Annotated in this window: 38 protein-coding genes, 2 tRNA genes, 1 other RNA gene and 2 pseudogenes (1 of these 43 cut by a window edge); 13 read left to right on the forward strand and 30 right to left on the reverse strand. The window is 69.9% G+C overall.

Going from position 1 to position 40754, the window contains the following annotated elements:
* Together ACWDEX_RS06680 and ACWDEX_RS06685 are read right to left on the reverse strand one after the other, a co-directional pair.
* Positions 1 to 300: the 5' portion of a tRNA adenosine deaminase-associated protein gene (locus tag ACWDEX_RS06680; RefSeq protein ID WP_450462109.1), read on the reverse strand. 234 nt of this gene lie to the left of the window's left edge; only the first 300 of its 534 coding nucleotides appear in the window; its start codon is at positions 298 to 300; the stop codon falls past the left edge of the window.
* 268 nt (positions 301 to 568) lie between these two features.
* Positions 569 to 754, reverse strand: a complete 186-nt coding sequence (locus ACWDEX_RS06685) for a hypothetical protein (protein WP_450462110.1) — start codon at positions 752 to 754, stop codon at positions 569 to 571.
* A gap of 157 nt (positions 755 to 911) precedes the next feature.
* Here ACWDEX_RS06685 and upp point away from each other — a divergent pair, with 157 nt between their 5' ends.
* A complete protein-coding gene (gene upp, locus ACWDEX_RS06690) occupies positions 912 to 1547 on the forward strand; it encodes a uracil phosphoribosyltransferase (RefSeq protein WP_450462111.1) in 636 nt (211 codons plus the stop codon).
* A 266-nt stretch (positions 1548 to 1813) separates the two neighbouring features.
* Here the strand turns inward: upp and ACWDEX_RS06695 are convergent, their stop codons facing one another.
* From ACWDEX_RS06695 to ACWDEX_RS06740, 10 genes are all read right to left on the reverse strand, one after another.
* The gene (locus tag ACWDEX_RS06695; RefSeq protein WP_450462155.1) at positions 1814 to 2437 is read right to left on the reverse strand and encodes a LytR C-terminal domain-containing protein; all 624 of its coding nucleotides are present in this window, start codon (positions 2435 to 2437) and stop codon (positions 1814 to 1816) included.
* 149 nt (positions 2438 to 2586) lie between these two features.
* Positions 2587 to 2883 (reverse strand): type II toxin-antitoxin system VapB family antitoxin, encoded by a 297-nt coding sequence (locus ACWDEX_RS06700; protein ID WP_003986294.1) that lies wholly within the window; start codon positions 2881 to 2883, stop codon positions 2587 to 2589.
* Between the two features lie 328 nt (positions 2884 to 3211).
* Complete coding sequence (locus tag ACWDEX_RS06705) at positions 3212 to 3364, reverse strand: hypothetical protein (RefSeq protein WP_450462112.1); 153 nt, start codon at positions 3362 to 3364, stop codon at positions 3212 to 3214.
* A 57-nt stretch (positions 3365 to 3421) separates the two neighbouring features.
* Complete coding sequence (locus ACWDEX_RS06710) at positions 3422 to 3766, reverse strand: hypothetical protein (protein WP_450462113.1); 345 nt, start codon at positions 3764 to 3766, stop codon at positions 3422 to 3424.
* A gap of 132 nt (positions 3767 to 3898) precedes the next feature.
* Positions 3899 to 4567, reverse strand: coding sequence for an HdeD family acid-resistance protein (locus tag ACWDEX_RS06715; RefSeq protein WP_450462114.1), 669 nt, complete (start codon positions 4565 to 4567; stop codon positions 3899 to 3901).
* A gap of 617 nt (positions 4568 to 5184) precedes the next feature.
* Positions 5185 to 8121, reverse strand: a complete 2937-nt coding sequence (locus ACWDEX_RS06720; RefSeq protein WP_450462115.1) for a phosphotransferase — start codon at positions 8119 to 8121, stop codon at positions 5185 to 5187.
* A 128-nt stretch (positions 8122 to 8249) separates the two neighbouring features.
* Positions 8250 to 9011: an SMODS-associated NUDIX domain-containing protein gene (locus tag ACWDEX_RS06725; RefSeq protein ID WP_450462116.1), complete on the reverse strand. Its 762-nt coding sequence runs from the start codon at positions 9009 to 9011 to the stop codon at positions 8250 to 8252.
* Positions 9012 to 9658: 647 nt separating this feature from the next.
* Positions 9659 to 10615 (reverse strand): recombination directionality factor, encoded by a 957-nt coding sequence (locus tag ACWDEX_RS06730; RefSeq protein WP_450462117.1) that lies wholly within the window; start codon positions 10613 to 10615, stop codon positions 9659 to 9661.
* Positions 10616 to 10754: 139 nt separating this feature from the next.
* Entirely contained in the window at positions 10755 to 11180 is a 426-nt protein-coding gene (locus tag ACWDEX_RS06735; RefSeq protein WP_450462118.1) for a hypothetical protein, read from the reverse strand.
* On the reverse strand, positions 11140 to 11439 hold the full coding sequence (locus tag ACWDEX_RS06740) for a hypothetical protein (RefSeq protein ID WP_450462119.1): 300 nt from the start codon (positions 11437 to 11439) through the stop codon (positions 11140 to 11142). The genes ACWDEX_RS06735 and ACWDEX_RS06740 overlap by 41 nt, the downstream gene beginning before the upstream one ends.
* A gap of 186 nt (positions 11440 to 11625) precedes the next feature.
* On the opposite strand from ACWDEX_RS06740, the gene ACWDEX_RS06745 reads away from it, so the two are divergent.
* The gene (locus ACWDEX_RS06745) at positions 11626 to 13362 is read left to right on the forward strand and encodes a NaeI family type II restriction endonuclease (RefSeq protein ID WP_450462120.1); all 1737 of its coding nucleotides are present in this window, start codon (positions 11626 to 11628) and stop codon (positions 13360 to 13362) included.
* A gap of 361 nt (positions 13363 to 13723) precedes the next feature.
* Here the strand turns inward: ACWDEX_RS06745 and ACWDEX_RS06750 are convergent, their stop codons facing one another.
* From ACWDEX_RS06750 to ACWDEX_RS06785, 8 genes are read right to left on the reverse strand one after another with little or no spacing between them, the layout of a single operon-like run.
* Positions 13724 to 14317, reverse strand: coding sequence for a histidine phosphatase family protein (locus tag ACWDEX_RS06750; RefSeq protein ID WP_450462121.1), 594 nt, complete (start codon positions 14315 to 14317; stop codon positions 13724 to 13726).
* On the reverse strand, positions 14310 to 15071 hold the full coding sequence (locus ACWDEX_RS06755; protein WP_450462122.1) for an SDR family NAD(P)-dependent oxidoreductase: 762 nt from the start codon (positions 15069 to 15071) through the stop codon (positions 14310 to 14312). The genes ACWDEX_RS06750 and ACWDEX_RS06755 overlap by 8 nt, the downstream gene beginning before the upstream one ends.
* Entirely contained in the window at positions 15056 to 16192 is a 1137-nt protein-coding gene (locus ACWDEX_RS06760) for a hypothetical protein (RefSeq protein WP_450462123.1), read from the reverse strand. Before ACWDEX_RS06760 ends, ACWDEX_RS06755 begins: the two co-directional genes overlap by 16 nt.
* Positions 16189 to 17346, reverse strand: a complete 1158-nt coding sequence (locus ACWDEX_RS06765) for a glycosyltransferase family 9 protein (RefSeq protein ID WP_450462124.1) — start codon at positions 17344 to 17346, stop codon at positions 16189 to 16191. Before ACWDEX_RS06765 ends, ACWDEX_RS06760 begins: the two co-directional genes overlap by 4 nt.
* Positions 17343 to 17918: a phosphoribosyltransferase domain-containing protein gene (locus ACWDEX_RS06770; RefSeq protein ID WP_450462125.1), complete on the reverse strand. Its 576-nt coding sequence runs from the start codon at positions 17916 to 17918 to the stop codon at positions 17343 to 17345. Before ACWDEX_RS06770 ends, ACWDEX_RS06765 begins: the two co-directional genes overlap by 4 nt.
* A gap of 43 nt (positions 17919 to 17961) precedes the next feature.
* On the reverse strand, positions 17962 to 19761 hold the full coding sequence (locus tag ACWDEX_RS06775) for a DUF4254 domain-containing protein (RefSeq protein ID WP_450462126.1): 1800 nt from the start codon (positions 19759 to 19761) through the stop codon (positions 17962 to 17964).
* Positions 19758 to 20405, reverse strand: a complete 648-nt coding sequence (locus ACWDEX_RS06780; RefSeq protein WP_450462127.1) for a hypothetical protein — start codon at positions 20403 to 20405, stop codon at positions 19758 to 19760. The genes ACWDEX_RS06775 and ACWDEX_RS06780 overlap by 4 nt, the downstream gene beginning before the upstream one ends.
* 3 nt (positions 20406 to 20408) lie before the next feature.
* Positions 20409 to 20876, reverse strand: a complete 468-nt coding sequence (locus ACWDEX_RS06785; protein WP_450462128.1) for an NUDIX hydrolase — start codon at positions 20874 to 20876, stop codon at positions 20409 to 20411.
* A 215-nt stretch (positions 20877 to 21091) separates the two neighbouring features.
* Here ACWDEX_RS06785 and ACWDEX_RS06790 point away from each other — a divergent pair, with 215 nt between their 5' ends.
* From ACWDEX_RS06790 to ACWDEX_RS06805, 4 genes are read left to right on the forward strand one after another with little or no spacing between them, the layout of a single operon-like run.
* A complete protein-coding gene (locus tag ACWDEX_RS06790; RefSeq protein ID WP_450462156.1) occupies positions 21092 to 22225 on the forward strand; it encodes a helix-turn-helix domain-containing protein in 1134 nt (377 codons plus the stop codon).
* Positions 22226 to 22250: 25 nt separating this feature from the next.
* Positions 22251 to 22820, forward strand: coding sequence for an isochorismatase family cysteine hydrolase (locus ACWDEX_RS06795; RefSeq protein ID WP_450462129.1), 570 nt, complete (start codon positions 22251 to 22253; stop codon positions 22818 to 22820).
* Between the two features lie 4 nt (positions 22821 to 22824).
* Complete coding sequence (locus tag ACWDEX_RS06800) at positions 22825 to 23763, forward strand: FAD-dependent oxidoreductase (protein ID WP_450462130.1); 939 nt, start codon at positions 22825 to 22827, stop codon at positions 23761 to 23763.
* A gap of 28 nt (positions 23764 to 23791) precedes the next feature.
* Positions 23792 to 24202 carry an NUDIX hydrolase gene (locus ACWDEX_RS06805; RefSeq protein WP_450462157.1) on the forward strand — a complete coding sequence of 137 codons (411 nt, stop codon included), beginning with the start codon at positions 23792 to 23794 and terminating at the stop codon, positions 24200 to 24202.
* Between the two features lie 183 nt (positions 24203 to 24385).
* On the opposite strand, the gene ACWDEX_RS06810 is transcribed toward ACWDEX_RS06805, so the two are convergent.
* From ACWDEX_RS06810 to ACWDEX_RS06825, 4 genes are read right to left on the reverse strand one after another with little or no spacing between them, the layout of a single operon-like run.
* Complete coding sequence (locus ACWDEX_RS06810; RefSeq protein ID WP_450462131.1) at positions 24386 to 24751, reverse strand: hypothetical protein; 366 nt, start codon at positions 24749 to 24751, stop codon at positions 24386 to 24388.
* Between the two features lie 58 nt (positions 24752 to 24809).
* A complete protein-coding gene (locus tag ACWDEX_RS06815; RefSeq protein WP_450462132.1) occupies positions 24810 to 26525 on the reverse strand; it encodes a relaxase/mobilization nuclease domain-containing protein in 1716 nt (571 codons plus the stop codon).
* A complete protein-coding gene (locus ACWDEX_RS06820) occupies positions 26522 to 27127 on the reverse strand; it encodes a plasmid mobilization protein (protein WP_450462133.1) in 606 nt (201 codons plus the stop codon). Before ACWDEX_RS06820 ends, ACWDEX_RS06815 begins: the two co-directional genes overlap by 4 nt.
* A gap of 51 nt (positions 27128 to 27178) precedes the next feature.
* A complete protein-coding gene (locus ACWDEX_RS06825; protein WP_450462134.1) occupies positions 27179 to 27412 on the reverse strand; it encodes a hypothetical protein in 234 nt (77 codons plus the stop codon).
* Here ACWDEX_RS06825 and ACWDEX_RS06830 point away from each other — a divergent pair.
* Positions 27411 to 28514: a tyrosine-type recombinase/integrase gene (locus ACWDEX_RS06830; protein WP_450462135.1), complete on the forward strand. Its 1104-nt coding sequence runs from the start codon at positions 27411 to 27413 to the stop codon at positions 28512 to 28514. The two genes, ACWDEX_RS06825 and ACWDEX_RS06830, sit on opposite strands and share 2 nt — an antisense overlap.
* A 96-nt stretch (positions 28515 to 28610) precedes the next feature.
* Here ACWDEX_RS06830 and ACWDEX_RS06835 read toward each other — a convergent pair whose 3' ends face one another.
* From ACWDEX_RS06835 to ACWDEX_RS06845, 3 genes are all read right to left on the reverse strand, one after another.
* The gene (locus ACWDEX_RS06835; protein WP_450462136.1) at positions 28611 to 29273 is read right to left on the reverse strand and encodes a hypothetical protein; all 663 of its coding nucleotides are present in this window, start codon (positions 29271 to 29273) and stop codon (positions 28611 to 28613) included.
* On the reverse strand, positions 29270 to 29746 hold the full coding sequence (locus ACWDEX_RS06840; RefSeq protein ID WP_450462137.1) for a hypothetical protein: 477 nt from the start codon (positions 29744 to 29746) through the stop codon (positions 29270 to 29272). Before ACWDEX_RS06840 ends, ACWDEX_RS06835 begins: the two co-directional genes overlap by 4 nt.
* A gap of 242 nt (positions 29747 to 29988) precedes the next feature.
* Positions 29989 to 30076 (reverse strand) — tRNA-Ser (locus ACWDEX_RS06845).
* Between the two features lie 97 nt (positions 30077 to 30173).
* On the opposite strand from ACWDEX_RS06845, the gene ffs reads away from it, so the two are divergent.
* The 6 genes from ffs to ACWDEX_RS06875 all read left to right on the forward strand — a co-directional run bounded on the left by ffs (position 30174) and on the right by ACWDEX_RS06875 (position 39596).
* An RNA gene (ffs, locus tag ACWDEX_RS06850) (signal recognition particle sRNA small type) lies at positions 30174 to 30270 on the forward strand.
* Between the two features lie 99 nt (positions 30271 to 30369).
* A complete protein-coding gene (locus ACWDEX_RS06855; protein WP_450462138.1) occupies positions 30370 to 32628 on the forward strand; it encodes a DNA polymerase III subunit gamma and tau in 2259 nt (752 codons plus the stop codon).
* A 231-nt stretch (positions 32629 to 32859) separates the two neighbouring features.
* Positions 32860 to 34116, forward strand: a complete 1257-nt coding sequence (gene purD, locus ACWDEX_RS06860; RefSeq protein WP_450462139.1) for a phosphoribosylamine--glycine ligase — start codon at positions 32860 to 32862, stop codon at positions 34114 to 34116.
* 560 nt (positions 34117 to 34676) lie between these two features.
* Entirely contained in the window at positions 34677 to 36722 is a 2046-nt protein-coding gene (locus tag ACWDEX_RS06865) for a hypothetical protein (protein WP_450462140.1), read from the forward strand.
* 390 nt (positions 36723 to 37112) lie between these two features.
* Complete coding sequence (locus ACWDEX_RS06870; protein WP_450462141.1) at positions 37113 to 38609, forward strand: N,N-dimethylformamidase beta subunit family domain-containing protein; 1497 nt, start codon at positions 37113 to 37115, stop codon at positions 38607 to 38609.
* Positions 38610 to 38696: 87 nt separating this feature from the next.
* Positions 38697 to 39596, forward strand: coding sequence for a phosphoribosylaminoimidazolesuccinocarboxamide synthase (locus tag ACWDEX_RS06875; protein WP_450462142.1), 900 nt, complete (start codon positions 38697 to 38699; stop codon positions 39594 to 39596).
* Positions 39597 to 39712: 116 nt separating this feature from the next.
* Here the strand turns inward: ACWDEX_RS06875 and ACWDEX_RS06880 are convergent.
* The 3 genes and pseudogenes from ACWDEX_RS06880 to ACWDEX_RS06890 all read right to left on the reverse strand — a co-directional run.
* Positions 39713 to 39788: transfer RNA gene (locus tag ACWDEX_RS06880), tRNA-Gly, on the reverse strand.
* 22 nt (positions 39789 to 39810) lie between these two features.
* Positions 39811 to 40435 (reverse strand): annotated as a pseudogene (locus ACWDEX_RS06885) (response regulator transcription factor).
* Positions 40436 to 40466: 31 nt separating this feature from the next.
* Positions 40467 to 40574, reverse strand: a pseudogene (locus ACWDEX_RS06890) (ABC transporter ATP-binding protein); the annotation flags it as partial.
* Positions 40575 to 40754: the final 180 nt, after the last annotated feature.

The raw sequence follows: 40754 nt of genomic DNA on the forward strand, positions 1-40754 counted from the left end.
GGCGTCGTCGTCGCCGGGCTCCCTTCCGAGCAGTTCGTCCGTGAGCAGGATCTCGCCGTACGAGCTGCGGGCTGCGGCTGCGGCGTCCGAAACGTAGATACGAGGGTCGTCCTCGCCGTCCACGCGGACGACGCCGAACCACGCGTCCTCCTGCTCGATGAGCACGAGCACCGTGTCCTCGTCGACCGAGGCGTCGCGGGCCAGGTCGGTCAGATCCGACAGGGTCTCCACATCATCGAGCTCTGTGTCGCTCGCTTCCCACCCGTCTTCGGTGCGCGCGAGCAGTGCGGCGAAGTACACCGTGACTCTCCCACTGGTAGGCGTGCCGGTTGGGGGTCCCCCCGGCGGAGGTTGCGGGCGGGGAGTGCTTCTCCGAGCCCCACCCACCCGGAATCGTGGCAGAAACAAGGCGTTCAAGGGATGTCTTCGGCTCCCTGTGTCTGGCTGTTTTGATCGCGGGTACTCCGATCAAGGCAGTCCACCCACCAGCGCACTCATTGCCGCCACCAGCGGATCGTACGCGGCCAGGGGTCATGTGGCCGTACGGCCACCCCGGTCGGCCGCGTCGCTACCAGCGGAAGGTGCGCATACGCATGGCGCGACGCAGGCGTGCGGCCTTGGCCCGACGGGGCTGGACGCGGTCGCGCAGCGCCCGCGCCTCGGCGAGTTCACGCAGGAACCGGGCCCGACGCCGCATGCGCTCGGCGTCCGACTCCTGCGCTTCGCGTTCCTCGGGGGACTCCCGGTCGGGCATAGGCACACCACCCCATTGCATCCTTCTCACTTTCCCTCCGATGGGGGGTGGGAAGCCAGAGAGGGGCCGGATCCGGGACGGACCGGTTCCGAGCGGGGCGGTGCGCCAGTCCAACGGGGGCGTGGTGGGTGTTCGGAGCCCGGATAGTGTGGGGGGTATGCGTCTCCACGTCGTCGACCACCCCCTGGTCGCCCACAAGCTCACCACGTTGCGCGACCAGCGCACCGACTCCGCGACCTTCCGTCGGCTCGCCGACGAGCTCGTCACCCTGCTCGCCTATGAGGCCACGCGGGACGTGCGCACCGAGCAGGTCGAGATCGCGACCCCGGTCGCCCGGACCACCGGCGTCAAGCTCTCCCACCCGCGTCCGCTGGTCGTGCCGATCCTGCGTGCCGGCCTCGGCATGCTCGACGGCATGGTCCGGCTGCTGCCGACCGCCGAGGTGGGCTTCATGGGCATGGTCCGCAATGAGGAGACGCTCCAGGCCTCCACGTACGCGACGCGCATGCCGGAAGACCTCTCGGGTCGCCAGGTGTACGTCCTGGACCCGATGCTCGCGACCGGCGGCACGCTGGTCGCGGCGATCCAGGAGCTGATCAAGCGCGGCGCGGACGACGTGACCGCGGTGGTCCTGCTCGCCGCCCCGGAAGGCGTCGAGATCATGGAGCGGGAACTGGCGGGCACGCCGGTCACGGTCGTGACGGCCGCCGTGGACGAGCGCCTCGACGAGAACGGCTACATCGTGCCCGGGCTGGGGGACGCGGGGGACCGGCTGTACGGAGCGGCGGAGTAACGACCTGAGGGGCAATAGGGAGCGGCGTCGCGACGCCCGGCACGGCCTCCCCCAAGCTCTTCGAGCAGGGGGGACCCTCAGCGGCGTTGCCGAAATGTCCTAGTAGCTCCGCTACGAGGACCTTCCGGCGCCTTGCGATCGACCGCACCGGACGCCGCTCCTTCACCCACTCCCTATTGCCCCCCAGGTCGTAAGTCGCGTTCAGGGCGGGGTGTGGGTCTTCGTACGACGGCCACACCTCCGCCCTCAGGTCGCCCGGAGCGGCCTCAGCAGCCCTTCTTCTTGCCGTCCTTGACCGCCGACGGCGACGGTGACGGTCCGGTCAGCGCCGCGAGCGCCTTGTCCGCGTCCGTTTTCTTCGTCAGCGCCTCGAACTCGTCGCCCAGGATCAGGTCGACGGTGGTGCTCGTGCGGGTGTCCGTGCGGCGCTCGGCGTTCGCGAGCTGGGTGCCGAGGACCGGCAGAGAGGTGTCGAGGGAGGCCTTGGGGCCGAGCAGCACCCCGACGCCCGTGACCTTCTTGTCGTACTCCTTCGTCGCGTTGCCCACGTCGCCGATGTGGAAGCCGCGCTTCTGCAGTTCGTCCGCGGCCTTTTTGGCGAGGCCGGTGCGGGGCGTGGCGTTGAGGACGTTGACCGTGATCCGCGCGGGTTCGGGCAGCGCTCGCGCGTTGGTCCTGGGCGACGCGCTCGCCTTCACACAGTTCGCCTTCGAGCCGGACGCCGTCGTCCTGTCGCCGCCCGTGAAGACGTCGATGAGCTGCAGTGTTCCCCAGGCGACCAGTCCGAGCGCGGCCACGGACGCGACGATCGCGAACACGAGCCTGCCGTGGCGCCGGGGCCGACGCATCCGCGGATACTTGTCTCCCGTGATCCGGTACTGGCCGCCCATGCCGGGGGGAGTCAGCATGCTCATGGGCGCAGCGTAATGTGCCAGGGCGGCAATGCCTACTAGATGATCATTGGCCGTCGCCCAGTCCAACCCGAAAGGGCCAAAGGGCCCACGGACGGGCCCGTGCCCGGTGAACCGGGCATGAGAGCTCAGCCGAGTTCGAGGACTCTCGCGTGCAGGACCTGCCGCTGCTGCAGCGCCGCGCGCACTGCGCGGTGGAGGCCGTCCTCCAGATACAGGTCTCCCTGCCACTTCACGACGTGCGCGAAGAGGTCGCCGTAGAACGTCGAGTCCTCGGCGAGCAGGGTTTCCAGATCCAGCTGCTGCTTGGTCGTCACGAGCTGATCGAGGCGGACCGGGCGCGGCGCGACGTCCGCCCACTGCCGGGTGCTTTCCCGGCCGTGGTCGGGGTACGGCCGGCCGTTTCCGATGCGCTTGAAGATCACACGGAAAGCCTACCGGCCAAGACGTTCCGGGCGCAGCCATGGCGACGGAGTACGACGCTGGAAAAGATGCGGTAAACAGGGGCAAAACAGGAGCTGTTGCTCGAGTCGGGGGACGGCGGGACTGCGCCGGGAGGCCATCGCCCCCAGGACCGCGGTGATTGTTTGCCGCACTCGCTCAGGCAATTCCGCGCATCGCGTGCCACCAACACCAGCCCCCGGCCCGGGGCGGACGATGCCGCCGCACGCGCGGATCCGCAAGATCACCCGTTCGGCCGCCAGTGAGGCGGGGCGGCGGCCCGTTGTGAGGGCAGCCGCCGTGCGCTGCGCCCTATTCGCGGTCCCTGCCCGGCGGGAAGGCCGGGAGGGCTTCCTCGGGAGGCTCGGGTTCGGGTGTGGGCTCCGGTTGCGGTCGCGGCTTCGAACTGCGCGCGGCCTCGGCTCGCAGCAGGGCAAGCACGATCGCGTACGGGTCGCTGGGCATGTCGGTGTCCTCGCGTCGCTGAGAAGGGTGACGGTTACGGGGCCGGGGCCGGACCCGTCAGCACAGGAGGACGACGGTGCGTAGGGCATACAGCGCGCAGGAGTACGGCGCGCGTACCAGGGAGAGGAGGAGGTCGTCCGGTGCGGACGGCCCCGCGTCGGCCGGCGGCACCGGCCGCAGCGGTACGAGGGCGCGGTGTCCGGGGAGGCACGCGGGCCGCAGCACCCTGACGAGCGCGTCATGCTCCGCGTCGCACGCCTGAGCCGTGGACACCGCGAAGGACTCGTCTCCCACCGCCTCCGCGGGCGCGACGGCCACCAACAGCAGCGCGACGAGCGTCAGAAACACCCGCAGCCCGGCATACCGACGAGCGGCGCTTGGATGCTGCAGGGCGGGGCTCACGAGTGGTCATCTGCCCGCTGCGCATGCACCGTTCGGCGTGTCGCCCCGAGAACCGCCCTCTCGGACTATCTGCGGGGCGCGGAGTTGACGCGATTCACGGGGTCACGATTCACGGGGCCATGCTTCACAGGGTCACACCGTGCGCGGGATCCGCTGCGCACGACCGTGGAGCCGGATCGCCGTGAAGATCTCGACGATGCCGACCACGACCAGCCACCAGCCGGCCACCAGGGTGAGTACGGTGATCGAGGTGAACGGCGAGATGATCAGCACGATCCCCGCGATGAAGGTGACGACGCCGAGGAAGGCCTGCCAGCCGCGCGCGGGCATGGCGGGATCGTGGGCGGCGGCCAGGGTGTGGGTGATCCCGCGGATCAGCCAGCCGATGCCGATCCACAGCGCGAGCAGCAGGATCGACTCCAACCGGCCCCGGAAGCAGAACAGGCCCAGCAGGATCGACAGGGCGCCGCTGATGAAGGCCAGGACCCGCAGCGAGGTCGCCTTGTGCGTGCCGAAGGCGGCCGCCAGTTGGAGCGCGCCGCTGATGATGAGGTAGATGCCGAAGAGGACCCCGGCGACGAGCAGGGACGGGCCGGGCCAGGCAAGGAGCACGATCCCCAGGATCAGCGAGGCGATGCCGGTGACGAGGACGACCTGCCAGGCGGTGCGGGAGAGAACGTGCAGGAACCCCTCGAAGGGTGGCTCCATCTCGCGCGGGGGCTGTGTAGGCGCGTGCGCGCCATGGACACGGCGGTCGTTGTATTCCGGTCCCCAAGGGGGGCCGCTCGGTGCTTCGGTCATGATCCATGCTTGGACCGGGCACGCGTGCCCCGCCACCCTGGGTGGTCCACCCGGCTGACGGCCGCCGGCGGTGACGCCGGCCATCGCGCGCTGCCCCGGTCGAGCAGGCTGCGGTCGGACCTGCTTCGCCTCCTCGCCGACGGGCGGACGGCTCGGCCCGAGCTTGTAGCGGAGCTACCAGGGCCTTCCGGCAACGCCGCGAGCGGCCGTGCCGGGCATCGCGACGCCGCTCCCTATTGCTCCCCAGGTCGTAAGGGACGGTCGTCTTCGTGATGCTCGCCACGTCGCGGCGACCGGTGTCTTTGGTCCTCCGCGTCTCGGGTGCGACGGTCAGCCGAGACGGCATGCGAGACGGAACACGACGAGGGCCCCGACCGGCGAACCAGTCGGGCCCTCTTCTGCCCTGACGGGCGGAGGCGGAGGATACGAGATTCGAACTCGTGAGGGGTTGCCCCCAACACGCTTTCCAAATGTTCGTATGGGGTTCGGGCAGGTTCGCAGGCATCCTGACCTGCGGCGCAGTGGTAGTGGATCGCTCAGATGGACACTCCGGGACGACCACGGATGCAACCCAAACTGCACACCGGCACCCTGGCGCAACCCCAAGGCATCTGGGGCTAGCTGCCGGAGGCCGCGCCTTCGGCATGCTCCACCAGCACATCGGCGACATCCGCCGCCAGCAGGAAGGGCAGGTGCCGGTTCACCTGGTCCTCGTGGTCGCGGTAGCGGGCGAACGGCAGCAGGGACGCCAGCAGGGCCCACTGGTACTCGGCCTCGCGGAACGGCCAGTTTTTCTGCTCGCAGCCCTTGAGGATGGCGCGCAGCTTTGCGATACACAGCAGCACCCGCCGCACGTCCGGGTCCACGTCCTCCGGGATGTCCGGCTCCCACATGGCCGTGCTGCGCAGCGCCCCGACGAACCAGGAGCGCACCTGGAGAAGTTGCTCATGATTCCAGGCGAACGTCCGTGACCACAGGGCGGACTCGAGGCGAGCGAAGTCCTTGCAGATGTGCCCCTGGTGGGTGGTCTCGAAGTCGATGACGTAGAGATCGGGATGCCGGCCGTCCGGTCCGCTGGCCAGGACGTTCTCGCCGTGGAGATCGCCGTGGCAGACACAGGTCAGATAGGAGGCCGTCGTGACACCGTACTGCCGGTCGTAGAGGAGCCGTTCGAAGAGGGCACCGGTGCCGGCATCCCGCTCGCCGATCTCCGCCATGTGGGCGACCAGCCACAGCGGGTTCGTGACCGACTCGTAGCCGGGAGCGGCGGCGAACGGGCTGGAGCCGAGCGCGGAGTTCTCCAGCAGGTGCCCGAGCCTGCGGTGCCGCCAGGGCAGTCCGCCGTCGATGCCGAAGATGTCGGCGACCTCGGGCAACCGGAAGTGTTCCAGCTCGGATTCCGCATTCTTGCCCGGCGCGTAGCTGGTCAGCTCGAAAGCGGCCGGACGCAGGGCCGGATACTCCCCCCGCAGGTCGCCGATGGTCCGCTGGGCCTGGCTCAGCCACGGGCCGAGGGCGTCCATGAAGACTTCCTCGATGACCGGCTGGAGCGCGTCCGGGTCCGCGGTGCGCACCCAATCCCGCAGTGTCTTCGGTTCATCGCGGTGCCGGAAGACGTAAGAGGTGAAGATGCCCTGATAGAGATCGCCGTTGCTGCTGTTGGCGATGGTGGTGCTGCCCACGACGCACTTGCTTGCCCGGTACACCGGCCGCAGATACGCCTCCGCGAACCGGTCGAAGTTCTCCTTCTCCCTGCGTACCTTGGCCACCTCGTCGATCTTCAGCACACCGATCGGGCCGAAGCTGTCGAGGGCGAGGAAGGTCGGCACGGGCCGTCCGGCGAACAGCGCGCCCTGGACCATGGTGCCCTGCGGGCCCGGGGCCAGCTCGGCGGCGATGCCCTGGAGCAGGCGGTTGGAGACCTGTACGGACGCGTCCTGGTCGCCCATGGACAGCAGGTTGGCGGTCGTGGCGGCACCGGAGTCCCAGGGGTTCCTGGCGACCCGCACCATGCGGATCGTGGCCAGCATGTCCCGGCTCGCCTTGCGCCAGAAGGCGAGCGCCTCCTGCCGCTCCTCCGGGGTCTCCGTGTCGCCGTAGGAGCCCGTGGAGGAGTACAGCAGGTCGAGCAGGCGGTCCAGCCGGTCGGCCTTCCAGCCGGACAGCTTGAGCAGGGTGAGCGCGACGCTGCTACGGTGCTGGTTCTCCTCGGTCCAGCGGTTGAGGACCCGGGCCGCCCAATACTCCGCATAGATGTGCCGGTCGGCGAATCTGGGGTCCTGGATCAGTTCGTTGAAGCGCAGCTCCTTGGGGGCGGTCGGGTCGGGGCCGCCCACGAGTAGATGGATGCCGATGGCGTGCCGCAGCCAGCCGTAGACATACGGAACGCGGTTCAGCTCGGGGTCGCGCAGCTCGCCGAGTGCCAGCAGCACCGCCGTCTCGGTGACGTCCAGCAGCTGTTCGCGCTTGGCCTCGTGGTACCGGTAGGAGATCTGGATGAGCTGGAGATAGCCGAGGATATCGGCGAGGGTCTGGTAGCCGCTGGAGTGCCAGTGGCCTTCCACGGCGTAGTTCCAGAGCGCGCTGGCCAGCCAATGCTGGCGCAGCGCCCGGACGTCGACCACTGTGTTGCCTTTGGCGTACGACAGCATCTCCGAACGGCAGGTGCTGCGTGCGTCCTTGGCCCGCTGGTGCAGTGCCTGGGCGTCGTCGCCGGGCACGGAGACGAAGGCAAGGAGGCCGGGCAGCTCCTGCAGGTCCTCGTCGAGGACCGGGAGGAGCGACTCGGAGGGGACGGTGGCGTGTCTGCCGAACAGTTCGGTGATGCGCGCTCCCAGCTCCGCCGTCAGCTGCCGAACCGTGGCCTCGTCGGGCTCGCCGGACCGCCAGTCTTCGAGGAGCGTGTCCCAGTCCCGGGCCGGGTTCATCTGCGGGGGAAACCGGGAGGCCGCGACGCCGACGGTGGCCGTCTCGCCCCCGGCGGCCACCGAGACCGCGACGCCGCCCCCGGCGTCCGCCGCCGCTGCCGCCGTGGAGGTGGCGCCGCCCTCGGATGCCGTGCTCGGGGCGACCGCTGCCGCGGCGGAGAGCACCACGGCGGGGCCGTCTTCGGCGCCCGGGGCGGAGGCCTGCTGCGGCAGCCGGCCGACGGAGGCCGGACCGGAACTCGCTCCGGGGCCCGGTGCCGGTCCTGTCCCTACAGCCGGGGCGGGCACCGGACCGAGCTGTTTCAGGCGCTCCTGGCATTTCTCGATCGTCGGCGTGTACCGGCCGTCGTCGTTCCGCTCGGACTCCAGGAGCAGGACAGCGAGTTCGAGTAATTCACGCGCCCGCGCGACGTCCGTCCGCATGTAGTACTCGGCCACGGTCGACGCGCCGTTCGCGATTCGGTACCCGGGAACGTACGGGTAACCGTTCGCGAGTTGCTCGCGTGTCCTGAGCAGACCCTCGCGCGCCTTGCGTAGGTGCGCCTCCCGCGACGGCATCGCCTGGAGCGCGTCGTCCAGCGCCCTCTCCAGCGTGTCTGCCGAGTGCTGGAGAACTTCCCTGCTCACACCGCCGGTCACCGGCGCCCCCTCAAGATCTGTGTGTGCGACTTGCTGATGTCGCGCACGCCTTGGTCGTCGTATCCCAGCAGAGCAGCGGAGCCGCCGTCATCGGTTCGGACAAGGCACCCACGGAGTCAGCTCGCGGGGTGGAGATCCTCGCGGTAGCGCCGTTCACCGACCAGGAAGGCGGACTGCGGCAGCACCAAATGGGCTCCCGCCCGGCCGAGCGCTATCTCCTTGCGGGTGGCACCGATGACCCCAGTCTCCGTTTGCTCGTTCGCGAGGGCGACCAGTGCGGAACGCAGTTCCTCGGCCTCGGGCCGGTCCGTCAGGAGGTCGTACACCTCCAGGAACCGAAGCTGTCGGTACGTCTCCCCCGCCACCTTCATGGGGCCGTCGATGACGCGCCGGACATGCTGGAACGCCACGGCTTGGGCGAGGTCCGTCAGCTCCTCGTGCCCGACCTCGCCAAGTTCCTCGATGAGTTCACGCCGCAGGCACTCGGTCGCTGGCTCCCGGCCGTCCCCGCGGTGCAGCCAGCGCGCGAACGCAAGGACCCCGCTGCCGGAAAGGAATCCCCGCAGATCGAGCCGCATTACGGCACGGTCGCGCTGTTCGGGTTCGAAGCCGAGCCGCTCCAGGTCGGAACGGGCTGTCTCACGGTATTTCACCACTCCGCCCGGCGGACCAAAGGCGCCGGGGCGGGCAGGCGTGGCGAAGAGGATGAGCCGACCCTCCTCATGGACCCGCAACAGCACAGCCACCGACACCCGTGTCCGGCGCCTCGGTGTGAGAAGGACCAGCAGCAGCTTCAGGTGCCGCCGGTTCTGCCAGAGGGTACGGCCCACATAGGTGAGCAGGGCCAGAATGAGCCCGCCGACGATCTTCTCGACCACTGGGGCCCCCTCCGCCTGGTGTTTACGCGCCAATGTACCGACGCCGTGCACCGTTCAGTGAGGCGACAACAAGCACGCCGCCGACCAACGCCTCCGCGATCGGTGTGGATTGCGACTCGTAGGGCTGTGCCTGGAGAAGTCGTCAAGGTTCCCCGCCCGTGACCCGTCCTTGGAGCGGGCCACGATATGTGCCTCTTCGTCGAACGCGGACGAATCATTACAGTCCGTACTTCAGCCCAAACGATCTTGCGCGGCTTCTCGGGGACAGCCATGCACGGCACCCTGCCAGAGCGTCCCGGCGAGCGCAGGGAACCGGCTCGGCTTCTTCGGCACGAGCGAACCCGTCGGCGCCTGATCATGGCAACTGCAACCCCGAAAAGACGAGGACCCGGATGCATAAGCATCCGGGTCTCGTTTGCCCTGGTGGGCGGCTGCGGAGGATACGAGATTCGAACTCGTGAGGGGTTGCCCCCAACACGCTTTCCAAATGTTCGTTTGGCTGTCCGGCTGGGGTCGTGTCCGTCTTAACCTGTGGCGGAGCGGTTGGGCTTGCCTCGTTCGAACAGCCTTGGACGGGCGGGAATGAGACCGGAAATGAGACCAGCCTGCGCTGGCTGTCGGAGTCACTGCGAGGGGGTCGGAACCGGTCAGGTGCGCGAGGAATCCCCTCCTCGGAGCGCTTGCCCCGCGATGGCGGCGATGCGCCCGACGTGGTCGCGCAGTTGGGCAAGCTCCGTGGTCTGCTGTCGGCCTACCGCGACCGCGGACAGGGCAGCGATGACGGTTTCCTGGTGGTCGCTGGTGCCCAGCACTTGGGCGGCGCGGTGGAGCAGAGCGGTATCCACGCTGACCGAGCAGGCCGACTCGGGCACATTCGGCGTGGCGGGCTCAGGGGCCCGCCTGGCCTTGCGGCGGGGTGCCGATGATGCCGGAGCAGGCGTGGGTTCGGCCGCCGGCGGGGGTTCCGGCGCAATGGAGTCGGGGCTGCCGAGCACCGTGACCATCGGCTTTCGATAGCAGACACTTCTGCCTGTCTTGGTCGTAAGGACGACCAGCTCCATGGTGAGGTCGCAGACGGCCGGGCCGTCGACACGTTCCAGGGCGTCCGTCAGGTCGGAGACCTGCGCGGCTACCTGCCACGAGCTCGTCATGAAGTGGAACTCGCCGAGCATGGGTGCTGCTGCGATCCGGAAGGTGAGCTCGATGGAGGGCATCGGGCCACGGCCGTCTCTGGCTGCCAGTCTCTTGTCCTCAAGCAGTGGAGGGCATCCGCACGGCTGACCCTTCTTCTCTTCCGGCGACAGGAGCTGCGAGCCGTCGCACTCGTGGACGATCCCCTTGCTGCCCCAGAGGAGCATACGAGCCGCCATCGCGTCAGGTCCGTCCACGGTGACGCGTACGCCGTCGCGGCTCGTTAGGACTTCGTAGGCAAGGCTTCCCCCTCCTTCGTTCGGTTGAGGTTCGCCACCCAGTAGGCACGCGATGCGGGCGGCCACATCGGCATCGTCCGTGGTGACACGCCAGGCATCCAGGGCTTGCGGCCGTTTGTCGGATAAGCGTCCCAAGTGGAAGCGCCCGGCTCGGGCGGTTGTGCTCTGCGTCATTCGGGAACCTTGATAGAGCGGACAACAGACAACGCTTCGCCTCCGTCTGCCGAAGGGGCTGCACGTGGGTGCCGCAACACCGACGGCAGGGTGGCGCTCACCATTGTGTCTGCGCCGGTCGCGGATGCGTGGGCATACGTCAGACCTCGCCGTAGAGGGTCGCTAGGTCGATCAGTCGGACGTCCGGGTCGGCAGTTGCTGCGGCGTGCGCCTTGTCGTTGAATCCGGCTCCGCTGAAGCAGATGAGTCGGGTGTTGGTGGTGTCGTAGCGGCCCGCAAGGGTGACGAGGTCGCGGATGTGCCGGAGACGTTCGATCAGCGCCATGGTGTCGTTCCACTTGGCCTCTCCGATGGCCAGGAGCGACGGCTTGGCGCCATCCGCGATCCCGAGGACCGCCACGTCGACCTCGTGGCCGGTGCGGGCCTTGGGGTCGTGGACGACGCCCTGTCTGACTCGGGCGGGCAGACCGCCCAGGAGCTCGAGGTCGGCGTGATGCAGCGCCCAGTCGCGGCCCGATCGGTGGCTAGCTGGGGCCAGCCGTCTCGGCAGCCTCGCCCTCGACATGTTCTGTCTTCTCCTGTGCACCACCTTTCATCACGAGGCCGAGGCCCACCTCGCGGCTCGGCTCTGCCTCGGCAGTCGGGGTGACGGGCGGCCGGCCGGTGCGCCAGGCCGTGTACAAGCTCGCCAGAGCGATGGTCACGGCGGCTAGGGATTCTGGCGACAGCCCCAAGGCCACCAGTGTGACCCCCGTCGCGAGCACCATGACGAAGGCGATGAGGTCCAGAACGCGGGAGTGGTGAAGCAGGGAGAGACGGCGCATCGGTACGGAATCCTCTCGGTGCGGGCTGTGGTGATCAGCCTTCCTTTCTGGTCCCGTCGCGCGCTACGATTTCTAAGTTCTATCTGAGAAAACATGGCATCTGTCGAGAGAGTGAGAGTCGGTATGGCGTCCCCACACCGAGGCGGCGGCCGGCCAGCCGCGCCTCCGTCGACAGGTTCGGAAGCCGTGGATGCGCTGGTGCTACTCCTGCGGGACGTGCGTAAAGAGGCGGGGTTCTCGGTTGAGAACGTCCATGAACTACTTAGGATTAGTGGGCAGTTGGACGGTCAGCTGCCTGCCAGATCGACGCTCTACCGCAAGCTGAGTGGTGTTGGGCTAATGAACGAGCGCCGCCTGGTCGAGGCAGTCGTGGGGGTCTGCGTCTCCGATGAACAGCGCGCCGTCGCCCTGAGGGAACGGGCCGTCGGCCTGCTGCACCAAGCCTGGTCGAGAGATGCCGAGCCGGTTCCGCCGCAATCTGAGGTGCCCACGGGTGATAGCGGCTCGATGGCTGAACTGATCAGAGTCCAGCGTGAGTTGATCGATGTCCAGGTCCAGCTTGCCGCCGCACTCCAAACTGCTGCAGAGGCTGAGAAAGAAGCCGCCCGATCACGTGCGTTGGTGACCACGCTGCTGGTGCTTGGAGCCGTCAGGGCCACCGCGCTTGAGGGCGCCCCTATCCCCGGTTCTCCCTCCGATGCCGCCTCCGGGCTGCGGGCTCGCCTCGCGGACGCTGCGGCTGAACGGGACGAGGCACGGCAAGCTGCGCGCGTCGCACAACGCCGCCTGGCTGAGGCCGAGGAGGTACTTGCTGCCCGAGGCGTGGGCTCTGCAGGTCCAGCCCACGCCGGTCGTTTGGAGTGGCCGACGATCCGCAGGGGCTCCACCAACTGGACTGCCTCTGCCGACGCACCTGGCCAGGAAACCGGTCGGGTTGTGTCAGATACCAGCACCTCACCCGTCGAGCCTGACATGGAGCAGGGCGCGGTGTTCCTGTCGGGGTGGCAGGCGCGTGACAGTGTCCGGACACTGGAGCAGGACCCCGAATTGGCCGAGGTCGTCGCTGAGATGCTGCGCCTTGACCCGGACGGCAGTCGAATGGGGTCTGTGATCGATGGGGCAGGACGGCACCTGCTCGATCCCGCGCACACCGGTCGCTATCTCTGGTCCCAGCTCACCAAGGTCGAGAAGAGCGGCTTGGGTACCGCCGTGGGTCAGCGCATCCAGCGTGAGTTGGGCCTCGCCGACGGAGTGCGACTGGACTTCAGCGTGGTCGGGCACGAGGTAGACGTGAAGTTCACGCTGGGTGGCAACTGGATGTTCTCGCCCGAACTTCAGGGCGGTCTATGCCTGCTCGTCCGGGCCGACGATGCGAGCGGCCAGTGGAGCCTCGGTCTGCTACGAGTGAGGCCCGAACTAATGCGAAATGGTGCTAATCGGGACGGTAAACGCGGGCTGAGCGCGCAGGGACGGAGCGCGATCCACTGGATCCACCGCGACCTTCCACTACCTGAGCATGCCCTGCGGCGGCTGCCTGCTGATGTGGTGGACGCGATCTTCGCCAAGCCTTCGGGGCAGGCTCGCACTGAGGAGCTGTTCCAGCAGGCCCAACTGACTGCGATCACCACGGCGGACCTTTCCGCTGTCACCATGCAGCTCGACGGCGTAAAGCGGGCACGGGATGCACGGCGTAGCCTCGCCAGGCGCGGCGTGCTTGTACTGAACGGCACTCGTTCTCGCGATTGCGAGTGGGCCTCCGCTCTCGGCCTGCCCGTCCTTGCGCCGAGCACGTGGATGAGCGTCCGGCTCGCTCCGGCGCCCCAGCACGACGACAGCCCCACAATCGCGCTTGACGGCGCCCCATGGCGCGTGGCCCGCTCGGGCGACGTCGAGACCCCGCTGCCTACGGCTGTCCTTGGCTGATCGGCGTTTTCCCGCACAGGCTCAGGGAAGTACGGCGGCACCGTTACCGGCGATTGAGTCCCCCATAGGACGGATAAGAGAAGCGCCGATTGTCAGCCATTGGCTGATCGACGCCCTTACGGTTCGGCGCCGCTTCCTTGATCCTGCTGTGCCGGACCAAAGGGAGGGCCATGGCGGCGGTACGGAAACGGCGGGTATCGGCTGCGCGTAAGCGTCGCCAGCAGCGGCTCAAGATCGGCGCCATCGCCGGGGGCGTGAGCGTCGTCCTCCTGGTGGCCTTCTGGAGCGTGATCTGGCCCTATCTCGTCGGTGCGCTTGTTCTCGGTGCCGTCTCGGGCGTAGCGGCTGGGACACCGGTCATTTACTGGACTGGTCGCTGAAGGCCGGGTCCCACGCGTTGATAGGCGGGCAGGAGACGCAGTTCGGCGAACTGCCAGGGGGTTTTCGCGGCGGTGGTGAAGGCGGCGGGGCCGTCGGTGAGGTGGGTGAGGACGCCGAGGAGGAGGGTGTGGGAGACGGCCAGGAGGGGGCCGTGGCGTTGGGCGGTGTGGTGGAGGAAGGCTGCGCAGTGGCGGGCGCGGGTGTGGAGGTCGGTGAGGCTTTCGCCGTCTTCGCAGCGTAGGGAGGGGTTGGCGAGGCGGCGGGCCCGCCAGGCGCGATAGGCCGGTGGATAGGTCTCGGCGGTGCGGCCGAGGATGATGCTCGGGGCGCGCCATTCGGCGAGGAGGCCGGAGATGGCGACGATGGGCAGGCCCGTGAGGTGCGAGATGAGGGTGGCGGTCTGACGGGCGCGGGGGATCGGGCTGGTGACGATGGTGGTGATGCCGTCGGGGAGGGGAATGGAGCGGTGTACTTGGTCGCGGCCTTCCACGGTGAGGGCGGCCTCGTGCGGGGCGTGGTAGCCGGGGCGGTGGCCTTCGTAGGCTCCGTGTCGCATGAGCCAGATGTCAGCCAAGGATCCAGCCTCCGTCGACGCGCAGGGTCTGGCCGGTGATGAAGCCGGCGTCGTCGGTGGCGAGGAAGGCGACAGCCGCGGCAACGTCGTCCGGGCGTCCTCGGCGTTGGACGCACTGGCGGGCGAGCTGGCGGGCGGTCATGGCCACTGGGTCGGCGACGACGGTGTCTTCGGCGGGAACGCGGATGGAGCCGGGGGCGACGCAGTTCGCGGTGATGCCGACAGGGCCGAGTTCGCGGGCGAGAGCGCGGGTGAGTCCTTCGAGGCCGGCCTTGGCGCTGATGTAGCCAGTGAGGTCGTGGCGGCCCGCGGTGGCGAGGACGGAGCCGATCGTGATGATTCGGCCCCATCCGGTGGCGGTCATGGTGGGGGTCAGCTCGTGGGTGAGGAGGTAGTGGCTGGTCAGGTTGGTGGCCAGCGCGTCGTTCCAGTGGTCGGGCGTCGTCTTCGTCCACGGCTGGCGGGGGTAGGCGCCTGCGTTGCTGACGAGGATGTCGATCGGGCCGAGCTGGTCGTGGGCCTGGTGGCAGAAGGCCCGTACGGCTTCGGTATCGCGAAGGTCGCCTTCCAGGGGGAAGGCGGTGCCGCCACTTCTGGTGATGTGGTTGGCGAGTGTGGCGGCGGCCTGGCCGTCGTCGAAGTGGGCGAGGGCGACGGCGGCTCCGTCTGCCGCGAGGCGGCGGGCGATTGCCGAGCCGAGGCCGCCGGTGGCTCCGGTGACCAGGGCTGTGCGGCTGTTCAGGGGGCCGGGCATGGTGACTCCAGCGGGCAGAAGTAGGTGGTGGGGTCGAAGGCGGGGCTCATGGCTTCGGCGAGGCGGGCGAGGAGGATGAGCCGGTCCTCGGGAGCCAGGTCGGCCAGGTTGTAGACGCCGAGGATGCGCATGGCCAGGTAGGGGCGGAGCAGGGTGGCGAGGTCGGCGTCGGGCCAGAGGCGGTCGGCGACTGGTCGTATGAGCTGATTCCAGTACGTGGTCATGGCGGTTCGCCGGGGAGCCGAGAGGCGCGGGGCGTAGTCGATGTGGATGGTGCTCGTGGCGGGGTCGACTTCCGCTCGTCGGACTTCGGGTGTGTTGGCTGGGATGTGGTCGAAGGTCGTGGGGTGGTCGGCGAAGGCGGCCGGGTTGTACCTGGGTACGAGCCAGCCGCCGAGGGCGGAGGTGTACCAGAGGAAGTTCGCGAACTCGCCCGGGATGCTGTTCATTCCGGCGGTGTCGTAGTCGAACCAGGCGAGCGGGTGGGCGAGGTTGACGTCGGTGGGGTCGCCCTGGGTGAGGGCTGCCCAGACCGGCTCCGTCGTGGCGAAGTGGGTTCGTAACCAGCGGAGGGTCGCGGCCCAGTTCAGGTGGTGTCGGCGGCCGTTGATGCTCAGGTGGTACGTGTCGAGGCGGGAGACCGGGACATCGACGAGGCCGTCGGCGATCGGGAAGTCCGTCCCGGCGTAGTACGTGTCGAGTCGGCCGCCGGGCGTCGCTCGGTCCCAGTACAGCTTGCGGACGACTTGGGCCGGATCGATCGGCCAGGCCGTTGTGAGGATGACCTCGCGGTACGCGGCCGTGAGCTGGTCCATGTAGTCGGGGAGGCTGTTGCTCGGCTCGTTCGTGTTGAGGAGGTCGAGTAGCAGCCCTTGGTCGGTGCCGCCGGGGAGGCGCTCGTACACGAGGAGGTGTCCGCCCGGCACGCGCAGGTGGGCGTGGAGGGCGGGTACGCGGTAGTGCCGGGCCATGAGGATGTGGCCGCGGATCTCCTCACGGGCCTCGGCCGGGTCGCGGGTGTACTTCAGGAGCAGCGGGTGGCCGAGGAGGTCGACGGGGCAGAGCAGGTTGCGGGTGAAGCGCCGTACCGGACCGACCCGCAGACGGGGCTGGAGAGTCATTGCCTCACCCCGTTCAACAGGTCGATGCAGATCTGGGCCAGCGAGGTGGGTGAGAAGGCGTCCATGTGGGTGTCCGTGTCGGGCGCGATGGCGTCGCGGACGGGGCAGAGGTCGCCCTGGTGCATTCGGTCAGACAGGCCGGTGGCGACGGCGTGGTGGTGAGGCAGGCCAGTGCGCCACTTGCTGTGGCTGTGGCGCGCGTACAAGCCGATGACCGGTGGCCCGCTGCCGTCCCTGGTGCGGGCCATCGCGGCGAGGTGGGTGAGGCCGGTGTCGTTGCCGACGACCAGGTGGCAGTACGGGAAGAGGTCGGCGAGGTGGTCGGTCGGCACCCCGTTGAGGCGGAGGACCTGCACGTGGCGCCGAGGGGCTTCCGCGGTGATGCGGACACCGTCGGCCGGGTTGCCGCCGATGAGCAGCAGCCGGGCCTGGGACTGTTGGGCCTCGGCGATGCGTTCGGCGAGTTCGATATAGCGCTGGGCGGTGTAGTCCTTGCGCTCTGGCCAGCTCGTGGCGGTGATGGCCGCCATGGTCAAGCCGCTCAGCCAGCCCACCGAGTGCAGTTCCTCCACGAGCTTGTTCGACCCGGTGGCGAGGAGGGGAGCGAAGGGCGCGGTGTGGGGCAGGCGGATGCCGAGGCGGCGCTCCAGCGCCAGGTAGTGGCGGGCGGGAAGGTCCGGGTGGGCGCGGCCTTCGCTCGACCAGCAGGGAGGGGCGGCCGGGTCGAGCACCAGACTCACCGCAGCCTTCGAGGCCAGCGCCTCGACCCCGGCGCGGTCGCCGATCACGGCACGCCGACCGCTGGGCGTGGTGGTCCGGGGCTGTGTGATCAGGCTGGTGCGGGTGACCAGCCCCGCGTACGGGCCTACCGCACGAACGGTCAGGCGAATGGAGCGCAGGCGCAGCCAGTCGAGGAGTGCGCGGACCGCCGAGAAGGCGAGGAGGGCGTCTCCGAGCTTTCCCTCGAAAGCCACGTCGATCTCGCTGCACCCGCTCAGGCGGTTGACGAGCTCGGCGGAAGCAGGGAGCGGGAGCGGCGCGCCGACGGGGAGGCTGTCACGGTCGTAGCCGAGCGGGGTGGTGTGGACGGCCTCGGCGGGGATGACTTGCTCGCCGGGGTGGAACTGGATACCGGCCGAGGCGACCGCGGTCATGCCATGCCCTCGATCGTGGTCAGGGCGACCAGCGGCAGACCGAGGCCGGTGAGCATGTCGCGGGCTCCACGTGTGGTGTCCTCAACGAGGCAGGCCGCCGCCAGTGGGACGGCGTCGGCCTCGCGGAGGCGGCGGGTGAGATCGGCCAGGGTCCGGCCGGTGGTGATCTCGTCGTCCACCAGGACGATGCGCTGTCCGGGAGCGATGCCGTACGCGAAGACGTCGGTGCGCATGGCGTGTGGCTCGCTGAAGCGGACCGCGCCGTCGAGCGGGAGGTGCAGCTTCCAGGCGATCTTGTAGGGCAGGTGGGCGGCGCTGGATAGGGAGACGGTCGGCAGGATGCCGCCGGCGTCCAGGCCGAGGAGGAAGTCCACGGTCCCGAGCCCGTCCGGCATCTGCTCCTGGAGGCGCTGCCACAGGCGGGTGCCGGTGGTGGCGAGGGTGTCGGGGTGGACCGGGTCCTCCAGGCCGTCGAGGGAGTGGATGACGCGCTCGCGGCGGCTCGTGGGACCGACGCCGAGGCGTTCGACGATCCGCGCGGAGAAGGGCGGCATGACGATGGTTTCGGGCATGGCGAAGCTCCTGCCGGATGGAGAAGGAGGATGCGGAGGCTGTTCAGGCGGCGAGCTGGGCGGCGTACCAGGCGAGGAACTGGTCCACGGACGCGGCGACGGGCTTGAGGACGGGCTCAGTGTTGCCGTCGCGCCAAGCGCTGGAGATCTCGGCCAGGGAGGGCACGGAGAAGGCGGCCAGGCCCGGCATGCGGGACGCTGCGGCGAGAATCCGGTCGGGGCCGGACTCCCAGTGGTTGTGCTCGCGGAGGAGGAGACGGCAGGCCAGCACGAGGTGCTTGTAGAGCTGCCGCAGAGTGGTCGGCCCCGCGTCGGCGCGCAGACGGCGCATGGTGAGGATGACCTGGGGGAGCTCGCGGACAGCGGCGAGGGCGAGTTCCTCGCGGGTGATGGTCGGCAGTTCGATGTCGGGCGCGGCGTGCAGGACGGGCTGGCCCTGTTGGAGCTGGTGCAGGGCGAAGGCCAGGCGCGGGGTGAGGCGCCGGGCGGTCAGTTCACCCGGAGTGATGAGGGTGGGGCCGAGGGATGCCGCGCCGTTCAGCGCGGTCCGGTACTGCTCCAGGGCTTCGTGGATCCGGCCTGCGACCGCGTGTTCGGCGATCACGAGGAGGTCCAGGTCGGACCAGTCGGCGATCCAGGTGCCCTCGCCGGGACTGCCGGTCAGGGCGGCGAGCCGTACGTCGGGGCCGTACGCCCGTACCGTGTCGGTGAAGTCGGCCGTCGCCGAGGCGATGGCGGCCGGCAGGCCCAGCCCGTACGGGGTGGCGACGCGTAGCGTCGTGGAGGCGGGCGGTACGGCGATGCGCCGGAGCCGGGAGCGCAGTGCGGCGATGCTGCCGGAGTTGTCGATCACGTGGTCGGCGAGTGTGGCGACCTGGTGGGCGCCACGGCTCATCTTGATCTCGTCCTTCGCGGCAACGGCCTGGGCCTGCATCCCGGACCTCTCGACGCGTACGGCGAAGGAGACGTCCAGGTAGACGATCTGGAGCGTGTCGCCCATGAGCTGTTTGAGCTCGACGATCGAGGCGTCGTCGTGGACGGACTCGATGGTGAACAGCCGCGTGTCGACGTGGGCCTCCGCGAAGCGGTTCAGCTCGCCGAGCAGCAACTCGGCCTGCCTCCGGGGCGACAGAGCGTACGGGTCCGCGAGACCTTCCCGGTGGGCCGCCTGCCGTAGCAGGAAGCCGATCTTGAGGCGCTGGGCGCCGCACGTGCGCCGTACGAACTCGGCACTGGTGCTCTTGCCGCACTCGCTCAGCCCGCCGAAGGCGATGACCCGACCCAGATGGTGGCTCGGCTTGATCTCCGTGGGCGCGGCGTCGTCCCGGCCGTACAGCTTGAAGCGGGCCGGTACAGGAAGCCGCCGACGCCCAGCGACGACGTCGGAGAGCAGCGAGTCGAGGGCAGCGCACAGCTCCTCACGCTGGCCGTGGAGCGCGGGAACGCGGCGCCGCGCCAGCTCGTCCCTGGACGCGGCCCGTTCGCTGTGCCAGATCCGCAGCGTCAGCACCGACAGACGGTCGACGACGGAGGCGAACGTCTCGGTGTGCAGTGGCGCGTCGGCGAGGCCCGCGTTCGCCAGCGAGCAGAGGATCTCGTCGGCCCGCTCGGCGAGCGCGTTGCGCTCGGCATTGAGCTGGTCGATCTCGCGCTTGCAGTCGGCGACCTGGGCGGCGGAGAGTAACGCGCCGCGCACCCGGTCCTCGGTGTCCCACAGGCGCCCGTTGACGGTGTGGAGCCGAGTGATGCTGTCGTCCAGACGGCGCTGGTCCTTGTCCTGGAGTGTGGCTATGGCGTGGGCGAGGCCCGGTGGTAGGAGCAGGGGCGGGGAGTTCTGGGTCATCGGTGACTCCCATCGGTGAGTCGGCTGAGGCCGAGGTGATCCAGTACGACGGCGTGGACGTCGTTCAGGGAGCGGCCTTCGCAGTCCACGACGGCGGTGTACGCGCCCTGGTCGGCCTGGTGGAGCAGGACCGCGTGCAGCGTCTTCTGGTAGGCCGGGTAAATCCCGGTCCAGGGACGGCCCTCGCGGGCGCTGGTGACGGCGTAGCTGCGCTCGGCGTCGAGGGACGGCAGCAGAAGGATCGAGGTCTCCGGTCCTGCGGCACGCGAACCGGCAATAGCCGTCACCGTCTTGAATGCCTCGGCCACCGTTAGCCCGTCCTTGACCACGCAGGTGGCGGTGGCCACGGCGAGGAGCATGGGCAGGCCCCGGTCGAGTAGACCCGTACGCCTCGCTTCGCGAGCGGTTGCCCGCTTGGCGTGGCCGGCGAGCAGCAGCTCGGTCAGCTCGACGCTCGTGGACGTCTCGAACCACCAGCGGGCATAGTCGCCCGCCGCCACACGCGCCCACGGTTCGGGGTCGTGCTCGTGGATTGCGCCCAGCGGCTGAAAGCCGTCACACCGCTCGGCCAGTCGCCCGATGTGGGTCGTCTTGCCCACGTTGTCAGGGCCGTTGAGGCTGACGAAGTCCGGGGACTCTGCCATCGCTCACGCCTTGCGGATCGGAGTGTCGAGTACGGAGGTGATCGCGTCCGTGTTCGTCGCGATGAACTCGGCCAGCTCCGGGGGCATCAGGTTTAGTTCACGGACGGCCTCGGCGGTGAACGGCACCCGGACCACCTCGTACCCGCCCCGCTCCGGCTTGGTGAACTCCGTACCCGTACGCGCGGCCAGATCCATCGACTCCAGGCGCGCGGCGAAGATGTGCTGGACGCCGATGCCACCCTCTAGCTCGTCGGTGATCAGGTGGACGAGCTCGGCGCGCTCCAGCTTGCCGCCGAGCTCCTCGAACACCTCGCGGTGCAGGGCCGCCTCGATGGTCGCGTCGTCCTCCTCGACTCCTCCGCCGACCGACACCCAGTACGGCTCCCTGCCCGGCTTGGTGCGTTTGATCAGGACCAGCTCGTCGCCGTCGAGGAGGATGGCGCGGGCGTTGCGCTTGACGATGTCGGTCATGCCGTTTGCTCCTTCTGATCGTGGTACAGGAGAGAACGGGCGGAGGGCTTCCTGGTAGCGGTGGACGCCTCTCCGGCTCGGTGGACCCAGCATGGTGCAGGCCGGTGGCGGAGTGTGACGTACGGGTGCTGCAGCAATGCCGCATCACTGCCGAACACGGCTGGCTACGCTGGGTGTTCAGTCGTTCCACCGGGCGACGGACAGGGGGTACGACGGTGGTCACGGTGCAGCGATGGTCCGGCCGGGAAGCCCGGCTGTTGCGTGACGCCCTGCGCATGAGCCTTCGGGACTTCGCCGCGTACCTCGGTGTCAGTGACCGGACTGTCTCCAACTGGGAAGCTGGCGGGGCGAGTTACCAGCCCCGTGCCGAGTCTCAGGCTGTCCTCGACACGGCACTTGGCCGCGCGTCGGACGATGCGAAGGCGAGGTTCGCCGCAGTGCTCGGAGTGAACGGCGCTGTCCTGCCCATGGCAGGCAGGATCGGAGTCGACTCCCACAAGTTCCTGCCCGTCTTTATCGGCGTCGAGCGCGCTCGCCAACTCCGCGCGCACATGGCCCTGGGCGCCGATGCGGATTGGCTGGAGTCCTCCTCGGCCCGAGTGGACCACCCCGAAGCGCAGGAATGCGTGCTGCACGTCTTCGCATGCGGCGTCGCCGCCTTCCACATCGTCCAGCCGCACGAACCGGCTTCGCTCACCGAACTCGCTGTATGGCGGTACCGCTCGTACGCCTCCGATCTGCCCTGGGCGCGAGACAAGCTCCGCGACCTCCTGGACGAGGACCACGCCCTCGTCCCCAACCCCGAGTACGTCCTCTCCCTGTACTGGCTCACCAGCGGCCCCTGGAGCGGCAGCGCCTACGACACCGCCCTGCGACTGCTGTCCACGCCTTCGGTCCTGGTCGACCGCGGTGCCCGCGGTGGGCCCGCTCCCCTGGACGGCTCGGTCGAGGAGTCGCTCCTCGCCAACGGCTTCGACCACCCGGACATCGTGTCCTTCGGCGTACGGGGAGTCTCCACGGGATTCGTCGGCTGGTCCGGCGTCGCCTACGCGTCCCACTCACGCGAGCGCAGCCTCACCATCGACGAGCTGGTCAACTGCGAACTGGCGGTCCAGACACTGTGGTGCTTCACCCGCCAGATCCAGCAGATGGTCGAGGACGGGCAGGACCCGTCCATGCCCGAGCGGTACGGCTGGCGCTTCCTACGTGCCGCGTACTCCCGGCTCACCACAGCCCGCGCCCAGGAGACCGCGCAACACGTCCTGATGCGGGAGGCCATCATGAAGACCAGCGGGCTGGCCGAACGGCTGCGCGCCGCGCAGGACGCTCTACGCGAGAGCGTCGGTTGAGAACAACGGGCAGGAGAGACGGCGGATGGACACCGGCAGCGCCGCGCTGGTCGTGATCGACATGCAGAACGGCTTCGTGAACCACCACAGCCGCCACGTCGTGCCCGTGGTCTCCGACCTGGTCGCCCAGTGGTCTGCGGCGGGCCGACCCGTGATCTTCACCCGCTACTTCAACTACTCGGACAGCCCATACGAGCGCTTCTTCCACTGGCACCGGCTGCAGGGACCTCCCGAGACCGACATCGTCCCCGATCTCGCCGAAGCCGCTGCCGACGCACACGCGGTCGTCGACAAGACCGGGTACACGCTTTTCACCCTCGAAGGCACCGAACTGATCGGCCAGGCTGGCTGGACCGACCTCGTCTTCTGCGGAATCGCCACCGAAAGCTGCGTCCTGAAGTCCGCCGCCGATGCCTTCGAGCACGAATACGCACCCTGGATCGTCACCGACGCCTCCGCAAGCGACGCCGGCCCGGATGTCCACGACGCCGGCCTTCTCGTCGCCCGCCGTCTGATCGGAACCGGCCAACTCGTCACCACCGAGCACGTGATGGGACAACTCACTGCGTACGCTGGGGCCCCGGTGCTGGAATAGCCCCATGGTCGACTCATCGCCCGCCCCCGGTTCGCACGGCACCTACGACACCGACCTGATCATCATCGGCGGCGGCCCGGCCGGCTGCGCCGCCGCCCGCATGGCCGCCAGCGTCGGCATGCGCTCGATCCTCGTCGAGCCGGACACTCTGTGCCGCAACCTCTACCGCATCCCGGCCCTGAACAACGTCCTAGGCGGCTATACCGCCGGACCGGAACTGGCCGACTCCATCACCACGGAACTGAAGAGCACGGAACTGTGCCGCCTCGAACTCGGCCGCCACGCCACCGAACTCCGCGCTGACGACGACCACGTCACCGTCGCCCTGGACAGCGGTGCTCGTCTCACCGCTCCATACGCCATCGTCGCCACTGGCGTCGGTCCACTCCAACCCCGCGATGTCCCCTGGATCACCGCCCCTAGCAGCCTCACTCTGCCCCCGCTCTGGCAGGCCGATGCGGATGATGCCGAGGGTCGCACCCTCCTCGTCCTCGGCGGCGACCGCCCGATCGGCACCTTCTTGCGTGCCCACCCGGCCACCGGCACCCGCCTGCTCGTGGCGTACCCCGAGTCCGACGACTACAAGGTCGAGGAGATCCGCGAGGAACCCCGCGTCACGCTTCTTCCCGTCGAACACCTGACGTTGAGTCCCTCCGAAGGGACCGCGGTGATAGCGGAAGTGGTGGGCCGGGACGGCGAACGGCAGACGGTCGCGGCGGACATCGTCTACCTCAGCATCGGGAACGCGCCGACTGCCCCGTCCGGCGACCTGACCCGCGGTACGGACGGCTACTGCCCGCCCACCGACCAGCACCCCCGCATCATCGTGGCCGGCGACCTCCGCTCCGCTCGCTTCCAACGCATCATGACCGCCTTGGGCTCCGGCAGCGAGGCCGCGCTGCACGCCTATTACGCAGCCAGGGAACTGCTCACCAAGGGCTGAGACGAGGTGCGAAGACGCGCAGAGAGGGATCTCCGTGACCAGCGAGGCCGAGGCAGCAGTCGCCGCCGCAGTCGTCGTTCAGGGCGGGCGCGTCCTGCTCGTGCGACGACGCGTGGCGGAAGGCGCACTCTCGTGGCAGTTCCCGGCCGGGAAGATCGAACCCGAGGAAACTCCCGAAGAAGCCGCAGCGCGTGAGATCCAGGAGGAGACCGGGCTCCTGGTGACCCCGCAGAGCGTGCTCGGACAACGGGTTCACCCCATGACCGGTTGGGAGATCCACTACATCGCATGTCGACCCGTCGGCGGGGAGGCGGTCATCGCGAGTGATGACGAAGTGGTTGGCCTGGTCTGGGCCGCGCACGGTGAGATCCCGCAGTACGTGCCGTACGGGCTATTCGAGCCGGTGCAGGACTACCTCGACGCGACTCTGCTGCCGTGAGCTCCGTCGGGTCAACGCCCCTGAGAAGTCAGGAGCGTGTTGCCGTTGTCGGGGCCGGGGTGGCAGGGCTCACCACCACCGTCGAGCGGGGCCAGCAGACCGGACGGCAGGGGCGCGGCCGGTGGCGGGGATGACTCCCAACCACCGGCCGCTGGTTCCTGTGTTGGCGCTTTGCCTGTGTGCTCAGTCCTCGTGCGGGCGGAACCTGTCGGCCCCCGCAGCGACGATGCCGCACAACCGGTCGTACTCGAGCAGGTCCTCGTGGCTCATGAAGGCGACGAGGGCTTCATGGTGCCGGACGGCGTACTTGTGCAGCAGCTCAGCCAGTTCGTGCGCGGCTGCAGCTGCTTCGGCTCCGGCCTCGGAGTTGTGGGCATAGACGCCGGCGGCCTGGAGCTCTTCGATGGTGGCGTCACCGGCGAGGGCCTGTTCCTCCTCGGTGAAGGGGCGTCCGTCGAGGTGGCGGAAGGTGCGGGTACCCGAGGGACGATTGAAATCCGTGTCGAACAGCAGGGCCATGACGTGGGGGCGAGGGGCGGAGGCGGGCATACGGGTTCTCCTCAGAGGGTCGGTGTGGTCGGCTACCTTGGCGGCTCGGTTTTGCGGTTCAGCGTCGCCGCGGGGAACTGTTCGCGGGCCTGGTCCCGGTTTGCGCTGCCCGTAGCGGCGAGGAGACGGCGTGGTTGCCGCTGGCCCGCTGGTCCTGGGAGTGCTGGGGAGCAGCGGGGAGGTCAGCCATCCGCCGCAGCCGCCACACGAGTACGTCACTCATGTGCTCCGCCGTGTCCAGTTCCCGGCGTGCGGCGGCATCGGTGAGCAGGGCGGTGGGGTTGTGGCCAGCGGTCCGGGCCTCGGCGAGGGTGGCTGCGAGGGCCGGCCAGCCGGGTTCGGCGAGGATTCGGTCGGCCAGTTCGGGCAGGGCTTGGCGCAGGATGGCGGAGTGGTGCCGTTGCAGGGACGGGGCCAGGCGGCGGCCACGCTGGTGGAGCACGGACATGGGCTGCCCGGCGGCGGCCTGGTAGGCCACGCGCAGATGCTCGGCGGCTTGCTGGGCGGCCTCGGCCTGCTGGGCGTGCTGCTTCTTGGCGTGCCAGTGCGCGGCGGCGGTGATCAGGAAGAACAGCATGTCGATGGCCATCGCCGTGGTGGCGCCGTCCTCGCCTCGGCCGAGAGCTGGACCGCTGTGGATGAGCTCGCGTGCGGCTTGGCGCAAGGCGCGGCCGTGGCTGTGTGCGGCGCGGATGTGGGAGCGGGAAGCTCGTTCGAACGCGGTGGCGGCGGCCTGTAGTTCGTGACGGGTGTGCGCGGCGGAGGTCTTGGCGAGGGCGTCGAGGACTTCCCCGGTGGCGGCGATCTGCGCGGCAACCACGCCGTCGTCGCCGTGGTCGATGACGAGCAACGCCTGCCACGCGGCGGTGGTGGCGCGGCGACGTGCGGACGCGGGCCTGGTCACCGGCGACAGGGTCGGCTGCTGGGTACCGTCGTCGGCGGGGTGAGTCCAGCGTTCGCGGATGCGGGGCAGGGATAGGTCCGGGGCGAGCTTGGAGCCGGAGTAGAAGACGGACTTGCCCTCGGCGTTGCGGTCGTCGGGGAGGGCGACGGTGTAGCCGAGGGTGTCGCCCGACGGTGCGATGCGGCGCCGGATGAGCAGGCCAGCCGCAGCGAGGCGGTCGAAGAACTCCTCCTCGCTCGCCGCGCCGGCCGCGGAGCGGCGGACGGTCTCGCGGAGCTCTTCGCGCGGGGTGCGTTGCCGGTTGTGGCGGTGGGCTTTGTGGCGTTCGGCGCTGGTGGGGCGCTTGGCGGCTGTGCCGTCGCCGGCCTTCACGCGGTGCAGGTCGTAGTCGGCTTCGATGCGGCGGCATTCGGCCTGGGCGCGTTTGGCGGAGCGGTGGTGGTCGGGGCGGCGGCCGTCTTCGCGGACGAGGGTGGCGATGAGGTGGATGTGGTCCTCGGCGTGGCGGACGGCTGCCCAGCGGCACCCCGCGCCGTCGCCGGGGTCGATGCCGGTGGCGGCGATGACCCGGCGAGCGATGTCGGCCCACTCGGTGTCTGTGAGGGTGCGGTCGCCGGGGGCTGCGCGAACCGAGGCGTGCCACACGTGCGTGGCGGGACGCGTGTCGTCAGGGAGCAGATGCAGGGGCTCGTCCAGGAGGCGGGCGAGGTCGTCGAGTGTGGCGTTCGGGTCGCGGCCGGGGTCGGGGGCGAGGCCGTCGAAGGAAGCGACGAGGTGAGAGTCGGTGTGTTCCTCGCGGCGGCCGGGGCCGTAGAGGTAGGCGAGCAGGCGGGCGGTGTCGCGGCCCTGCTTGTGGACGGAGGGGATCAAGCGGCAGTGCCTTCGGCGTTCGGGTCGGTCATGCGGGCGGTGATGTGGCGGATGCCTTCGACGGCGTGGCGAACAGCGGCGATGGTGTCCTCCAGACCGTCGGGGTAGGCGCCGCTGTTGAGGGCATGGGCGGCTTGGTTGAGGTTGTTGTTCGCGTACCCGAGTTGGCGCCGGAGCGCGAAGAGGGCGGTCAGGGTGTCCTGACGGGTGGCGATGGTGGCTGCAGTGCGGTTGAGATCGCGGGCGGCGGCGAGCCCGCTGTGGGCGAGAAAGCCGGCGATGCTCATGCCGACCGCTTCGGCTCCGGCGGCGACGACGTCGAACTCGGGCTCACTCAGGCGGACGCTGTGCGCGCGGCGCTGCTTTGGCGCGCGGATACGGGCGTTGCTCCGGCGCCTGCCAGGCTGCGGTCCGCCCTCGGTCGCAGCCCCAGCCTTCCGCGCCCCCTGGCGCGGGAGGTCGCCCGTCACCCCCGGGGCGGGCACGGGTTCGGACGCGCCCCCTGCGGGGGAGTGTCCGAACCTCCAACTTGCTGGGCCTGTGACCGGGGTGGTGGGCTGCTGCTGCTGGGGCGTGATGGGTTCGTGGCGCGGGTCGTGCATGGCTCTCCGTGTCGGGGTTGTTGGAGGGCGAGCGGCTGGGCGAGGTGGTCGTCAGCCGTCGTGGGAGGCGTTCAGTTCGTCCTTGACCGAGCGGACGATCTCGCCAGCGTGATCGCTGGCGACGCTGTATCCGTCGTCGCGTACGGCCTGCTCCAGGAGGTCACGGGATAGGCGGCCGTGCTCGCTGTGGAGACGGTGGGCGTAGTCGCGAAGGATCTCGTCGGTGGCGCGGGGTTTGCGGCCCGGCCGCTTCGGCTTCGGCGTAGCACGCTTGGCCGAGGGCATGCAGTGGGATGACGTCGACTTCGATCTCGGCGTCATCCGCGTACGGCGCGGCCGGCTGCGGCCCCGCTACAAGCATGGCTGCGGAGACCGGTGCGGACGCAAGCCCGGCTTCTGCCCCCAGAAGATCAACACCCGGCGCGAGACGAAGAGCGCCAAGTCCCGCGCCGGCCAGCGGCCCATCGGCGCCCCCGACGAACTCCTCCAACTCCTGCGCCAGCACAAGGAGGAGCAGGCTCGCGAGCGGGCCCGGGCCCGTGACCTGTGGACGGAGAAGGGGTACGTGTTCACGTCGCCCACCGGTGAGCCCCTGAACCCGAACACGGACTACCACAAGTGGAAGGAGCTGCTGAAGGCCGCTGGCGTCCGCGATGCCCGCCTTCACGACGCCCGCCACACTGCGGCGACCGTCCTGCTCATCCTCGGCGTCCCCGACGCGGTCGTCGACGCCATCATGGGCTGGGAGCCTGGCAAGTCCGCCCGGATGCGCCGCCGCTACCAGCACCTGACCAGCCGCGTCCTCAAGGACACTGCCGCCAAGGTCGGCGGCCTCCTGTGGGGCACGGACCAGGCGGCGGGAAGTGCTGCGCCGGAGGCCAGCCAGAGCCCCGTCCCCGCCGAACTGGTGGTGCACGTCGCCCGCCTCGGCGAGCGACGGGTTCCCTTCCTTCATCGCGAGCACGCCGACGAGGTCGTCGCACGGTGGAGCGAAGACTGGCCCGACCACACGGCCGAGATCGAGGAATGGGACCGCTGGCGCTGGGAACACCAGGGCCCCGGCGGCGCGAGCGCCATCCGCGACCGCGTACCGGAACGGGCCGTGGTCTTCCACGCCCGAGCCCTGTTCCTCCCCGGTGGCGCCCGCGTGGCGACCGGACTTCCCGAGCAGTGGTCGGTGCCAGCCTGGGACTTCGAGACCGACCGCTACACCGGCCGCGCCTCGGCCTGGCGCACGGCCTGGTGCCCCGGCACGGGCCAAGAGGTCGAGGCCCAAGTGCGCGGCACGGACAAGGTAGCCGTGGAGACGGCCTTCACCGAGGCTTGTGCACAGGCTGTGGACCGCGCCCGGAACCCGGGGAAGTACGGCGACACCGACGACTGGTGATGACGGACGCCTCCGTTGGGACACCAGGCGGTGATGGAGGGCACCAGCGGGAACTCCGCTGGTGCCCTCCGCTGCGTGTAGACCGACTCCGTGTCGCTACAGCTGGTTCTTCCAGTTGCGGATGGCCTGGTCGAGCTTGGCGCGCAGCCGGTCAGCGGCCGTCGTTCCGGGAAGCAACTGGGGGTACGCCTCGCTGTCCCTCCTGGCGATCAAAGCGCCGAGAGTGGTGGAACTTTGCGACGGGAAGACCAGTGAGCACTTCTTCCCGCCCAGCTCCTGCGCCAGTCCCAAGAATCCGCGGCCGATCCCGAGGCCAGGTGAGGTGCCATAGTGCTTTGCCTCGATCGCGGCGACGAGCCCCTTGCCCCGGGGGTGGACCATGGCCCGGCGGCTCCGCTCGGCCTCCTGGTGGTCCAGCACGGAGACGTCGCACTCGTGCGCCACCTTCGATGTGGTGGCCGCGACGTACACGCCCAGGTGGATCTCCAGCTTCTTCTGCGTGTCGGGGAAGCTCACCACCGCGCGGGTGAAATCGCCGGACCACAGGTTGCCGGGAGACCGGCGGAAGCGCAGTGCGGTGGCCGGGTTCGTGCCGTCCTGCGTGAGAAGCGTGGTTCCGCCCGCAGTCCTTACGGCATCGAGGCACACGACGAGCAGGGATGCCTCGTACAGGTCCGACTCATCCGCCTTGCCGCGGTAGACGGGCTCCAGGATGCCGATCGCCTGCTCGATGGCCTGCACCAGGGTGGGCTTGTTCACTGGATCGCCCCCACCGGCACGTCGGTTCCCTCGGACAGCAGCGCGCGGACGGTCGCCAGCGCGGCCCGTGCGTGCTCGGTCTCCGCCTTGAGGTCGAGAGACGAGGGCGTTTCCAACTCTGGATCACCGAACTCGACGGTCAGCTCCATCTCCCGCCTTGAGGCGATGTCCAGCGCTGCCTTGCGGGAGGCGTACATGGTCTCGGCAAGGGTCAGCACGGCTATGCGCGCGAGCTCGAGGCTCTCGTCGTCGGTGTACGGGAGCACGGCGATGTCCGCCTTACCGAGGGGCGGCAGATCGGCCGCCGCCAGTCGGCTGGCGCGCGCCTGGTACTCCCCCACCTGCTTGAGCCGCTGCTCGGAGGCGACTCGGCCCTGCCGGACCTCCTGCCTCAGCTGGTCGGCGAGATCCGGCAGCCTTTCTGTGAGATGCGCCATGAGGTGTGCGAACTGATCACTTCCGTCGACAGGCACGCTGCCCCTCCCTTGGTGTTCTGGGCAGGACTGTAGGGCGAGTCACTGACAGCAGGGCTTCTGCCCGCCCTTCCCGTTGATGCCGGTCGGCCTTGATGAGCCACCAGCAGCCCTTCGGGCGTCCAGCCGCTGCCTCGGTGATCGGCTGTTGGGGACCAACTGCAACCAAAACTGCAACCACACACGTCGAAGGGCCCCACCGCGAACGGTGGGGCCCTTCGACAACGTGCCCGGTGAGGCACTGGCGGAGGATACGAGATTCGAACTCGTGAGGGGTTGCCCCCAACACGCTTTCCAAGCGTGCGCCCTAGGCCTCTAGGCGAATCCTCCGCCGGAAACATTACATGACGTTGGGGAGTGCTAGCGAACTCGTTCGGGCCCCGGTGATCGGGGCTCGTTCGGGCCCCTGCGATCGGGTAGGCTGGGGCTCAGCCCCTCACGCGGCGCTATCTGACTGAACTCCCCCAGGGCCGGAAGGCAGCAAGGGTAGGTCGGCTCTGGCGGGTGCGTGGGGGGTCTTGTGCTTTCCCGGGGAGAGCGCCGGGGAGCGAGGGCCGGGGGAGGCCCCGGGGCGACGGCTCGAGCGGGACGCTTTGTCGGTGGGCGCCTATAACCTCGTATGCGTGTCGTCTCTCGCGCTGTACCGCCGCTATCGCCCGGAGTCGTTCGCCGAGGTCATCGGGCAGGAGCATGTCACTGACCCGCTGCAGCAGGCGCTGCGGAACAACCGGGTCAATCACGCGTACCTGTTCAGTGGTCCGCGCGGCTGTGGCAAGACGACCAGCGCGCGGATCCTGGCCCGGTGTCTGAACTGCGAGCAGGGACCGACGCCGACGCCCTGCGGCGAGTGCCAGTCCTGCCGGGACCTGGCCAGGAACGGCCCGGGATCCATCGACGTCATCGAGATCGACGCCGCGTCGCACGGTGGTGTCGACGACGCCCGTGACCTGCGGGAGAAGGCCTTCTTCGGGCCTGCGAGCAGCCGGTACAAGATCTACATCATCGACGAGGCCCACATGGTCACGTCAGCCGGTTTCAACGCGCTGCTCAAGGTCGTCGAGGAGCCGCCCGAGCACCTCAAGTTCATCTTCGCCACCACCGAGCCCGAGAAGGTCATCGGGACCATCCGGTCGCGTACGCACCACTATCCCTTCCGTCTCGTGCCGCCGGGGACCCTTCGTGACTACCTCGCCGAGGTGTGCCAGAAGGAGGGCATCCCGGTCGAGGACGGGGTCCTGCCGCTCGTCGTGCGCGCGGGTGCCGGGTCCGTGCGTGACTCGATGTCCGTCATGGACCAGCTGCTGGCGGGCGCGGGTACCGAGGGTGTGACGTACGCCATGGCCACCTCGCTGCTCGGGTACACGGACGGGTCGCTGCTCGACTCCGTCGTCGAGGCCTTCGCGTCCGGTGACGGGGCTGCCGCCTTCGACATCGTGGACCGGGTCATCGAGGGGGGCAACGACCCTCGACGGTTCGTCGCCGACCTGCTGGAGCGGCTCCGGGACCTGGTGATCCTGGCCGCCGTACCCGACGCCGCGGAGAAGGGGCTCATCGACGCCCCCGCCGACGTACTGGAGCGGATGCAGGCCCAGGCGGATGTCTTCGGACCGGCTGAACTCAGCCGTGCCGCCGACATCGTCAACGAGGGGCTCACCGAGATGCGCGGAGCCACCTCGCCCCGGCTCCAGCTCGAGCTGATCTGTGCGCGCGTACTGCTCCCCGCCGCGTACGGCGACGAGCGCTCCCTCATGGCCCGGCTGGACCGCCTGGAGCGGGGCGTCAGCTTCTCCGGCGGCGGTGCGGGCCCCGCCATGGGGTACGTGCCAGGGCCCGAGGCGCACGCGGGGATGCCGGGGGGACCGGTGCCGCAGGGGGCGGCGCCCGTTCCGCCCGGTGGCGGTGCCGCGGCGGCCCGTGCCGCGGTGCGCACCGGTGGGGCGTCCGGGCCGGGTGGATACGAGGACGGCGCGGCTCCCGTGCCGGGACCGCCCGCGGAGACCGCACCGGCTGCCCCGACTCCGGCTGCCCCGGCTCCGGCTGCCCCGGCTCCTGCCGCTCCCACGGCTGCGCGGCCCCAGGCTTCTGGCTCTCCGGCTCCCGCCGCTCCGGGTGCCTGGCCGACCGCTGCCGCGGCGGGCGGTGGCCGAAGGCCCGGCGGGTGGCCCACGGCCGCGCCCTCGGCAGGGGGGCAGCCCACGGCCGCGCCCGCGCAACCGGCCGCGCCCGCCTCTTCCGCTCCGGCCGCCGCTCCAGCGGCCGGAGGGCTCGACCCCCGCATGCTCTGGCCGAACATCCTCGAAGCCGTGAAGAACCGCCGACGCTTCACCTGGATCCTGCTGAGCCAGAACGCACAGGTGGCGGGCTTCGACGGTACGACGCTGCAACTCGGCTTCGTGAACGCGGGCGCGCGGGACAACTTTGCGAGCAGCGGCAGCGAGGACGTCCTGCGGCAGGCGCTGGCCGAGCAGTTCAACGTGCAGTGGAAGATCGAGGCGATCGTCGACCCGTCCGGCGGATCGGCCCCGCCGCCTGCCGCGGGATCCGGGTTCGGGGGCGGCGGCAATGCCGGACCAAGCGGCGGGCACGTCGCAGGGGGCGGCGGATACGGTGGCGGCGCACCTGCCGTGCCGCGCCCGGCACCTCAGCAGTCCGCCCCGGCGGCGCGTCCTGCCGCACCGGCGGAACCGGCTCCATCACCGCCAGCGGCACCGGCAGCGCCGACGCGACCCGCCCCGGCCGCCGCGGAGCGACGCGTGGTCGCACCCGAGGACGACATGCCGGAGGACGACGACCCCGACCTCGACGAGTCGGCCCTCTCGGGCCATGAACTGATCGTCCGCGAACTGGGTGCCACGGTGGTGGAGGAGTTCTCGAACGAGTAGGGCGGCAAGAGCGGACGGCGGCGAGCAGAGCGGACGGCAAGGGGAAGAGGACCGCGTCGTCGTCACCGGCCGCACCCGCACACGGGTGGACGACCTGGGTCGCGCGCCGGCTTGGAGGGCGGCGGACGCTCCCTCTCCCGGGCCGATGTGGGACGAACGCACAAGTCCTCGTCCGGCTTCGTTTCGGTGGCCCCCACAAAGCCGTCCGACTCCGCCCGTTAGGCTGACCCCGTGAAGGTCCTCGTCATCGGTAGCGGTGCCCGCGAACACGCCCTGTGCCGTTGTCTCTCTCTCGACCCCGACGTCACCGCCCTGCACTGTGCCCCCGGCAATGCAGGCATCGCCGAGGTGGCCCAGCTGCACCAGGTCGACGCGCTCGACGGAAAGGCCGTGGCCACGCTGGCCATGGACCTCGGCGTCGAGCTGGTCGTCGTGGGCCCGGAGGCTCCGCTCGTCGCGGGTGTCGCCGACACCGTGCGTGCAGCGGGGATCCCCGTCTTCGGCCCCTCTCAGGAGGCCGCACAGCTGGAGGGCTCCAAGGCCTTCGCCAAGGACGTGATGGCGGCCGCGGGTGTACCCACCGCGCGTTCGTACGTCTGTACGAACGCTCAGCAGGTCGAGGAGGCGCTCGACGCCTTCGGTGCCCCGTACGTCGTGAAGGACGACGGCCTCGCCGCCGGCAAGGGCGTCGTCGTCACCGCCGACCTGGAGACCGCGAAGGCCCATGCGGCCGGCTGCGAGCGCGTCGTCATCGAGGAGTTCCTCGACGGACCCGAGGTGTCCCTGTTCGCCGTCACTGACGGCGAGACGGTGCTCCCCCTCCAGCCGGCCCAGGACTTCAAGCGCGCGCTGGACAACGACGAGGGGCCGAACACCGGTGGCATGGGCGCGTACTCGCCGCTGCCGTGGGCCGACCCGAAGCTGGTCGAGGAGGTCCTGCAGACGGTTCTGCAGCCCACCGTGGACGAGATGCGCCGCCGTGGCACGCCGTTCGCAGGGCTGCTGTACGCGGGGTTGGCGATCACCTCACGTGGTGTCCGGGTCATCGAGTTCAACGCCCGCTTCGGAGACCCCGAGACCCAGGTCGTCCTCGCCCGGCTGAAGACCCCGCTCGCCGGTGTGCTGCTGGCCGCGGCCAACGGCACCCTCGCCGACCTCGAGCCCCTGCGCTGGAGCGACGACGCGGCGGTCACCGTGGTCGTGGCCTCGCACAACTACCCCGGAACCCCGCGCACCGGCGACCCGATCACCGGGCTCGACGAGGTGGCGGCCCAGGACGCCCCGTTCGCGTACGTCCTGCACGCGGGAACCCGGCGCGAGGGCGACGCCGTGGTGAGCGCGGGCGGACGTGTGCTGTCGGTCACGGCGACCGGCGCGGATCTGGCCGAGGCGCGCCGCCGGGCGTACACGGCCGTGGGCCGCGTCGGGCTCGACGGATCACAGCACCGTACGGACATCGCGGCGAAGGCGGCGGGAACCGGCGCCTGAGCGCCCGGCCGCATCCTGGTCGGATCCCGGCCGCATCCCGGCCGCGTCGCGTCTGTGCGGCCGACCCGGCCGGCCGCACGGCCCGGTGGCGCCGTGAGTCTCTGCCGCGGTCCGGCGGATCCCTTCGACCTTCCCGGGCCGCGCCGTAGCGCGGCCCGGGAAGGGGATGAGACCCGTGGGCCCCGAATCCTTCTCACGGTTCGGGGCCTTTGCCGTGCGTCCGCGATGAGCCGCCACCTGCGTCTGGCCTGCGTCCGGCATGCGTGGGCAGGCGGTGGGGAGCAACCAAGGGGTGATCCTTGCGCTGCGTCATCCAGCTTTCCCCAAAGCCATTCCATCGAGTGACCAGTAACCCTTCCTGCTGACGATGGCCGGGGCCCCAACTAGGGTGCCGCGCAAGCGTTCCGGCACTTGGCCCACCGGCATTGCGATGTCAGTGACGGGTGCCACAGTGGGGGAGTGAGCAACGCACGGGCATCCGGTGGGGACTTCCGTGACGGAGACCGTCACGGCGTATGTCGCGCCGGACAGAGGCGGGACAAAGGGGGTGACTTCCGGTCGTGACCGGTATGGGTGTGGAGGTGGGCGCGCAGGCCGCGCGCTCCCGGGCCCTCGCTGTCCTGCGGGTCCGCAGTAGGGCGCTGGCCGTAGCCCTGCTGCCCGCGGCGATTGCCGTCGTGCTGCTCGCCGGCGATGCCACCGGCCATATCAGCGGAGCGCACTGGGCGATCGTGCGCTGGATCATGATCGGTGTCGCTGTGGTCGTCCTGCTCTCCGCCGCCGGTGTCGGCCTCGTCGTCGCCCGTGCCCGCCCGGCCATGAGCCCGACGGTCCCGATCGCCGAGGACGCGGCCCCCGATCTGTACCGCTTGGTCCGGGACCTGGCCGACCGCCTGGACGTCCCCGCCCCGTCGGCGATAGCACTCACCCCGGACTGCGACAGCTGGCTGGAGGACCGCACGCACCCCGCCCACGGCTCGTCGCCCTTCGCGTCCGCGCACGAGATACCGGCGGTTCGGGGACTCCGTGGCCTGTCGGCATCACGGCACCACCGCGCCCCGACCGCGCCCGTGCTCGTCATCGGCTCACCGTTCCTGTGGTGGATGCGGGTGGCCGAGCTGCGCGCGGTCCTCGCCCCTGTCGTCGCCGGTACAGCACCGTCGGCGCACCCGGACATAGCGGCAGCGCGTCGCTTCGTACGGGGTTTGGACGCGGCCGTGGCCGTGACATCGGCGCCCATGAACGGACCCCTGACGCGTACGGTGCTGGCCGGTGTCGGCTGGGTGGTCCGGCTGTTGCTGCGGAGCTGCCGCGGGCACGCGGCGGAGATGGAGCGGGGCGTGGCGGCTGCCGCGGCCGAGCATGCACAGGCTGTGGACTACGGTCTGCGGATCGTCGCCCAGGAGCAGGTCGGTCTGGCGTACGCGGGCTGGGACCGACTCCTGACCCGGGTCGCGCTGCCGGCCTGGCGGATGGGCCGCTGGCCGTCGCGCCTGGACGCGGGCGTGGTCGCGGCGCTCACGGAACTCTCCCGCCGGGACCGGCTGGCCGAGGGCTTCGCCTCCCGTCTGGGCGAGCGGCCCGCCTGCGATCTGCTGGAAGAACCCGGCGTTGTGGACGAGGCGGCGTCGCTGCTCGCGGCCCGACTCTTTCACGGCGGACCGGCCCAGCCCGGCCGGGACTGGGCACCGGTGGGCTGGCAGGAGTATCCGGACGAGGTCGTCGACCGCAAATGGCGCACGGACGCGGCCCGTCTCCACCGCGTCCTGGACGCCCTGGGCGTCCACCACGCCACGAACACGACCGCACCCGACCCGGACGGGCCGACCCTGGACCGGGTGTTGGAGTACCTGACGGTCCGGGCGGACACGAGCGAGGACGGAGGGACACCGGGCACCGCACGCGCGGGGGCCGCCGGGCGGGCTGAGCAGGCCGAGAGGGCTGTCAGCGGTGCGGGGACCCCCGAGACCGCGGAAACACCGGGCGACGAGGGTGGACCCGGCGACGAAGGCCCGTCCGGTGGCGTACGTGGCCTCGCGGGTGCGGGCGCAACGGATGGCGTACGCGACGGAAACACCGCGAGTGACTCATGCACCCTCGATGACGATGGCGCCCCGGGGGATGTGTCTCGCCTCGATGACGACGGCGCCTTGGGGGACGTGTTCTCCTTCGACGACGAGGGCCTCGTCGCCAGTGGGCGGACCGCCGTCCTCCTCGCCGGGCTCAGTGCCGAGGTGGCGCGAGAGGAAGCGGCCACCGGGGTGATACCGGGCGGCGGGGGTCCGGGGCAGCCACTGGCGGCGCCGGACCGGACGCCGTGGGATGACGGGATGCTGCCGCTGTTCCCGCTCCAGCCGCCCCGCACCGGCCGTGAACTGCTCGTCGACCACGTCACCGCCATGGTGTGCTGTGCCGCAATCGACACGGCGGGAGCGGCGCCGGGACTCGACTGGCTGGACGGCCCGTCACTCCTGGTCAGGGGCGAGCGCACGGCCGACCTGGCGTCCCGGGTCCTCACCCTCGTCGAGGCGGGCGACCCGGCTCCGCTCCGCACCTGGCTCGTCCACCTGGGCATACGTGCGGAGAAGCCGGTCCGGTTGGTCTGACCCCAGCTCTCGGGACCTTCGGCCGGGCTGTCCTCTCGCCGAGACCACCGACCTGATCGCACCCTCGCTCGCACCCCGGGCCGGACCGCACAGGCCCCCACGGGAAGCCCTCCGAACCCCGCCCAGCCCGCCACCGGCTCCAGCCCGGCCCATAAGGTCCGCCACACCCCCCGGCGCGTCCAGTCGGCGGCCAACACCGCCTTCCCACCTGCGGAGACACCGCCCGCGATGCGGTCGCAATCCCTACCACTGGCCGGAGCCTTCCATTCCGGTCACGCCAATTCACGACGAACGGTGACGGACTGCGTGCGTAATGTGATGTGCTGGGATCGATCGAGCGAAAGACAAGAGCCGACGAGGGCTCATGGGGGACGAGGGAGGGGACATCGTATGGGCTCGGAGCACATTCGTCGCTGGGAGTCGGGTGCCCTCGCGCATGCCGTGACGGACCCCTTCGGTCAGGGCCCGGTTCCCTGGCTGCGGGGCAGTGAGACGTACTTCGACGACACGGGACACGTCGTCCCCTGGTACGTGGATCCGGCCTCACCCCACATCCCGTCCCAGGCCAAAGGAGCGCGTATCCCGGCCCCGCGCACCAGTGACCCTCGCTCCGCCGACGACGTCCACCGTCAGATCAAGGGCTTCACCTCGGCCGGAGCGGTCGCCCCCGGCGAGGCCATCGACTTCCACATCACGGTCGACCCGCCCCAGGAATTCAGCGTCGACGTCTACCGGATCGGGCACTACGGCGGCGACGGGGCGTCCAAGATCACGACCAGCCCACGCCTCTCCGGCATCGTCCAGGCGCCCCCGCTCGCCGCCGACCGCACGGTCTCCTGCCACCACTGGTGGCTCTCCTGGCGGCTCCAGATCCCGTCGTACTGGAGCATCGGCGCGTACGTCGCGGTCCTCACGACCGCCGACGGCTACCGCTCCCACGTCCCGTTCACCGTTCGCGACGCCCGCCCGGCGGACCTGCTCCTGCTGCTTCCCGACGTCACGTGGCAGGCGTACAACCTCTACCCGGAGGACGGCCACACGGGCGCCAGCCTCTACCACGCCTGGGACGAGGACGGCCGACTGCTCGGCGAGGCCGACGCCGCGATCACGGTCTCCTTCGACCGCCCCTACGCCGGAGCGGGCCTGCCCCTGCATGTCGGGCACGCCTACGACTTCATCCGCTGGGCCGAGCGCTACGGCTACGACCTCGCCTACGCCGACGCCCGCGATCTGCACGCCGGCCGTGTCGCCCCCACCCGCTACCGAGGCCTGGTGTTCCCGGGCCATGACGAGTACTGGTCGACGCAGATGCGCCGCACCGTGGAACTCGCCCGCGAACACGGCACCTCGCTCGTCTTCCTCTCCGCCAACACCATGTACTGGCAAGTGGAGTTGGGTCCGTCCCCGTCCGGTGTCCCCGACCGGCTGCTCACCTGCCGCAAGCGCCGCGGCCCCGGAAAGCCGACGCTGTGGCGGGAAATCGACCGTCCCGAGCAGGAGATGATCGGGATCCAGTACGCGGGCCGGGTGTCCGAACCCCATCCCCTTGTCGTCCGCAACGCCGACCACTGGCTGTGGGAGGCGACCGGCGCCCACGAGGGCGACGAGCTGCAGGGAATGGTTGCCGGTGAGGCCGACCGCTACTTCCCGCGCGCTCCGCTGCCCGAGCACCTGGGGCGCATCCTGCTCGCCCACTCTCCCTACCGGGACGGCGAGGGCGCCCTGCGTCACCAGGAGACCTCCCTCTACCGGGCTCCCTCCGGAGCCCTTGTCTTCGCCTCCGGAACATTCGCCTGGTCCCCAGCGCTGGACCGTCCCGGCCACGTGGACACACGCGTCCAGCAGGCCACCGCGAACCTGCTGGACCGCATCTGCAAACGGGACTGACCCCTCTTCGACCCGGACCCCCCGGTCCAGCTCGTCGCCCGTATACGGGAGAATCGAGCCAGTTGGAGAGACCCACGGGGAGGAACCGTGTCCGGATTCGTAGAAAAGCCCGAGCCCGTTCAGGTGCCGGGTCTGGTGCATCTGCACACAGGCAAGGTGCGCGAGCTCTACCAGAACGAGGCGGGCGACCTCGTGATGGTCGCCAGCGACCGTACGTCCGCATTCGACTGGGTGCTGCCGACCGAGATCCCGGACAAGGGCCGGATCCTCACCCAGCTCTCGCTCTGGTGGTTCGACCAGCTCGCCGACCTGGTCCCGAGCCACGTCCTGAGTACCGAACTACCGCCCGGCGCCCCCGCCGACTGGTCCGGCCGCACCCTGGTCTGCAAGTCCCTGCGGATGGTTCCCGTGGAGTGCGTGGCCCGCGGCTACCTCACCGGCTCGGGACTCGTCGAGTACAACGAATCCCGCACCGTCTGCGGCCTCGCCCTTCCTGAAGGCCTGGTCAACGGTTCGGAGCTGCCCGCGCCGATCTTCACCCCCGCCGCCAAGGCCGCGGTCGGCGAGCACGACGAGAACATCTCCTATGAGGAGGCCGCCCGCCAGGTCGGCGCCGAGACCGCCGCCCAGCTTCGACAGGCGACCCTCGCCGTCTACGGCCGGGCCCGCGACATCGCCCGCGACCGCGGGATCATCCTCGCGGACACCAAATTCGAGTTCGGCTACGACGGCGACTCCCTCGTCCTCGCGGACGAGGTGCTCACTCCCGACTCCTCCCGCTTCTGGCCGGCGGACCAGTGGGAGCCGGGCCGCGCCCAGCCGTCGTTCGACAAGCAGTTCGTACGGGACTGGCTCACCTCCCCGGCCTCCGGCTGGGACCGCACGAGCGAGCAGCCTCCGCCTCCGCTGCCGCAGGAGGTCGTGGAGGAGACCCGGGGGAAGTATGTGGAGGCCTACGAGCGACTGACGGGCGTCAGCTGGTCGTAGTCGGGGAAGTTCCCGGGGCCCCGGCGACCGGGCCGGCCCCGGGCGCCCGCGTGTGCAGGGGCCCCGGTCCGGAAAGACCGAAGGCCCCGGTCGTCATGACCGGGGCCTTCGGTATCTGGAGCGGACGACGAGGCTCGAACTCGCGACCTCAACCTTGGCAAGGTTGCGCTCTACCAACTGAGCTACGTCCGCACTGCGCGTTGCGCGAGAGCAACTATACCCAACCTCGCCCGTGCGCGAGGCGTACTGCTGGGTGCCGATTGTCCGCACCCAGCTCGGTCACCGCCGACGACAGGTGGTTCCGCACGGTTCCCGGGGTCAGTGCGACCGCTCGGCGATCTCCGCAATGGGCGCGCCGTCGGCGGTCAGCTCCAGCGCCTCGGCGTCGCACGCGGTCAGCGGCGAGTCTCCGGCCGAGATCGCGTCGGCGGCCAACTCGGGGTCGGCGTAACGGTTTCCGGCGTGCAGGGTGCGGATGATCTCGGCGAGCCGCTGGGCGCTGACGGTCTTCGGGACGAAGCCGCACACCCCGCCGCAAGCGCGCGCTTCAGATGCCTGGGCCGCCCATGACTGGTGACGATCAGCACTCGGCAGCCGGGAAGTTCGATGCGCAGGGATGTGGCGACATTCACACCGACCGCGCCGGGTATCTGCAGGTCCAGCATGGCGACGTCGGCCTCGTGCGCCCGCCGCCATAGCCGGCGCCTCGGGCCCGCTGTGGCCGCCTCCGCGACGACCAGCAGGTCGTTCTCCAGGGAGAGCAGCGCGGCGAGCGCACCGCGGATGAGGTGCTCGTCGTCGGCCAGTAGCAGCCGCACGTGTGTGGAAGATGTCGTCATCGAGCGACCTCGTTCAAGGGGGCGGGCTCGCTCGTCGGGCGGGTGGCTCGACCTCCTCCAGATAAGGCGTGGTGAGCAGCACGGTCGTTCCGGTGTCACGCAGCGACCGCACCAACTCCCAGGTGTTCCGGCGCCCTTCGGTGTACACGCGCCGCAGGTCAGTGACCTCTGTCACGTGGTCGTGTTTCTGTCGTCGTCTCCATGACTGTCATGGATTCAGCGCCCTAGACGAGTCTTTCCGAACACGGTTAGTGGTCGTAGGCGGTCAGTGAGCGGCTGACCGCCTGGCCGGTCTGGAAGTTGTGCCAGATCGCGGCGG

Source organism: Streptomyces sp. NPDC001020, assembly GCF_053599115.1.

What these genes read in the sequence shown, in the direction of transcription:
- ACWDEX_RS06870 (WP_450462141.1), top strand. Translation starts at nt 37,113, where the DNA reads ATGGGCTCGGAGCACATTCGTCGCTGGGAGTCGGGTGCCCTCGCGCAT.
- ACWDEX_RS06765 (WP_450462124.1), bottom strand. Translation starts at nt 17,346, where the DNA reads ATGACCGCGGTCGCCTCGGCCGGTATCCAGTTCCACCCCGGCGAGCAA.
- ACWDEX_RS06780 (WP_450462127.1), bottom strand. Translation starts at nt 20,405, where the DNA reads ATGGCAGAGTCCCCGGACTTCGTCAGCCTCAACGGCCCTGACAACGTG.
- ACWDEX_RS06730 (WP_450462117.1), bottom strand. Translation starts at nt 10,615, where the DNA reads ATGACGCAGAGCACAACCGCCCGAGCCGGGCGCTTCCACTTGGGACGC.
- ACWDEX_RS06800 (WP_450462130.1), top strand. Translation starts at nt 22,825, where the DNA reads ATGGTCGACTCATCGCCCGCCCCCGGTTCGCACGGCACCTACGACACC.
- ACWDEX_RS06735 (WP_450462118.1), bottom strand. Translation starts at nt 11,180, where the DNA reads ATGTCGAGGGCGAGGCTGCCGAGACGGCTGGCCCCAGCTAGCCACCGA.
- ACWDEX_RS06795 (WP_450462129.1), top strand. Translation starts at nt 22,251, where the DNA reads ATGGACACCGGCAGCGCCGCGCTGGTCGTGATCGACATGCAGAACGGC.
- ACWDEX_RS06755 (WP_450462122.1), bottom strand. Translation starts at nt 15,071, where the DNA reads ATGCCCGGCCCCCTGAACAGCCGCACAGCCCTGGTCACCGGAGCCACC.
- ACWDEX_RS06810 (WP_450462131.1), bottom strand. Translation starts at nt 24,751, where the DNA reads ATGCCCGCCTCCGCCCCTCGCCCCCACGTCATGGCCCTGCTGTTCGAC.
- ACWDEX_RS06770 (WP_450462125.1), bottom strand. Translation starts at nt 17,918, where the DNA reads ATGCCCGAAACCATCGTCATGCCGCCCTTCTCCGCGCGGATCGTCGAA.
- ACWDEX_RS06740 (WP_450462119.1), bottom strand. Translation starts at nt 11,439, where the DNA reads ATGCGCCGTCTCTCCCTGCTTCACCACTCCCGCGTTCTGGACCTCATC.
- ACWDEX_RS06705 (WP_450462112.1), bottom strand. Translation starts at nt 3,364, where the DNA reads ATGCCCAGCGACCCGTACGCGATCGTGCTTGCCCTGCTGCGAGCCGAG.
- ACWDEX_RS06685 (WP_450462110.1), bottom strand. Translation starts at nt 754, where the DNA reads ATGCCCGACCGGGAGTCCCCCGAGGAACGCGAAGCGCAGGAGTCGGAC.
- ACWDEX_RS06825 (WP_450462134.1), bottom strand. Translation starts at nt 27,412, where the DNA reads ATGCCCTCGGCCAAGCGTGCTACGCCGAAGCCGAAGCGGCCGGGCCGC.
- ACWDEX_RS06695 (WP_450462155.1), bottom strand. Translation starts at nt 2,437, where the DNA reads ATGGGCGGCCAGTACCGGATCACGGGAGACAAGTATCCGCGGATGCGT.
- upp (WP_450462111.1), top strand. Translation starts at nt 912, where the DNA reads ATGCGTCTCCACGTCGTCGACCACCCCCTGGTCGCCCACAAGCTCACC.
- ACWDEX_RS06715 (WP_450462114.1), bottom strand. Translation starts at nt 4,567, where the DNA reads ATGACCGAAGCACCGAGCGGCCCCCCTTGGGGACCGGAATACAACGAC.
- ACWDEX_RS06760 (WP_450462123.1), bottom strand. Translation starts at nt 16,192, where the DNA reads ATGACTCTCCAGCCCCGTCTGCGGGTCGGTCCGGTACGGCGCTTCACC.
- ACWDEX_RS06820 (WP_450462133.1), bottom strand. Translation starts at nt 27,127, where the DNA reads ATGCACGACCCGCGCCACGAACCCATCACGCCCCAGCAGCAGCAGCCC.
- ACWDEX_RS06785 (WP_450462128.1), bottom strand. Translation starts at nt 20,876, where the DNA reads ATGACCGACATCGTCAAGCGCAACGCCCGCGCCATCCTCCTCGACGGC.
- ACWDEX_RS06775 (WP_450462126.1), bottom strand. Translation starts at nt 19,761, where the DNA reads ATGACCCAGAACTCCCCGCCCCTGCTCCTACCACCGGGCCTCGCCCAC.
- ACWDEX_RS06830 (WP_450462135.1), top strand. Translation starts at nt 27,411, where the DNA reads ATGCAGTGGGATGACGTCGACTTCGATCTCGGCGTCATCCGCGTACGG.